The following is a 56,541-nucleotide window of genomic DNA, read 5'->3' as shown; positions in this document are numbered from 1 at the left end:
CGATGTCGCCTTCGTCCACGCCCAGGGTCTGGACGTTGGTGATCGATTCGGGTGCGGCGGCAGCGGCGTCGGCGCTGGCCTGGGCCGGCGCATCTACCGCCGAGGACTCGGCGAAGCTCATGGGGGCGGGGGGCGGTGAGGGCGGAGGGGGAGGGGGAGGGGCCATCGCGTACTCCTTGGCGGCCTCCTGTCGCCGCCGCTTCATGGTCTGCTGCAAGTTCGTCAGCGCACGCTGGAATGCGGCTTCGTCCTCGAACGATTGCAGTGTGCTCGACGGCTTGGACACCGGCGGCGTGGCGGGCTCGGCGCAGGCCGCCAGCAGCACGGCGCCCAGCGCGATGGACACGACGATCTTCCTGTTCATGCGGTTCCCCAGGGCGGAGGCGGCCGCTCCCGGCGAGCGGCCGACCAGGGTCGCCGCAGCGACCCCGAGACTTCCAACGCATGGGATCCGAAACGGGGTCGAACCCTCACTACCGGCACAGTCCTACCCCGGCCCGCGCTGCGATGATCGCCGCTAGCTCTTTCCTCTCTCTTGCGAGTCCGGCGCCATGAAGACGAATTCCAGTCCCCGACGCTGCGTGCGTACGCTGATATTGACTGGCTCGCTCCTGCTGTTCGGTGCACTGGCGAACGGTCCGGTCGCCGCCGCAGGCTACGTCGCCGGCTCGGTGCCGGCCGCCGACGGCACACGCATTCACTACGCCGACAACGGCCGGACCGGCGCGGCGCCGGCGCTGGTGTTCGTGCCTGGCTGGGGCATGGATCACACGATCTGGGACGCGCAGTTGGCGGCGTTCGGCGAGGGGCATCGGGTGGTGGCGATGGACCCGCGTTCGCAGGGGGCCTCGCAGCAAAGCGGGAGCGGCAATACGCCGGAGGTGCGCGCCAGCGATATCGAGGCCCTGCTGACGGCGCGCAAACTCGATCGGGTGGTGCTGATCGGTTGGTCGCAGGGCGTCCAGGATGTCGCCGCCTATGTGGAGCGTTACGGGACCGGGCGTATCGCCGGCTTGGTGTTGGTGGATGCGGCGGTGTCGCGCGGCGCTGGCGGGGTGGCCGCGGATCCGCAGGCGGCGCAGCGCTTCCTGCAAATGATGGCGGTCTACGCGGCGCATCCGCGCGAGTACCTGCAAGGGATGATGGGTGCGATCTTCGTCAAGCCATTGGCACCGGAGCGCTTGCGCCAGCGCGTCGAGATCGCGCTGCGCACGCCGGTGAGCACCGGCGTAGCGATGCTGGTGGCGGATATGTACGGCGTGGATCGCAGTGGCGCGCTGCAGAAGTTCGATCGGCCGACGTTGATCGTGGCGGCGGCTAGCTCGGAGGAGTTGGCGGCGCAGAAAGCCGCCGCCGCGCAGGTGCCGGGAGCGAGCCTGGAGGTTATCGCCGATGCGGGGCATGGCGTATTCGTGGATCAGCCCGAGGCGTTCAATACGGCGCTGCGGGAGTTCTTGGAGACGTTGCGGCGCTAGGGTGGGATCGCTGTTTTGAGGTGGGCGGCGTCGTGGGTGGGGTGGCGCGGTCGCGGCTTGCGCCGCTCCTACAGGTGGCGATCGGAAGCGGCGCGGGTGGGGCGAGCGAAGGTCGGGGCGCGTTGCGCTGGCGCTGTGGGAGCGGCGTCAGCCACGATTGGACTGCGGCGATGACGCGAGTTGCGCGACGAGTGCGGCGCATTCATCGCGGCTTACGCCGCTCCCACAGAAAGCAGAAAGCAGAGTCGGGATGGCCGGGTAGGAGCGGCGTAAGCCGCGACTCGGTATTCGGTGTGCGTCGTNCATCGCGGCTTACGCCGCTCCCACAGAAAGCAGAAAGCAGAGTCGGGATGGCCGGGTAGGAGCGGCGTAAGCCGCGACTCGGTATTCGGTGTGCGTCGTCAGTTTCGTTGTGGGTGCGGCTTCGCGGTCGCTGCGTGTGCCGCTCCTACAGGTGGCGGTCGGAGGCGGCGCGGGTAGGGGCGAGCGAAGTTCGGGGCGCGTTGCGCTGGCGCTGTGGGAGCGGCGTAAGCCGCGATTGGACTGCGGCGATGACGCGAGTTGCGCGACGAGTGCGGGGCCTTCATCGCGGCTTACGCCGCTCCCACAGAAAGCAGAAAGCAGAGTCGGGATGGCCGGGTAGGAGCGGCGTAAGCCGCGACTCGGTATTCGGTGTGCGTCNCATCGCGGCTTACGCCGCTCCCACAGAAAGCAGAAAGCAGAGTCGGGATGGCCGGGTAGGAGCGGCGTAAGCCGCGACTCGGTATTCGGTGTGCGTCGTTGGTTTCGTCGTGGGTGCGGCTTCGCGGTCGCGGCTTGCGCCGCTCCTACAGGGGCGGATGCGGCTGATGGCGCGCCCGTGGAGGGTGCGGAGCGGCGGGCGGCGGTGCGGCTCAGACGCCGGGGCGCTTGAGTTCGCGGTCCAGCCAGCGGTTGATCAGCGTCTTTTCGTAGCGCAGCGGGTCGCTGTTGCTCAGGGGGTTGGCGTTGCTGAGGAAGCCCATGTCGCTGAGCTTGCGCTCGCCCTCGGCGATGACTTGGCCGTCGGCGCCGATGCGGCGGAAGTTGAGGGTGATGCGCGGCGGGTAGATGTCGCGGATGAAGCGGGTGTCGTTGAAGGCGACGCCGCGCCAGGGTTCGTAGTTGCCGGCGCGGCGGATGTCGAGGATGTCGACTTCCAGGCGCTCGCCCGCGGGCAGGCGCTTCTGCGCGCGCTGGCGCAGGTGTTGGGCCAGGTCTTCGACCCAGTTGCCGCGCTTGGCTTCGCTGGAATTGCCGCTGTAGCGGATCTCGGTGAACTGGGCCGGATTTTGCCAACGCACTTCGACCGGTCCCTGTTCGGGTAGCGCGCGCGGCGCATCGGGGTCGGTGACGTTGCGGCTCTTGGCGACGGCGCCGCCGGCCAGGGTCAGGGCGAGCACGGCGGCGATCAAGGCGGGACGGAGAATCATGGGTGACTCCGTGGATAGCGCGCTGAGGCGACACCCCGATTGTCCGCCCGCGTGCTGGGCACCGCAAATGCCGGAGCCGCGGCGCTTTAGCCCGCGCTCAGCGCCGCGATCAGGGCGCGCGCGGCGGCGGACAGCTGCCGGTGCGGCGCGTAGATCAGCGAGAACGCGCGGCTGCGGCCGCGGGTGTGCGTCAACACCTCGACCAGGCGCCCGGCGCGCACGCGTTCGCCGACGATGAAGTCATAACTCTGGCAGATACCCGCGCCCTGTTCGGCCAGGGACACCATGCCCAAGGGATCGTCCGAGACCCGCAGCGCTCCGCCCGGCGTCCAGTCGCGGTCGCGCCCGTCCTCGCGCAGGATCCAAGGAAATACGCGTCCGCTGCTGGGCATCACGAACGACAGGCAACTGTGCTGGGCCAGGTCGTCGATGGTCCGCGGCAGGCCCGCGCGCCGCAGATAATCGGGCGAGGCGACCAGGCAGACCGGCGCGTCCTCGAGCTTGCGCGCGACCAGGCCGCTGTCGGGCAACTCGCCCAGCCGGATCGCCAGGTCGTAGCCTTCGGCGATCAGGTCGACATTGCGATTGGCGATGCTCAACTCGATCCGCACCTGCGGGTGCTGCTGCGCGAATGCCTGCAGCCGCGCCGGCAGTCGGTAGTGGCCGTAGGTGGTCGGCACGCTCAGGCGCACGCTGCCGGAGAGCGTGCCGCCCTGGCCCTGGAGGCTACGTTCGGCCTCGTCGATCAGGGCGAAGGCGGTGCGGGTCTGCTCGAGGTAGCTGCGCCCGGCTTCGGTCAGGCCCAGGCGCCGGGTCGTGCGCCGCAACAGTTGCACGCCCAGGCGGGTTTCCAGCCGCGCGATCGCGCGGCTGATCGCCGAGGGCGTGGTCGCCAGCGCGGTCGCGGCGGCGGTCAGCGAACCGCGCTCGACCGCGGCGGCGAAGGCCTCGACGTCGGCCAGGTGGTCGTAATGACGGCTCATTCTTGCGATCCACGCACGAGTAATTTGCCAGGAAGCCAGTTTATCGCCATAAAACGCAAGAATAGAGTGCCAGCACCCGGTCGGCTCCCGACCCTTTCCCAGGATTCCCGCCATGAGCGCTTTATTCGCCGCCGCCCTGTTCGGCCTGTCCGCCGCCGCCACCGGCGCCACCCCGCCCGCGCCCAAGCCGGTGCTGATGGTGTTGACCAGCCACGGCACCAAGGGCAGCACCGGTCAGCCCACCGGCTTCTACCTGGGCGAAGTCACCCACCCCCTGGCGGTGTTCGACGCCGCCGGCATTGCGGTCGAGTTCGCTTCGATCCAGGGCGGCGAGCCGCCGGTGGACGGCGTCGAACTGGACGACGCCACCAACGCGCGCTACTGGAACGACGCCGGCTTCCGCGCCGCGATCCGCAACACCGCGCGCCTGGATACCGTCGACAGCGGCAAGTACGCGGCGGTGTTCTACGCCGGCGGCCACGGCGCGGTCTGGGATTTTCCCGACAGCCCGGCGGTGCAGCGGGTGACGCGCGAGGTGTACGAATCCGGCAACGTGGTCGCCGCGGTCTGCCACGGCCCGGCCGCGCTGGTGAACGTGAAGCTCAGCGACGGCAGCTACCTGGTGGCCGGTAAGCGCGTCAGCGCGTTCACCGACGACGAAGAGCGCGCGGTGAAGCTGGAGAGCGTGGTGCCGTTCCTGCTCGCCAGCACGCTGAGCCAGCGCGGCGCGCAGCACCAGGCCGGGCCGAACTGGACCGCGCAGGTCAGCGTCGACGGGCGCCTGGTCACCGGCCAGAACCCGCAGTCGGCCACCGCCACCGCCGAGGCGGTGCGCGATCTGTTGCGCAAGTCGACGGCCGCCAACTAGTACTCGGCGCCGCGAAGACGATGCGGTTCGCCTTTGGCTCACCGCATCCTACGCATCGCGATGCCTGGCGGCGTCCTCTTCGGGTCATGGCGAGGACGGCCGGAGAATTTCGCGCACGATCGGGTGCGGGGCGCGCGCGGAAACTGAGGCGCCGGTCATCCGAAGGTCCCATATCCCGCGTCGCAGCAAGCCCTACACTCGCTCTCACCATATCGCTCCGGGGAGAGTCCGTATGAAGTTGCGCAACGCCGTCCTGTCCGCTGCCTTGTCCTTGGGTCTGAGTCTGGCGCTGAGCGCGCAGGCGCAGAACGGCGTACCGACGATCGCGCTCAAGGCCGCGCACCTGTTCGACGGACGCAGCGGGCAGCTGGTGTCGCCCGGCGTGGTGGTGGTGCGCGGCGATCGCATCGTCGCGGTCGGTCGCGATGCCGCTATTCCGGCCGACGCGCAAGTGATCGACCTGGGCGAGGCGACCCTGCTGCCCGGCTTCATCGACGCGCATACCCACCTGGCTTCCGATCACAGCGAGGATTGGGCCCAGGGCTTCTACGAGAACATGCTGCGCTTCCCGACCGAGCAGGCCTTCCACGCGCAGCGCAACGCGCAGTCGGCGCTGAAGGCCGGCGTGACCACCGCGCGCGAGCTGGGCGCACCGGATTTCGTCGACATCGGCCTGCGCAACGCGATCAACGCCGGCCTGGTCCAGGGCCCGCGCCTGATCGTGGCCGGCCACGCCATCGGCTCCACCGGCGGCCACTGCGACAGCGTCAACGCGCCGCCGGATCGGATCCGGCCCGCCGGTCCGCTGGAAGGGGTGTGCAACGGCGTCGAGGAATGCCGCCTGGCGGTGCGCCAGCAGATGAAGTTCGGCGCCGACGTGATCAAGATCTGCGCCTCCGGAGGCGTGCTTTCCGAGTCCGACCCCGTCGACGTGCCGCAGCTCACGCCGGCCGAGCTCGGCGCGATCATCGGCGAGGCCCACAACTGGGGCCGCAAGGTGGCCGCGCACAGCCACGGCGATGTCGCCGCGCGGCTGGCGGTGGAGGCCGGCATCGATTCGATCGAGCACGGCAGCTTCCTCACCCCGGCCACGCTGCAGCTGATGAAGAACAAGGGCGTCTACCTGGTGCCCACGCGCATGACCCAGCTGTGGGTGGATGAGAAGGCGAACACCTATCCGCCCAAGATCGGCGAGAAGGCGCGCGCCGCCGCCGCCGCGCATACCCAGATGTTCAAGCAGGCCTTGAAGATCGGCGTGCCGATCGCCTATGGCACCGACTCGGCGGTGTTCCCGCACGGCCTCAACGCACGCGAGTTCGGCGACTACGTCGACATGGGCATGAGCCCGGCGCAGGCGCTGATGACCAGCAGCCAGGGCTCGGCGAAATTGCTCGGCATCGACCAGGACACCGGCACCCTGGAAGTCGGCAAGGCCGCCGACATCGTGGCGGTGCCCGGCGACGTGATCCAGAACGTGCGCGCGACCGAGAAGCCGGTGCTGGTGATGCGCGCGGGCGTGGTGGTCAAGAGCGCACCCTGAGCGTAGGCGTTTCCGCGCTTTAGGAACATCTCAAAGAAAACCGGAGCGACGCGCGGTCCCAGTCCGCGCGCCGCTCCGGGGATCTCCCTGACGAGGAGAGCTGCAGCTTGCCTGCGGGCCGTCGCAGCAGCCGAGACTGCAGCGCAATGTCGTCTCCGCACGATGCCGGTGCGCGCGCAGCCGGCATCGCGGCTGCGCGGATACCGACGCCCCCCGCACCACCGCCGTTGTGCCGACCCCACCCTCCACCGACTCCGGGAGCAAGACCATGAGCACGATCGCCACCAAAGACGGCACCCAGATCTATTACAAGGACTGGGGCAGCGGCCCCGTCGTCGTCCTCAGCCACGGCTGGCCGCTCAACGCCGACAGCTGGGAAGCGCAGATGCTGTTTTTGGCCGACAACGGCTATCGTGTGATCGCGCACGACCGCCGCGGTCACGGCCGCTCCAGTCAGCCCTGGCAGGGCAACGACATGGACCACTACGCCGACGACCTGGCCGAGCTGCTCGAGCATCTGGACGTCAAGGACGCTTCGCTGTTCGGCTTCTCCACCGGCGGCGGCGAAGTCGCGCGTTATGTGGGCCGTCACGGCACCGCGCGCGTCGCCAGGCTCGGCCTGATCTCGGCGGTGCCGCCGCTGATGCTCAAGACCGAAGCCAACCCCGGCGGCCTGCCGGTCGAAGTCTTCGACGGCATCCGCAAGGCCTCGCTGGCCGATCGTTCGCAGCTGTATCAGGACCTCGCCAGCGGCCCGTTCTTCGGCTACAACCGGCCCGGCGCGAAGAAGTCGCAGGGCGCGATCGACGCGTTCTGGATGCAGGGCATGATGGCCGGGCACAAGAACGCCTACGACTGCATCGCCGCGTTCTCGGCCACCGACTTCACCCAGGACCTGAAGAAGTTCGACAAGCCGACCCTGATAGTGCACGGCGACGACGATCAGGTCGTGCCGGTGGACGCCGCCGCGCGCGCCTCGGCCAAGCTGATCCCGCACGCCAAGCTGGTGATCTACCCCGGCGCGCCGCACGGCATCACCGACACCCACAAGGAAAAGCTCGGCGCCGACATGTTGGCGTTCCTCAAGTCCTGATCCGCGCGCGACGCCGGCCGCGCGTCGGCGTCGCGCCATCGTCCGCAACCGCCCAGCCATCGCGAGGTGAACCATGTTCGGCATCACGCCCTTCGGCATGTTCCATACCGTCGTCAGCCTCATCGCCCTGTTCGCCGGCCTCATCGCCCTGATCCGTTACCGCGAGATCGGCTACGAGCGCGTGATCGGCAAGGTCTATGTGTGGTTCACCATCGGCAGCTGCGTGACCGGCTTCTTCATCTTCCGCCACGGTGGCTTCGGCAAGCCGCACGCGTTGGGCGTGATCACGCTGATCGTGTTGTTCTCGGCGCTGGCCGCCGACCGCAAGGCGATCTTCGGCGGGCTGTCGCGCTACGTCGCGGTGATCGGCTACACGCTGACGGTGTTCTTCCACCTGATCCCGGGCTTCACCGAAACCGCCACCCGTATCCCGGAGGGCCGGCCGTTGGTGTCGGGGCCGGACGCGCCGGAACTGCAGGCCGCGGTGGGCGCGGCCTTCCTGGTGTTCCTGGCGGTGGCGCTGCTGCAGGCCTTGCGGATCCGTCGCCAGCGCGCGCCGCTGCCGCAAGCTGCCTGATCCCGCCATACCCAGGCGCGCTCGCGGTGGAGGCCTGGGTTGTCGTTGAGCCGCTCGGCGGCGCCTGAGGCGACGCCGGCGACGTAGTCGTCGCGTCCGCGGCGGCCGCCGAGATGCGAGCTCAGGCGCCGACGTCGCGCCGCACGTCGTTGAGATCGCGCACCGGGCGCACTTCGATGCAGCCGGAATTGGCCCAGGGGAACTGCGCGGCGATGCGCAGGGCCTCGTCCATGTTCTCGGCTTCGATCAGGTTGAAGCCGCCCAGGTATTCCTTGGTCTCGGCGAAGGGGCCGTCGGTGATCGTGGCGCGGCCGTTGCGCACGCGCAGCGACTTGGCGGTGGTCGGGGCCTCGAGCTGTTGCGAGTCCAGCAGGTAACCCTGGTCGCGCAGCTCGTCGGCGTGGATCAGGCAGTCGCGCATCATGCTCTTGGCCTCGTCGGCGGGTACGCCGCCGAGCAGGCTGTCGTCGTTGTAGATCATCACCAGAAATTTCATTCGCGGTCTCGGATCGAGGGGTGGGCCCGGCAATGTGCGGCCAGCGGTCGCGGGCCGCAAGAGACCCGCCGTTCTTTCGCGCGTTCGTGCACAAGGCAGGGGCCGAAGGTCTTCACAACCAGCCGCGCACGCGGCGAAATCTCAGTGCCGGCCCGGCCGGTCGCGCAGCGGGTCGATCGCGGCAGGGCGGCTCTGGATCACCGACGGCCCGCCGGCGACGCGATCCGGGCGGTCGGGCGCAGGCGCGTACCGTCGCCATCGGCTTGCAGGTCCCAGGCGATCGGGGCCCGCGCGAGTAGGGCGCCCGCGCTTTGGATGCGTTCGACCGGGACGATGCGGCGGCCGTCGGCGTTCATGCGGGGCGGCGTCTGCGTGAGGCGGGTTTGGCGGGCTGCGGCTCGGGGTGGGCGGCGAGATGAGCGCCCAGGCGGTCGAGCTGGCGTGCGCCGGCGTCGCGGCGCTGGCCGATCCAGCGTTCGGCCGCGGCCAGGCCGTCGCGATCGAGTTCGCAGCTGCGGACCCGGCCGGTCTTGCGCGAGCGCACCAGGCCGCTGGCCTCCAGCACCTGCAGGTGCTGCACCACCGCCGCCAACGACATCGCCAAGGGCCGGGCGAGTTCGCTGACCGTGGCCGTACCGCCGTCCAGACGCTCGATCATCGAACGCCGGCTGGGGTCGGCGAGGGCGTGGAAGACGCGGTCCAGATTCGCGGGATGGTTAGGCATGCGCTTGAGTGTGGGCGGGGCCATCCCACTGTCAAGTGATCGCTTAAGTATGGGTGCGCACTGCCGGTGCCGCCGATGCCCCTGCGCGCGGCTGTGCCGATCGCGGACAGTGGCGTAGCCGGCCCGGGCGGTGTCGATTCCGCGCAGCCCCACTCGGAATCTCTACGGGGCCTCTGCTAACGTCCTTCGTTCCGAACCTGGGAGGGGATGCCCATCCGTCGTCTGCGTAGCCCTGCCCGACTTGCCCTGCTGGTACTGCTGCTGGGACTGGCCGGCGCGGTGATGGTGGGGTTGCGCCAGCAGTCCGGCAACGAGGCGCGCACCCAGCAGCTGCTGGACAGCATGGCCGCGCGCGCCACGGCCGATTTGAAGTCGCGTTTCCAGACCTACGAATACGGGCTGCGCGGGGCGCGCGGGGCGGTGCTGGGCGCCGGCGGCGCGATCAACCGCGAACGCTTCCGTCGCTACATGCAGTCGCGCGAGCTCGCGCGCGAGTTCCCCGGCGCGCACGGCTTCGGTTACATCGCGCGCGTGCCCGCCGGCCGCGAGGGCGCCTTCCTGAGCGGCCTGCGCGCGGAAGGCCTGCGCGAGGTCAAGGTCCGCCAGCTCGCCCCGCACAAGGGCGAGAAATACCTGATCAAGTACGTCGAGCCCGAGGCGCCCAATCGCGCCGCGCTGGGTCTGGACATCGCCTCCGAGCGCAAGCGCCGCGAGGCCGCGCTGGCCGCGCTAAAGAGCGGGCAGCCGACCCTGACCGGGCCGATCACCCTGGTCCAGGTCGAGGGCAAGCCCAATCGCAGCATGCTGTTCCTGCTGCCGGTGTACCCGAACGGACAGCCCTCGGACCCGGCTCAGGCCGCGGCGGCGGCGGTGGGCTGGGTGTACGCGCCGCTGGTCACCGACGACATCCTGGCCGACTTCGGACAAACCCACGCCGACTACGGCTTCATCCTGAGCGATGTCACCGACCCGGCGCACGGCGAGCGCATCTACGCCTCCGCCAGCATCGGCGAAGGCGTCGACCAGGAGCGTTCGCGCCAGCGCGTTTTCGCCCTGTACGGCCGCCAGTGGCGCATGGATATCGAGGCCCAGCCGGCCACCATCGCCGCCCTGGACCTGCCGCAGCCCTGGCGCGCGGCGGGTTCGATCGCCGCGTTGGGTTCGCTGCTGGCGGTGCTGCTGTATCTGTTCATGAGCTCCAACGAACGCAAGCAGCGTTCGATCGCGCAGAGCGCGCGCCTGGCCGCGATCGTCGAGAGTTCGCACGACGCCATCGTCGGCACCTCGTCCGACGGCCGCGTGACCGAGTGGAACCGCGCCGCCCAGCAGATGTTCGGCTATCCGCCCGAGGAGGCCATCGGCCGCTCGCTGGTCGAGTTGGTGGTGCCGTTCGAGCGCATTCGCGAGGACGGCCAGATCCTGCAGCGCGCGCTGGCCGGCGAAGAGGCGGTGGCGGTCGAGACCATCCGCCGCCATCGCAACGGCTCGCCGTTGTACGTGGAGATTTCGGCCGCGCCGATCCGCAGCGGCAGCGGGCGCGTGGTCGGCGTGGCCTCGACCCTGCGCGACATCGCCGAACGCAAGGAAGCTCAGGCCGAGATCCTGCAGCTCAACGCCACCCTGGAGCATCAGGTCGAGGAGCGCACCGCCGAACTGCAGGCGTTCTCGGCGCTGCAGCGCGCGATCCTGGCCAACGCCGGCTACGCCATCATCGCCTCCGACCCGGAAGGCAAGATCACCCTGTTCAATCCGGCCGCCGAGGCGATCCTGGGCTACTCGGCCGAGGAACTGGTCGGCCGCGAGACCCCGGCGCTGTTCCACGAGCCGATCGAGATGGCCGAGCGCGCCCATGCGCTGCAGATGGAGCTGGGCCGACGCATCGATCCTGGCTTCGAAGTGTTCGTGGCCAAGGCCCGCATCGAGCCCGATTCCAACGAGTGGACCTACATCACCAAGAGCGGCGACCGCATCCCGGTGCTGCTCAACGTCAGCGCGCTGCGCAAGAGCGACGGCGAGATCGTGGGTTACCTGGGCATCGCCGTCGACCTGCGCGAGCGCAAGCGCCGCGAGGCCGCGCTGGAGACCAACGAACGCAAGCTGCGCGGGCTGTTCGAGCTGTCGCCGTTGGGCATCGCGCTGACCGACGAGAGCGGGCGCTTCGTCGAGTTCAACGAGGAGTTCCGCGCCCTGACCGGCTACAGCGAGCAGGAACTGCGCGCGCTGGATCAGAGCAAGCTCACGCCCAAGGAGTACGAGCTGCAGGAGAAGGCGATCCAGCGCACCCTGCACAGCAGCGGCCGTTACGGCCCCTACGAGAAACAGTTCGTGCGCAAGGACGGCGCGCGCGTGCCGGTGCGCTTGAACGGCGTGGCCCTGCGCATCGACGGCAAGCTCCATACCTGGTCGATCGCCGAGGACATCACCGTCCAGCGCACCGCCGAGGCGGCGATGGTGGACGCGGTCGCAGCGGCGGAGGCGGCCAGCAAGGCCAAGAGCGATTTCCTGGCCAACATGAGCCACGAGATCCGCACGCCCATGAACGCGATCCTGGGCATGCTGCAGCTGCTGCAGAAGACCAGCCTGGACCTGCGCCAGCTCGACTACGCCAACAAGACCGAGACCGCGGCCAAGACCCTGCTGGGCATTCTCAACGACATCCTCGACTTCTCCAAGATCGAGGCCGGCCGCCAGACCCTGGAATCGCACGAGTTCGAACTCGAGCAGGTGCTGCGCGACATCTCGGTGATCCTCAGCGCCAACGTCGGCGACAAGGACATCGAGATCGTGTTCGATATCGACGAGCACGTGCCCAAGCGCGTGATCGGCGATTCCCTGCGCCTGCAGCAGGTGCTGATCAATCTGGTCGGCAACGCGATCAAGTTCACCCACTACGGCGAGGTGGTGTTGGTGGTGCGCGTCGCCAACGCCGATCAGGGCCGGGTGTCGCTGGCGTTCGACGTGCGCGACAGCGGCATCGGCATCGACGAAGACAAGTTGGTGGCGATCTTCGAGGGTTTCTCGCAGGCCGAGGCCTCGACCACCCGCCGCTTCGGCGGCACCGGCCTGGGCCTGGCGATCAGCCAGCGACTGGTGCGCCTGATGGGCGGCGAGCTGGGCGTGGAAAGCGAACGCGGCCGCGGCAGCCGCTTCTTCTTCAGCATCGGGCTGGGCGTGCCCAGCCAGCCCTCCGAGGCCCCGGCCGGTCCGCCGGAGCGCCTGCGCGAACTGCGCGCGTTGGTGGTGGACGACAACGACAGCGCGCGCAACGCGATCCTGGCGATGGTGCAGTCGATCGGCTGGAAGGCCGATGCCGCGCGCAGCGGCGAGGAAGCGTTGGAGTTCGTCGAGCGCGCCGCCGGCGAGGGCCCGCCCTACGAAGTGATCTTCCTGGACTGGCGCATGCCGGGCCTGGACGGCTGGGAGACCGGCCGGCGCATCCGCGAACTGATCGGCGGCAGCCAGGCGCCCTTGATCGTGATGGTCACCGCGCACGGCCGCGAGATGCTGGTCGAGCGGCTGGGCCGCGAACAGGCGGTGCTGGACGGTTTCCTGATGAAGCCGGTGACGGTGGCGATGCTGATCGACGCGGTCGCCGATGCGCGCTCCGGACAGGGCCTGCCGCTGCCCTTGCCCGATCCGGCGCCGCTGCAAGCCTCGCGCAATCGCCTGGCCGGAATGTCGCTGCTGGTGGTCGAGGACAATCCGACCAACCAGCAGGTGGTGACCGACCTGCTCGAAAGCGAGGGCGCGCGCGTGGCCGTGGCCGGCGGCGGCGCCAAGGCCCTGCAGATGCTGGTCGGCCAGGCCGGCCAGTACCACGTGGTGCTGATGGACATCCAGATGCCCGACATGGACGGCTACACCGCGACCCGGCGCATCCGCGGCAATCTGGGTTTGACCAGGCTGCCGATCATCGCGATGACCGCGAACGTGCTGCCTTCCGACCGCGAGGCCTGCCTGGCCGCAGGCATGAACGATCACCTCGGCAAGCCCTTCGATCTGGATACCCTGGTCGAGCGTCTGCTGCATTGGACCGCACGCGGCGCCACCACCGCGGGCGCTGCGGCGGCCGCGAACGGCGCGGGCGTAGTCGCGCCTGCGACCACGCCCGCACCCACGCCCGCACCTGCGCCACCCGTGGAACCCGCCGCCGAGCCCGCGCCGCCGCTGCCCGCGCTGGAGGCCGAAGCCGCATTGCAGGCCGAGGCGGCGCAAGCGCTGGCCGCGCGCGCCGTCGCCACCCAGGCCGCTACGGCGCAGGCGGTGACGACCCAGGCCGCCGCCGCCCAGATCGCCACCACCCTGCCGGCCGCGGCGCACACCGCGGTCGCGCCGGCCGAAGCCGCGCCGGCCGCGAACGGCGAGCCGGCCTTGCTGGATTGGGAGGCCGCGCTGGCCCGTTTCGGCGGCAAACGGCGCGTCTACAGCGACGTGCTGCGCGGCTTCCCCGACGGCGGCACCCAGATCATGGGCGAGCTTGCGACCGCCTTGCGCTCCAAACAGCGCGAAGGCGCGGCGCGTCAGTTGCACACGCTCAAAGGCGTCGCCGCCACGGTCGGCGCGATGCGCCTGGCGCAGTTGGCCGAGCTGCAGGAGAAGGCGATCGCCGCGGCCGGCGAGGACTGGTTGCGCGCGCTGCAGTTGGGTGCGTTGCGCAACGGTCTGGGCGAAGCGGCGGCCGCCACGCGCGAGCGCCTGCAGATATTGAGCGCCGACGAACCGCCGCCGCCGGGCGACGACGCGCCGGTGCCGCAGCGCTCGCTGCAGCGCCTGCGCGAACTGTTGAGCGCCTCCAACCTGGGCGCGCTGGACGTATTCCACTCGCTGGAGGCGGGCCTGGCCCGCCACCACCCGGGCGAGCATCGGCAGCTGGCCGATGCGCTGACCCGGTTCGACTTCGCCGCGGCGGCCGATGTGTGCGGCCGTCTGCTGGCCCGATCGGAATGACAAGGAGATGAACGTGATCTTGTTCGACGTGGAGGCGTTGCCCGGGACGGCGGCCGCTTCGCGACGCGCGCGCTTGCTGGTCGTGGACGATCAGCCGATCAACATACGCGCACTGCACGAAGTGTTTTCCGCCGATCACGACGTGTTCATGGCCACCAACGGCGCGCAGGCGCTGGCGTTCTGCCGCCAGACCCCGCCCGACCTGGTGCTGCTGGACGTGGTCATGCCGGACCTGAGTGGGCTGGAGGTGTGCCGCGCGCTCAAGGCCGATCCGGAAACCCAGAGCATCCCGGTGATCTTCGTCACCAGCCTGGACGATCCGGCCGAGGAGGCCGCGTGCTGGGACGCCGGCGGCGTCGACTTCATCACCAAGCCGATCAACGCCTTGACCGTGCGCAACCGCGTGCGCGCGCACCTGACCTTGAAGCAGCAATCGGATCTGCTGCGGCGCATGGCCTGGGTCGACGGCCTGACCGGCGTGGCCAACCGGCGCCAGTTCGACGAGCGTCTGGCGCGCGAGTGGCAGCGCTGCCGCCGCGGCGGCCAGCCGCTGTCGGCGGGCATCATCGATATCGACCACTTCAAGGCCTACAACGACACTTACGGCCACCTCGCCGGCGACGACTGCCTGCGCCAGGTCGCGGCCGCGATCGAAAGCAGCCTGGCGCGCCCGGGCGACCTGGTCGCGCGCACCGGCGGCGAGGAGTTCACCTGCCTGCTGCCCGAAATCGATCTGGCCGGCGCGCGCGTGGTGGTGGAGAACGTGGAGCGCGCGGTGCGCGCGCTGGGCATTTCGCATGCGGCCAGCGAGCACGGAACCGTTACCGTCAGCATCGGTATCGCGACCGCGCAACCGGCAGAGGAAGAGAACGCCGAGAGCTTGCTCAATCGCGCCGACAGCGGCCTGTATCGGGCCAAGCGCGGCGGGCGCGCGCGCGTGCGCAGCGACGAGGACACGCCCACGGCGGGCGCATGAGCGCCGCGTACGACGATGGCGCCCGCGCGCCATGACGAAACCCGCATGAGCGCCGCCGAACGCATCCCGGAACGTTTGAGCTGGATGTCGGGCCTGCTGGATCCGCGCCCGAGCGATGCGGTGTTGGAACTGGGCTGCGGCAACGGCGTGCTGGCCGCGCTGCTGCTGCCGCGGCTGACGCGCGGCCACTACCTGGGGTTGGATCGCTCCACCGCGGCGGTCGCCGCGGCGGTGTGGCGCAATTCCGATGCCGTCGCCTCGGGCGCGGCGAGTTTCCGCGTGGTCGAGGTCGCCAAGGCCGAGCCCGAGCGGCGCTACGAGCGCATCGTCGCGGTCAATCTCAATGGGTTCTGGACCGGCGCCGCGCCGGAACTGGCGCGCGTGCGCGACTGGCTGGCGCCGCGCGGTCGTCTGTATCTGGCCTATCAGCCGCCGAACGCGGCCGCGCTGGCGCGGATCGAAGCCGGTTTACGCGAAAACCTGCAGCGCCACGGCTACACGGTCGCCGCCGTGGAGGTCGCGCCGCTACGCCCGGTGCCTGGGCTGTGCGCGATCGCCGGGGCCGACTGAAGCGCCTTCAGGCCTTGGCCGACAACCAGCGCTGGATCAGCGAGGCCAATGTCGCCGCCGCGGTCGCCTCGTCGATGCGGCCGCGCTGCCATTGCTGGGCGATCGCGTCGCCGGCGCCGATGATGCCGACGCAGCGCAGCTGCAGTTCCGACGCGGGCAGCGAGGAGTAGGGCGCCAGCGCGTCGCGATAGCGGGCGACGTAATCGTCGATCAGGCGCTGCTGCTCGCGTTCCATGGATTCGTCGCCCTTGAGCGCCGCGACGATCGCCGGGTACTCGGGGCCGGCGGTGGTGTAGCAGCGCAGATACGCCTCGGCCAGCACGCGCGCGGCGTCGCCGAGGCGGCGCGGCAGGCGCTCGAAGCTGCGCTCCAAGGCGGCGGCCTGGCGCTGGTCCAGGTGCCGGTACATCGCGATCAGCAGACCGGCGCGGGTCTGGAAGTGCTCGTAGGCGATCGGCTTGCTCACCCCCGCGCGTTCGGCCAGGTAGCCCAGGGTGAGGGCGTCGCTGCCTTGTTCGCGCACGATCGCGAAGGCGGTCTCGAGCAGCTGCTCGCGCCGTTCGGGTTTGCGCAGTCGTCGGGCTGCCGTCTCGCTCATGGAACGCTGTACCGCCGGGTTTCGTGGTGTCGCCGCCTCGTGCGCAGCGTACATTACCATTCGTAACTTACCAATCGTAGCTTGTCGCCCAGGGCGACGGCACCCGAACCCAGGAGCAAGCCCATGACCTCACACACCCTCGCCCCCGTCCTCATCGTCGGCGGTTCCGGCGTCGTCGGCGCCCAGGCCGCGCACGCGCTGCGCCGGCTGCATCCGCGGCTGCCGATCGCGATCGGCGGCCGCGACCTGGTCAAGGCCGAAACCGTGGCCGCCGCGGTCGGCGGCGCCAGCGCGGTGCGCGTCGATCTGCAGCGCGGCGATCTCGGCCTGGACGCGGACGCGCGTTACAGCGCGGTGATCGTGTTCGTGAAGGACGCGGGCTTGAACACCTTGAAGTACGCGCAGGCGCATGGCCTGCCGTACCTGAGCACCTCCAGCGGCTCGTTCGAGATCGCGCCCGAGGTCGCGCTGCACCTGCGCAAGCCGGGCGCTGCGCCGATCCTGCTCGCCAGCCATTGGCTGGCCGGCGCCGCGACCCTGCCGGCGCTGCACTACGCACGCGAGTTCGCGCAGATCGAGCGCATCGATCTGTCGGCGCTGCTCGACGAGGAGGACATGGGCGGCCCCGCCGCCGCCGCCGACTACGAGCGCCTGATCGGCGCCGCCGGCGCGCAGGTGCTGGAAGACGGGCAATGGCGTTGGCTGCGTGGCGACGAGGCCGGGCGCAGCATTCGCAGCGTGGACGGCGTGGAAGTGGCGGCCGCGGCTTATTCGCCGCTGGACGTGGTCACTCTGGCGGCCGCGACCGACGCGCGTTGGATCCGGCTCGACATGGCCCTGGGCGTGAGCGCCAGCCGCCGTCGCGGCGAGGCCTATTCGACCGAGATCGCGATCGAGATCGAAGGCCAGGGCCACGACGGCCAGCCGCTGCGCGTGCGCCACGAACTGGTGCATCCGGCCGGGCAGGCACCGCTGACCGCACTGTGCATCGCCCTGGGCGTCGAGCGCCTGCTCGGCCTGGCCGGCGGGTCGGCGGTGGCGCCCGGCCTGTACTTCCCGGACGGCCTGATCGATCCGGCCTACCTGCTGCTGCGCCTGCAGGAAGCCGGCGTGCGCCAGCGCCGGATCTGAGCCGGTAGGGAGCGCTCCGCGGCCGGCGGTAGGACGCGCGGGTATCGGTGACAGCCACCACGCGATAAGTGGATACTCCGTCACGCTCGGGTCGCGGGGAAGGCGGCCCGATTCCGCGCCAGACCGCCCGGACCCGCAGGCCCGGGCGCACTCCTATCTGACTCCAAGGAAAGGTCGTCATGAGCAAGATCGCGATACCCGATCTGGTCGAAAAGCTGGCCGGCACCGCCGCCAAACCGCTCAAGGATTCCTCGCTCAAGACCGAGCTGCTGAGCTACGAGAAGGGTGCGGAAACCAGCGCCCAGAGCGGCAGCATCAAGGCCGTGTTCGGCGCCACCGCGGCAGCCGCGATCCATCTGTACAACAGCGCCGACGATGTCGACGAAGACGGCGTGATCGGCAGCCGCGCCGAGGCCGTCGATCCGGCCAAGGCCAGCACCGACTGGCGACCGCAGCTTGCGTTCGCACCCGGCAACGCCTGGCTCAAGTACTCGCTGAGCGCAGCGGCTACCGCCAAGGCCACCGCCAAGATCGGCACCGCCGGCGGCAGCATCAGTGGCGATCGCTCGCTGCGCCTGCTTTGCTACAAACGCCACGACGCCGCGACGCGGATCGGCGAGGCGGTGCTGGCCGATGTCGACGAAATCGCCAGCGTGCTGTCGGCGTCCGACATCGCCGGGCTCGGCGTCGGCGAGGCGGTCGCGCTGAAGTCGCGCGGCAAGCTCACCGCCAGCCTCAGCGTCAGTTGGTCGGACATCTTCTCCAGTTCCCTACACGGCCTGACCGAGGTGCTCGGCGCCGAACGCGCCGGCGCGTTCCTGATCAACATCGGCGCCAGCGCCAGTGCCAGCTTCACCGCCACCGTCGACGACGATTTCAGCCTCAGCTTCGTGCGCGAGCGCGCCTCCGGCGATCGCGCGATCCGCGTCGCCCTGCGCAAGAGCACGGTCCACGACGCCCGCTTCGATGCCAAGGCCGGCGTGCAGATCAAATTCGCCGATCCGGCCGCGGTGGAGAAGGTGCTGGGCGGGGTCGTGGCTGGCGTGCTCGACGCGCCCACCGCCGCGCTGAAAGCGATCGAAGAGGCGACCTCGTTGGATCGGGTGCCGGAGCGCTATCGGCCGATCGCCGAAGCCCTGGCCGAGCGCTTCGGCCTGGACGAGGTCAACCCGCTGCCCAAGCTGAAGAAGAAGCTGCAGGAGCTCACCGAGCTGCTGAACGAGCACGTGACCCAGATCGCCGAAACCAAGGTCACCCTGGGCTTCAGCTACGAGTACATGCGCCTGGCCAGCGAAGCCTCGCTGCTCGAGGCCACGCTGTCGGAAGACGCCCTGTCGCGCCTGCACGGCGCCCTGCTGAGCTTCGACTTCCAGCGCGTGCTGGCCTACACCGGTTCGGGCTATGCGCTGGAGTTCTTCCTCCATCAGAAGACCGTGGAGCGCGTGCGCGCCTGGGGCTTCACCTTGGGCGTCGGCACCTGGTTCAACCTCAAGAGCAAGCAGGAGCGCAAGGACCGTTTCGTCAGCCGCCGCTACGTCTCGCCGGCCGGCGAAGCGCTGACCCGCGCCTATCTGGGCAGCACCCAGTACACCGCCAACGCCAACACCTGGACCACCGAGTACGGTGCCCTGCTCAAGGCCGATCTGGAAGAAGCGCGCGCGCCGCAGCAGACCGCCGCGCGCGATTTCAAGTGCGGCCTGCAACTGTGGTGGGAGGAAAGCCGGATCAAGACCGCGAGCGAACTGTCGCGCGTGGTCGACGATGCGGTGCTGTGGGGCGTGATCGACGCCGATGCGGCGCCGGCATTGCAGGCGCAGCTGCAGGGCGCGCTGGGCTCGGCGAGCGAGTGCAAGCCTCGCCTGAGCGTGATGCTCAGCGACCACGGCCTGCGCCAGGCCATGCGCGCCTACGCGGGCGCCGACGATGCGACCTGGGCCCGGCATGCGGCGCGCGCCTTGCCCTGGTACGCCAAGCATTCCGCGCGCGCGAGCTGCGCCAGCCGCGAGGCGGTCTACGCGCCGCTGTTCGAGGCCTATCGGCGTCGTCCCGACGCCAGCGGCAGCGCGCTCAAGCAACTGATCGCCAAGAGCCTGCGCGACTACGGCGGCGGTCTGGCCGGACAGGAGTCGATAGGCGAGACGCCGTGGACCGTCTATCAGGTGCTGCTGCGTTCGGATATCGACCAGCGGCGTTTCTGGAACCGCTGGGAACGCCTGCGCAGCGGCGCGGCGCGCATGATCGATCTGCTGGAGGTGCGCGGCGACTGGAACGACTTCGACGATAACTTCGCGATGCTGCGCGGCGTGTTCGAGCAGACCTTCCTGATCCGCGCGGCTGCCAGCCTGCTCGCCGAAGCCCTGCCGGCCTCGCTGCGCGACGGCAAGGCCTATGCGACCACGCTGACCATCGCCTATCGCGACGGCAATCAGGACAAGAGCCTGATCGTGGGAGGCAAGGGCTAAGCTCAGACCGCGGCGATTCCTTAGGGAGGAGGAAACGAGCATGAACCTGTTGTTCGAGATCGGCGGCGACCTGCTGGGGTGGGTCGCTTCGGGCGCGGCCTTGCTGCTGTCGTGGTGGCTCTTGCGCGCGCTGATGCGCTGGCTGGTACGTCCACGGGACACGCGCCTGAGCCTGGAGCCGGCGCCCTCGGGACAGGCCCGCACCCTGGTGGTGCTGGTCCATGGCATGCCGGGCCTGCGCCGCTTCCGCGGCGCCTTGGACCTGGTCGCGCGCGCGTTGCCGGACGCCGACCGCCTGATCGTCGATTACCAAGGCGGTTGGATGCGCGGCTACACCAGCAACGCCAACGCCCTGGAGATCGCCGACGCGATCGAGCGGGGCATCCACAGCGAGTTCAAGCGCGGGCAGTACGATCGGGTGATTCTGCTGGGCTATAGCGCCGGCGCGGCGCTGCTGCGCAAGGCCCTGGTTTGGGCCTACGGCCAGGAAGAGGACCGCGCCGCGTTCGGACGCCGTGGCAAGCGCGCCTGGGTCGATCGCACCGAGCGCCTGGTGCTGTTGGCCGGCATGAACCGCGGTTGGACCGTAAGCCCCAAGCCCAGCGCGATGGGGTGGCCGACCTGCGTATTCATCCGCGCCTGCCAGGTGCTGGCGCGCGTGCTCGGTATCGGCCGCCTGATCCTGGCCATGCACAGCGGCTCGCCCTTCGTCGCCGATACCCGCGTGCAATGGATCCGCATCGCGCGTTCGGACGCGGTGGTGCAGGGCCGGCAACCGTTTCCGCAGGTGATCCAGTTGATCGGCAATCGCGACGACCTGGTCACCAAGGAGGACGGCCAGGACCTGGATACCGCCGCCGGCACGGTGTTCCGCACCATCGCCCAGACCGGACACAAGGAGATCGGCAGCGCCCTGGACGATGCCAGCACGGCGGCGGCCTTGGAGCGCCGGCGCCTGATCGAGCTGGCCGTGCTGGGGCGCATCGACGAACTCGAGCCGGACGTGGTCGAGCTCAAAGAGGATCGCGAGGTCACGCGCCTGGTCTACGTGATGCATGGCATCCGCGACCACGGCGATTGGACCGACAAGATCCGCGGCGAGATCGAGCATCGTTGCGACGCGGGCGGCGAGAAGGTCGCGGTGTTCAACGCCAAGTACGGCTATTTCCCGATGGCGCGCTTCCTGCTGTACGCCGATCGCCAACGCAATGTGCGCGACTTCATGGATCGCTACACCGAGCACCTGGCCCACTATCCCAACGTGCGCGCGGTGGATTTCGTCGGCCATAGCAACGGCACCTACATTCTGGCCAGCGCGCTGCAGCGCTATTCGACCATGCGCGTGCGCCGGGTTTTCTTCGCCGGCAGCGTGGTGCGCAGCGACTACCCGTGGGCGCAGCTGGTCGAAGACGGCCGCGTCGAACGGGTGATCAACGTGGTCGCCACGGCCGACTGGGTGGTGGCCTACTTTCCCAAGCTGTTCGAGCAGATCGCCGGCCTGTTCCGGGTCGGCACGCGCGGCGGCTGGCTGGATCTGGGCGGCGCGGGCTTCAATGGCTTCCGCGATTCCGGCGTCGCCGCGGCGGTGGACGACCTGAAGTTCGCGGTCGGCGCGCACGGCACCGGCGTGGCGGTCGCGGAACCGGCCAAGTTGAACGCGATCGCGGCCTATGTCGTCGCCGACGACGACAGCGGCTTGCGGGCCTTCGAGGGCGCGCAGACGCAGAACGCACGGATCGGATTCTCGTCGAATCTCAGCATTCTGGTCTGGCTGGCCCTGATCACCCTGCTGTTTCAGATCGGCCTGTTGCTGTACATGGGTTTCGTCTTGATGGGCTGGTTCGGCGCCGCCGACGCCGTCAAGCTGGTGTATCCGGCCTTGGTCTTGTTGCTGCTGTACTTCGTCTGATCCCGGCGGCGGGGTCAGACGATCAAGCCCGCCATCGCGCGCACCGCGCGGCTGTCCGGAAACACCTGATCCTCCAGCGCGCTTTCCGGCAGCCGCAGGTGCTCGACCAGCAGGCCCTTGAACAGGCCGCGCAGGTCGCTGGTCGCGCGCAGGTCGCGGCCCTCGTTGAGCGCGGCCGGCGCCAGGCCGGGCCAATCGCCGGCGATGCGGCCGCCGCGCACCGCGCCGCCGGCCAGCAGGGCCAGGCCGCCGGTGCCGTGGTCGGTGCCGGCGGTGCCGTTGACCGCGGCGGTGCGGCCGAACTCGCTGACGATCGCGATCGCGGTGCGCTCCCAGATCGGAGCCGCCCCGTCCTGGAACGCGCGCAGGCCCGCATCCAGTTCGCCCAGCTTGCGCGCGAGCACCGCGGCCTGATTGCTGTGGGTGTCCCAGCCGGAGTCTTCGACGAAGCCCAGGCGCGGGCCATCGGCGGCGGCCATGAAGCGCGCGGCCGCGCTCATCGCCTGCGGCAGGCGTGCGCCGCGCGCCGTGCCGACCTGCATGCCGGCGCCCTGGCTGTCGAGCGCGCGCGCGAACGCGCCCGACAGCTGCGGATCGGCGGCGTACAAGGACTGCAGGCGCTGCAGCAGGATCGGATCGACGTCCTCGGGCAGCGGCGGCGACCAGGTGGTGGCCGCGCCGGGGCCGCGCATGATCAGCGGCATCACCGCGCTCACCGCCAGCGCTTCGCCGCCGCGCATCGCGGCGACGCAGCGGTTGAGCCAGCCGCTGGCGGCGCCGTTGGCGCTGGCGGTGCCGTTCTCCAGGCAGTCCTGCGCCTCGAAGTGCGAGCGCTGGCGATACGGCGGCGCGATCGCGAGCACCGGCAGCAACTGCCCGCGCGCGTACAGCGAGTGGGCGAACTCCAACGCGGGATGCAGGCCGAAGTCGGCGTTCAAGGCGCGCGCGTTCTGCGGCGCCAGCGCGCCGCGCAGGCGCGCGTAGGCGGCATCGTCGCGTGGCGGCAGCAGGTGCAGGCCATCGACGCCGCCGCGCAGCAGCACCACCAGTAGACGCCGGTCGTTGGTCGATGCCAGCGCGCTCAGGTTCGGCCATAGGGTCAAAGTGGCGGCGGCGCCCGCCGCCGCGATGAAATGTCGTCGGCTCAGTCGCATCTCAGCTTCTCCATTGAAAGGCCGGGCTGGCGAACAACAGGGCCAGGCCGCCGCGCGGGGATTCGGCGCGGCGCAAGGCGCCGAGGGTGTCGGCGTCCAGGCGATCGGCGAACACCGCCCGCGCGATCGCCAGCGGGTCCACGCGCGCGTCGGGCGCCGACTCCGACAGGCTTTGCGCGGCCTGCACGCGTTTCCACAAGGCATCCGGCCCGCTCCATTCGGCGGCCTCGTCGGCGTAACCCGCGGGCGAGCGCGGCGTGAACGGCGGTTGGCCCATGCGCGCGAGCAGGGCGATCAGGCCGCGCGGCTGTTCGCCCGGCGTCGCGCCGCTGGCGCGCAGCGCCGAGATCACGAAGTCGTCCGGGGTCTTGAACTTGCGCGCGTCCTCGCCCCAGGCTTCGGGCGCATCGATCAGGGCCGCGTAGACCGTGGGCAGGTCGCCGCCGCTGCGCAGCCAGGCCGCGCTCAGGCGCGCGACCAGGGCCGGCGGCGGCGTATCGCCGACGAAATGGCGCGCGAGCTTGTACGAGAGGTGGCGCGCGGTGGACGGATGCACGGCCAGGTCGGTCAGGATCGCGCGTCCCTGTTCGAGGCCGCCGTCGGCATAGCGGCGTCCGGCCACGTTGCGCGCGCCGGCTTCGTGCGCGGCGGCGCGGAACACGAAGGCCGAGGATGCGTCGCCAGCCGCGAGCTCGCGCGGCAGCGGCGCGCCCCAGCCGGTGATCGCGCGCGCCAGCTCGGTCACGTCGGTCTGCGTGTAACCGCCGTCGACGCCGAGGGTGTGCAGCTCCAGGATCTCGCGGGCGAGATTCTCGTTCAGGCCGACCTCGCGCTTGGGCGCTTGCGCGTTCGCGCGCGCCATGCGCCGGCGCGCGCGCTGGGCGAGCATGGAGTCGGCGCCGACCGAGCGCACGTTGTCCAGGTAGCGCAGCATGCCCGGATGCGATTCCACCGCGATCAGCAGGTCGGCGTAGCGCGACAGCAGGTGCGGGCGGATCGCTTCGCGTTCCATCGGCGCGGCGTACAGCGCGGCGGCGCGTTTGTCGATCGAGATCGCGAAGTGGTTGGACCAGAACCGTACCAGACGCTCGACGAAGCCCTGCTCGCTGGCCACCGCGACCCGGTAGCGCCGCCCGAACTCGCGTAACTGATCCGCGCGGAAACGCTGGCCGAAGTTGGCGACTTGCTCGGACTGCTCGCCTTGCCGGCGCGCGGCCGCGCGTTCGCGGTAGTAGTCGGCCTCGCGGCGCAGGTAGTCCAGGCTGGCGGGCAGATCGGCGAAGCGCGCCTGGGCGCCGTCGCCGCGCAGCTGCGCGTGCAGCCAGCCGCGCGGATCGTCGATGCGGGTCAACTGGCCGGGCGCCGCGCCCAGGCCGAAACGATTGACCGCGCTCACGCTTTCGCCTGTCGTCATGCCCGCTCTCCATCGTCTACCGGTCTGGCAACGGCTGCGCGTGGCGGCGGTTGACAGGCGCCGCGCGCAGGCCGCCACCGGAGCCCCTACACGCGCGGGCCCGCATGGCGTAGGGTTGCGGGCAATCGGCGCGCCGCGCCGCGCAACCGCAGGCCCGCGCCCGACGCGTGGCCAGGAGACCGTGGCAATGCAGAGCGAACCGCAAGAGCTCCATCGTGGCCTGGGCGAACGCCATATCCGCCTGATGGCACTGGGCGCCGCGATCGGCGTCGGTCTGTTTCTGGGTTCGGCCAACGCGATCAAGCTGGCCGGCCCCGGCATCCTGCTGGCCTACCTGCTCGGTGGCGCGGCGATCTTCATCATCATGCGCGCGCTGGGCGAGATGGCTGTGCACAACCCGGTCGCGGGTTCGTTCAGCCGCTACGCGCAGGACTATCTGGGCCCGCTGTCGGGTTACCTGACCGGCTGGAACTACTGGTTCCTGTGGCTGGTGACCTGCGTGGCCGAGATCACCGCGGTCGGCATCTACATGCAGGTCTGGTTTCCGGGCACGCCGCAATGGGCCTGGGCGCTGGCCGCGCTGGCGGCGATGGGGTCGGTCAACCTGATCGCGGTGCGCGCCTACGGCGAGTTCGAGTTCTGGTTCGCGATGATCAAGGTCGTGACCATCGTGCTGATGATCGTCGGCGGCCTGGGCATGATCGTGTTCGGCTTCGGCAACAACGGCGTGGCCACCGGCATCTCGCACCTGTGGTCGCACGGCGGCTTCTTCCCCAACGGCGCCAAGGGCGTGCTGATGTCGCTGCAGATGGTGATGTTCGCCTATCTGGGCGTGGAGATGATCGGCCTGACCGCCGGCGAGGCCGCGAATCCGAAGAAGTCGATTCCCGACGCGATCAACTCGGTGTTCTGGCGCATCCTGATCTTCTACGTCGGCGCGCTGTTCGTGATTCTGTCGATCTATCCCTGGAACGAGCTGGGCACCACCGGCAGCCCGTTCGTGATGACCTTCGAGCGCCTTGGTATCCGCGAGGCCGCCGGCATCATCAACTTCGTGGTCCTGACCGCCGCGCTGTCCTCGTGCAACAGCGGCATCTTCAGCACCGCGCGCATGCTCTACAACCTGGGCCAGCAGGGCCAGGCGCCGCGCACCTTCGCGATCACCTCCGCCAGCGGCGTGCCGCGCAAGGCGGTGCTGGTGTCGGTGGTGGTGCTGCTGTTCGGCGTGCTGCTGAACTACCTGGTGCCGGAGAAGGTGTTCATCTGGGTGACCTCGATCTCGACCTTCGGCGCGATCTGGACCTGGGCGGTGATCCTGCTGTCGCACCGCAAGTTCCGCGCCGGGCTGAGCGCGGAGCAGCGCGCGGGCCTGGAGTTCAAGATGCCGCTGTATCCGATCGGTTCGTGGATCGCGCTGGCGTTCCTGGTGCTGGTGGTCGGCCTGATGGCCTACTTCCCCGACACCCGCATCGCGCTGTTCGTCGGCCCGGCCTTCCTGATCCTGCTGGTGGTGCTGTACTACGCGCTGGGGCTGGGCAAGCGCGCGCCCGCGAACGGATAAGGCCAGACGTCCGAGGCGGCGCGCGGACATTCCGCGCCGCCTCGGCAAGATGCCGGCGGCGGCTTCGCCCGGGTCGCGGAAGAGGTCCGGGGCTTGCGCCCGCGCGCCGCGCCGGCGGCGCTTATTCCTTGGCCGGGGTCAGGAAGTAAGCCTCGACTTCGCCCTTGACCTTGACCGTCATCGGATTGCCGCGGCGGTCCAGGGCCTTGCCCACCGGCACCCGCACCCAGCCTTCGCTGATGCAGTATTCCTCGACGTTGTGGCGCTCCTGGCCGTTGAAGCGGATGCCGATGCCGCGTTCGAGCAGGGCGTCGTCGTGGAAGGGGCTGCGCGGGTCGTTGGACAGGCGGTCGGGCGGGGTATCGGTCATCGTCGGTATCGCTGTGGCTGGTGGCGCCCAGGGTGGGCGCGGGCTACGGTCGCGGCGCGCGCGGGGCGGCGCCGGTTGCACAGGATACGCGTCGCGCCGGCCGCGGTCGCCTCAGTGGGGCCGGTGCAGCTCGAACGCGGTCAGCGGCCGGATCGCGTCGATCTGGTCCAGCCACAGGTTGTGCACGCGGCTGCCGCCGCCGTCGAGCGGTTCTTCCAGCCGCAGCATGCCGTTCAGCCCTTCCACGTCGCCGGGCCCGTAGAAGGTCTGCAGGCCGGGCAGGGCGGCGACCACGCCGCGCAGCACGCGGCCGTCGTGCATGCTCAGCTGCACGCGCGCGTCGTCGCGCAGATGGGCGATATGCGACTCCAGGCGGGCGATGTCGGCGGGCGCGGAATAGACATGGTCGGCGTTGCGTGACATGGCGGCGGCCTCGATCGGGGTGGTCCGACTCTAGCCCCGCGCCGCGCAAGCGCGGGTGAAGCCGCGTTCAGTGGGCGCGCGGCTGCAGGCGCAGCTGCGCGGCGGCGAGGCGGAAGGGGTCGATGCCGACTTCGTAGTAGCGATGCCCGCGCAGGCTCGCCGACTGCGCGGCCTGCGGATCCGACCAATCGGCGAAATCGCGCAGGGCGTCGGCATGGCCGCGGTCGGCCTGCAGCAGGGCCTTGCGCACGTTGTCGTCGACCAGCAGTACGTCGCGGTCGCGCGGCGCGTGCGCGATCAGCTTGGCAGCGCGGTTCACGCAGGGCCCCATCACCGTCGGCACCTGGAACTGGCGCGGGCCGATGTTGGTCGAGATCAGCGGGCCCAGGGTGATCGAGACGCGCAGGCGCACCGCGTCGGCGGCTTCGGCGGCCAGGCTTTTCCAGTGCAGGCGCTTGAAGTCGCGGAAGTCGGCCAGCAGTTCGGCGGCCGCGCAGACCGCGCGCAGTGCCGGGCTGGCCACGGCCGAGTCGTGATTGCCGCCGTAGTGGAAGCGCGCCAGGGTGCCGTCGCCGCTGAAGCGTTCGATCACCGCCGAGTACGGTCCGATGCGCTGGTAGACGTGCTCGGTGAAGCGCCCGATCAGGCGGGTGGCGTCGACCAGCGGCAGCTCGTCGAACAGCGACGAGGAACGGGTGAGGTCGACGTACAGCACCGCCGCGTTCTCCAGGTCGATCTCGCCCTGCAGGCCCAACGCCCGCGCGCAGTCGCGATGGGAGAGGAAAGCATCGGCCTTGGCGGCCAGGCCGCCGTCGCCGTCTTCCAGCAGTTCGCTCAGGCGCCGTCGGTCCTCGGCGTCGAAGCCCTCGGGGTCGATCACGTCCTGGCTGCCGGCGACGGTCTTGTTGAACAGTTGGATGACGCCGACTTGGCGGTGGCGCGCATGCAGCGGCGCGACCAGGGTGTGCACCGGGGTGAAGCCGGATTGCTGATCGTAGGAGGCGACATGGCGGGCGTTGGCTTGCAGGCGGTTGTCGCCGATCGCCACGCCCTTGCTCCAGCATTCGCCGACGATGGTCCAGGCCTCGACCAGCTTCATGCGCAGGATCGCGGCGGCCGCCGCGGCGTCGGCGTTGTACACCGCGACGAAGGCGAAGCCGCGCGGAAACTCGCCTTCGTCCTCGCGCGCCGGGTAGATCGGCACGTACAGCGACGCGGCCTGCGCGTCCATCGCGCGCGCCACGCGTTCGACCCGTTCGGTGAGCTGCTCGCGCAGGCGCGCGAGGTCGCGCGCTTCCGGCGACGCGTCCTGGTCGGCGTGGCGCAGGCGTTGCTCGCTCTTGGCCAGATCGGCGCGCACGCGCGCGAGCTCGGCCTCCTTGATGCGCAGCTCGGTGTCCTTTCCGGCCAGGATGCGCTGGTGATAAAGCTTGGCCAGGGTGGCCACGAAACCGGCGCCGAGCACCCCCGCGCCGAGCTTGGCCCATTCGATCCACTCGCTCATGTCCGCTCCTGGACGCGCGCCGGGCCGCCCGCCGGGCCCCATCAGCTGTGACGCGAAAGCCGCGCAAAAGCGGCCCCGGCGCGCGCGCCGGCTTTCCATCGCCGCGCCCAGGCGGCATCCTGCCCGCCTCCCCCGCGGCGAAACCGCCATGCACGCACCCGACGACGACTACGAAAGCGACGATTACGACGGCTACGACGGCGACCTCGACGAGGCTACGCCCGAGGCCCTGGTCTGGCAGTTGCTGCTGATGATCAACCCCGGCGACGAGGAATCGGCGCTGCAGCAGTTCGCCGACTACCGCGAGGCGCTGGCCGAGGCCGGCGGGGAGACCGACGAGCCGGTCTGGCTGATCAAGGACGCGATCGACTGGAAGGCCGGCTACTACGTCGACTGGAAGGACAGCGAGTCCTTCATCGACAGCATCAACGAGCTGGCCGCGCGCTGGAACCTGCGCATCGACTGGGGCACCGACGACACCGCCGACCCGGATTTCCTCGACGGTACCGACGTGCCCGCGCTGATGGCGACCGCGCACGACCGCCTGCGCGAGCACGGCTACACCCTGTGGACCTGGAACACCGGCAGCGACAGCCACGCCGGCTGGATCGCCCTGCGTCGCGACGACGAGGCCATGCAGGTGCTCTCGACCGCGCTCGGGATCGAGTCGCGGCCGGGCAGCGACGCGTTCTGAGGGCGGGCCGGGCCGGCCTAGCCGGCTGGTTCGGCTTCGGCGCCGCCGCGCCCCAGCGGGTCGGGCAGGGCCTCGCCCTGCCGGCTGAAGGCCAGCGAGACCGAATTCAGGCAATGGCGCTCGCCGGTCGGCGGCGGGCCGTCCGGGAACACGTGGCCGAGGTGGCTGCCGCAGCGCGCGCACACGATTTCGTCGCGAATCATGCCGTAGCTGGTGTCGCGCACGACGCGCACGTGGGCCGGGTCGTAGGGCGCGAAGAAGCTGGGCCAGCCGGTGCCGGAGTCGAACTTGGTGCTGGAACGGAACAGCGGCAGGCCGCAGTAGCGGCAGGTGTAGACCCCGTCCTGCTTGTTGTCCAGGAACACCCCGCAGAACGGCGCCTCGGTGCCGTGCTGGAGCAGCACCTTGGCCTCCTCGGGGCTCAGGCCCGCGCTGAGTTCGCGCCGTTGGGCGTCGCTGGGCGGGCTGAGATCGAAGGCGGTCATGGCGGGCTCCGGGTATCGGCGGGGTGCCCCAGATGGTACGCAAGCCCGTCCCCACTGGCGCGCAGGGCCGGAGAACGGTGCTTCCCAGCCCTGTTCAGCTGAACGGGGAGGCCGGGCCCCGCACATAGTGTTTGCATTTCTCGCAGAAGCGGACTAGCGTATCGAGTGCTGTGTTCGTCAAGGGTCACCATGAACCGTGGCCCGATGCCGTAGATCCCAGATCCGCCCATCGTTGCACCAGGCTTCCTCCTTGCAACCAGCATCAAGGCCGCGTAGGCGGCATTCCCATTACGTTTCAAGGAGCAAGCAAAATGTCGAACCGTGAATTCGGTACGGTCAAGTGGTTCAACGACGCCAAGGGCTTCGGCTTCATCAGCCGTGAGAATGGCGAAGACGTGTTCGTGCACTTCCGCGCGATCGAGTCGCAGGGCTTCAAGAGCCTGCAGGAAGGCCAGAAGGTCTCCTTCACCGTCACCCAGGGCCAGAAGGGCCTGCAGGCTGAATCGGTGCAGGCGGTCTGAACCGCTTAAGGACCGCGCCCTCGGGCGCGATCCGACACGAAAAGCCCGGCTTCGGCCGGGCTTTTTGTTTGTGCGCGATCCGCTACGCCGCGGCCGACCTGCGCGCTCAAGCCGGGGCGGCGGCCATGCGGGTGTCGGCCTGGCGCAGCGCACGCAACAGCAGCACCACGCTCAGGATCGCCTGCAGGGTCACCGAGGCCACCGACAGCAGCCACAGCTGACGCAGTTCGAAGTCCGGCCGGGTCGACAGCCATACCGCTGGCAGGGCGAATGTCAGCATGCGGCTGGCGCTGCTGGCGAACGCGGGCAGGGTGTTGCCCAGGGCCTGGAACATGCCGGAACAGGTGAAGATCAGCCCCGAGGCGACGAAGTTCAGCGAGATGATGCTCAGGAACTGCGCCGCCACCGCGATCACCGCGGTCTCCTGGGTGAACACGCCGACCAGCCAATCCGGCCGCCATTGGCATAGCGCGGTCAACGCCAGCATCAGCACCACCCCGATCGCGACCGCGGCATGGAAGGTCGCGCGCACCCGGTCCGGCCGGCCCGCGCCGACGTTCTGCCCGGCCACCGGCGCGGTCGCGAAGGCCACCGCCATCGCCGGCAGGAAGATCGCCTGCATCACTCGCTGGCCGATGCCGAAACCGGCCTGGGCCTCGGCGCCGAAGCCGCGGATCACCCAATAGATCACCGCCATGTAGACGAACATCAGCGCGAACTCGCCGCCCGGCGGCAGGCCGATGCGCAGGATCCGCTTCCACACCGCAAGCCGGGCGTGGAACTGGCTGGGATCGAAACCCACGTACTTTTCCAGGCGCGCGAAGTACAGCGCCATCATCACCACGCCCGCGGCCACCGAGATCGAGGTGGCCAGGCCGGCGCCGGCCACGCCCATCGGTTTGCCGGTCAGCCAGCCGGCGATCAGCACCGGCGCCAGGATCGCGTTGAGGATCACCGTCAGCATCTGCACCACCATGGTCGGCTTGGCGATGCCGGTGCCGCGCAGGGCCGAGCCCATCGCGATCTGGGCGAACTGCAGCGCCAGCCCGGGCAGGAACCAGTACAGATAGTCGATGCCGTGCTGGGTGGTGGCGGCGTCGGCGCCCAGCGTGCGCATGTAGGCGCCGCCCAGGGCGTAGCCGAGCACCAGGGTGATCGCCGCGCAGGTCAGGGCCAGCAGCAGGCTCTGGTTGAACACCAGGTTGGCGTCGTCGCGGTCCTTGCGTCCGACCGCGTGCGAGATCAGCGCCATCGTGCCCACGCCCAGGATCTGGGTCAGGGCCATCACGATGAACTGCACGTTGCCGGCCGCGCCGACGCCGGCGATCGCGGCATCGCCCAGACGCGCGACGAAGTACAGATCGATCAGGAAGTACAGGGTCTGGAACAGCATGCCGATCATGATCGGCGCGGCCATCCGCAGCACGTGTTTGGGAATCGAGCCCTGGGTCAGGTCCTGCATGGCGGTGCCGACGTCTGCGATGCGCGGACGTTAGCGCGCGTTCGGCGCGCGCGCCATGGCCGTAAGCCACGGTTCGGCGCAGGCGGCTCCTAGGCGGCGGCGCCCGGGCGTCGGAACACGATCAGCTTGCCGGTGAAGGCCTGCACCACCTCGCCGCGCTGGTTGCGCGTCTCGTTGCGGACCACGACCAGGCCGCGGTCCGGACGCGAGCGCGAGGGCGAAATCTCGACGATCTCGCCGTGCACCCGCAGGGTGTCGCCCGGCCGGGTCGGGCGCGGCCAGGCGATCTCGGCGCCGGCGCCGATCAGGCCGCCGGCCGGAATGCCACGTTCGACCAGCAGGCGCATGGTGATCGCCGCGGTATGCCAGCCGCTCGCGGCCAGGCCCTCGAACAGGCTGGCGCGCGCGGCCTCCTCGTCCAGATGGAAGGGCTGCGGATCGAACTCGCGCGCGTAGGCTTTGATCTGCTCGGCGCTGACGGTGTAGGTCGCGGTCTCGAAGCGCTGGCCGACCGCCAGATCGTCGAGGTAGAGGCCATCTTCGGAATGTTCGGTGCGCATGCGCTGTCCTCCTCTACTGCTTGCGTTCGAACACCAGCAGGGTCGAGGTGGCAGAGGCGTACAAACGGCCCTGGGCGTCGGTGAGCCGACCCTCGGCGAAGGCCACGCGCTTGCCGATCGACAGCAGCTTGGCCTCGGCGCGCACCGGCCCGGTGTCGGAGCTCATCGCGCGGTGATAGGCGACCTTGAGCTCCAGCGTGGTGTAGGCCTGCTCGGCGCTGAGCGCGCTATGCGCGGCGCAGCCGCAGGCCGAGTCCAGCAGGGTCGCGGCATAGCCGCCGTGGATCACGCCCAAGGGGTTGTAGGCGTGCGGGCCGGGCGTGCCGGCGAATACCGCGCGGCCTTCGTCGACCTCGGTCAGGATGAAGCCCAGGGTCTCGCCGATCGGCGGCGGGCGGCCCGCGGCGAGCAGGGCGCGCAGGGTTTCCAGGCCGTTGAGGCCGCGCAGGGATTCGAGCTCGAACACATTCACGGTCATCGCGGGGGCTCCGAGGGCAGGTCGGCGAGAGGGGTCAGCGAGATAAAACGGCGGCGGCGACCGCGTGCAGCACTTCGTCCGACAAGGCCGGATCGTCGACGGCGCGCGCCAGCACCAGCGCGCCGACCATGCTGGACAGCGTCGCCAGCGCGCGCGCGCGACGCGCGGCGCGGCTGCGGCCGGGCAGCAGCGGGGTCAGCAGTTCGATATAGGAACGCAGCGCCTGGCCGAGGCTGCGCCGCACCGGCGGATCCAGGCGCGCGGCGTCGGCGCCGAGCGCGGCGAAGGTGCAGCCGCGGCCGGGCTGGTCGCGGTGCGCGCTCGACAGATAGGCCGCGGCGATGTGCTGCAGCGCGTGTTCGGGATCGCGTTCGATCAGCCGCGACCAATAGGCCAGCGAGCCGGCGACCGCGTGTTCGCAGGCCTCCGCCATCAGGTCCTGCTTGGATGCGAAGTGGCCGTAGAAGCCGCCGTGGGTAAGGCCGGCGTCGCGCATCAGGTCGGCGATGCCGACGCCGTCGTAGCCGCGTTCGCGGAACAGGCGCGCGGCTGCGCCGACGATGCGTTCGCGGTTCTCGGCGGTCTGTTCGCGGCTGACTTTCATGCATGCGCTCCCCGGGACCCCGGTTCGGCCCGGTCCGGCGATCCTAGCAGTATTGATGACGATCATCATTTATACGCGGACGTCGATCCGACCGGCGGTCGCGCCGGCCCGGCGCGGCCGCCTGAAAGCCGGGCAACGCGTGGTCAGGCGCGCTGGCGCCGGTCGCCGGACTTCGCGTCTAATCCGAGGGCCGGCGAAGCGCGCCGGCGTCCCGCACGGAACCGCGATGCGCCTGTACGCCGCTGTAGTCCTCACCGCTGTCTGCGCCATGGCCTCGGCCGCCGAGCCCGCGCGCGGTCCCGCGCCCAAGCCCAACTGCCTGGACGCGCGCAGCATGAGCGAGGCGCGTCAGGCGTCGGATCGCAGCCTGGCGGTGATGCAGGCCGACGGCCGCCGCTTCCGTCTCGACCTGGGCGAGGATTGTCCGGCCGCCGTCGCCGACGAGCAGGCCAGCGTGCTCGCGCGCGAGGGCTGGGTCTGCGGCGCGGGCAACGAATACCTGCGCAGCGGGCAGCGTCTGTGCGCGGTGTCGGCGGTGACCGAGATCGACGCCAAGGCCTATGCCGAACTCGCGCTGGCCAGCCATCGCCGCCACGGCGAGGTCGCCACTCTGGACGCGGTCGAGGTGCGCGCCGAGAAGCGCCGCGGCTTCGGCGGCTCGGTGCAGTACTGCCTCAACCCGCGCTACATGCGCGGCTGGAACGAGGACGGCAAGGGCCTGGTGGTGGAAGTGTCGCCGCAACGCTCCGGCGGCAATCGCTACTACCGCGTCGAACTGGCGCACAGCTGTCCGGAGCTGTTCGACGCCACCACCATCGAGCTGCGTTCGGGCCTGGGCATCAGCGCGGTCTGCGGCAATCCCGGCGACGTGGTGGTGGCGGTGCCGGAGATGCGCGCGGGCGAGGGCATCGCGCGCAGCGGCGGCGCGCTGTCGCGGATCCAGTGTCCCATCGCGACCGTGTATCCGATCGACAAGTAAGCACTGACGCCACGCGCGCAACGCATTCGTTAGCGTCGCGTGCAAGGCGCATGAACGCGCGCGGATGAATGCGCGATGTTCACCGAAGGTTGCCGCATGCGTGGCGAGACTCGACGCACCTTCCCCCAAGGAGGCTGCCATGAGCCGCACCGTCGTACTCCGCAGTACCGTGCTCGCGATCGCGCTGGCCGTATCGGGCACCGCGCTGGCCGAGCAGGCCTTGACCGAGGCCAAGGTCCGCGCCCAGCTCACCGAGCAGGGCTATACCCACATCAACGACATCAAGTTCCGCGATGGCGTCTGGAAAGCCGACGCGCGCAGCGCCGAAGGCAATCGCGTCGACGTGCGCCTGGATCCCAAGACCGGCCGCGTCTATCCGGACGAACAAGTGGCCAACCTCAGCGAAGCCGACGTGCGCGCGCGCCTGGCGGTGGCCGGATACACCAACGTGCACGACGTCGATTACGAGGACGGCATCTGGAACGCCGAGGCCGACGATCCGGCCGGCCGCGATGTCGAGCTCAAGATCGATCCCAGGAACGGGCGCGTGATCGGCGCCGACAAGGACTGAGCGATCGCCTCGTCGCGGATCGCGTCGCTCACGCGGCGCGATCCGCGCGGGTCTTACCAGGTGTCTTCCAGCATGCGCGGCCGGCAGGCCAGATAGCCGCTTATCGTCAGCACCACCAGGCATAGGCTGAGAAAGCCGAACGGCAGCACCCAGCCGTGGGTGGTTTCGTGCAGCCAGCCGAACAGCAGCGGACCGACGCAGCTGATGGTGTAGCCCACGCCCTGCATGAAGCCCGACAGCGAGGCCGAACCGGCTTGCGTGCGCGTGCGCAGATTGATCAGGGTCAGCGACAGCGGGAAGGTGCTCGGGCCCAGGCCCAGCAGCGCCACCCACAGCAGGGTCGCCGACATCGGCGCCCACAGCAGCCCGGCGAAACCGCACAGGTACATCACCACGCAGGCCAGCACCACCGGAAACGGGTTGGCGATACGCACCGCGAGCGCGGGCAGGGCCAGCGCCGCGACCAGGCCCAGGGTCGAGAACAGCGCGACCATGCTGCCGCCCAAGGCCGCACTGCCGCCGGCTTCGACCAGCAGTTTGGGCAGCCAGGTGAACATGGAATAGGTGATCAGCGAGGTCATGCCGAACATCAGCGCCATGCCCCAGGCCACCGACGAACGCCAGACTTTGCCGCGCGGCGCGGGCGCGACCAGTTCGGGCGCCTCGTCCGCGGGCGTGACCGCGTCATCGTGCGCGGCGGCCAGCGCGCGCGCCTGCGCGGAACGGCCGTAGCGCTCCATCCACAGCGCCGCGATCCACGGCAGCGCCGCGGCCACCGCCACCAGCGACCACGAGCCCAGCGACACGCGCCAGCCCGCGGCTTGGGCCAGCGGCACCGCGGCCAGGGCCGGCAGGATCGTGCCCAACTGCAGCACGGTGATGTAGAGCGAACTCACCGCGCCGACGCGATCGGCGAAGTAGCGCTTCACCAGCGGCGGCAGCACCACGTTGCCGATGCCCATGCCCGACAAGGCCACCACGGAGGCCACCAGCAACTGCCAGGTGTCGCCGGCGAAGGAGCGCGCGAGCAGACCCAGCGCGGCCAGCACCATCGCCGTCAGCGCCGCGCGTTCCAGACCGAGGCGGTGCGCGATCGCCGGCGTGAGCACGCCGAACGCCGCGAACGCCGCGGTCGGCACCATGCCGAACACGCCGGTCATGGTGGGGCCGAAACCGAATTCGCTGCCCAGGCTGTCGAGCAGCGGCGTCAGCGAGGTCACCGCGGTGCGCAGGGTGAACGCCGACAGCACGATACCGGCCAGGACCAGGGCGCGGCCCTGCCACAGCGAACGCGGGCGCAGCGTCGGCGCGGCGGACGCGCTCATCGCGCGCACCGGGTCGCGGGGGAGGGAAAACTGCGACGGAAAGCGGGACTCATTGCGGTGCTGCCATGGGGGGATGCGCGGGCCGGCAGCGGTGGCTGCCACGGGCTGCGGCGAGCGTGGTGGCTCGCGTGGCGGTCGGCGGGCGCGTCGGGTGGGGGAAGGTCAGTGCGGGGTCGCGGTGGCGACCGCATCGCCGGAGGCGACAGTGTGCCGCACAAGATGAATGCGCGGCAGGCCCGTCAGGGCAACGCACAGTTCCAGCCCCAATGTGCCGAAAGAGCAGATTCCGCAAACTCCGCGCCTCCGCCCCTGACTTCCGCCGCTGGACCGGCCGATCCGCGCTCCACTAGTATCGGCCGCACTTTGGCCTAAGGCGTTGCGCCCATGAAATTGCTGGTTGCGTCCCTGCTGTCCCTGTCGGTGTCCGCGGCCCTGGCGGCCGAAGCCCCGAAGTTCGATCCCAAGCGCCTGTCCGACGAGGTCAAGACGCTGTCCTCGGACGAGTTCGAAGGTCGCGGCCCGGCTACCGCCGGCGAGACCAAGACCATCGACTACGTGGTCGCGCAGATGAAGGCCGCGGGCTTGCAGCCCGGCGGCGATCTCAAGGACGGCCAACGCGCCTGGACCCAGGCGGTGCCGCTCAAGCGCGCGCAGATCGAAGGCACGCCGACCCTGTCGGTGGCGGTGGACGGCAAGTCGCAGGCGCTGAGCCAGGGCAACGAGATCGCCGTGCGCGCCGCGCTCGACGGTTCCACCGCGGTCAAGATCGCGAACGCGCCGCTGGTGTTCGCCGGTTACGGCGTGAAGGCGCCGGAACGCAACTGGGACGACTTCAAGGGCGTCGACCTCAAGGGCAAGATCGCGGTCGTGCTGATCAACGACCCCGACTTCGAGAGCGGCCAGGGCGACTTTGGCGGCAAGGCCATGACCTACTACGGCCGCTGGACCTACAAGTACGAAGAAGCCGCGCGCCAGGGCGCGCTCGGCCTGTTGATCGTGCACGAGACCGATCCGGCGTCCTACGGTTGGGCCACGGTCAAGAACTCCAACACCAACACCATGTTCGACGTGGTGCGCGACCGTCCGGGCGCGACCCATCCGAGCATGGAAGGCTGGATCCAGCGCGATTTCGCGGTCGATCTGTTCAAGCGCGCCGGCCTGGATTTCGAAGCGCTCAAGCGCCAGGCGCAGACGCGCGACTTCAAGCCGGTCGAACTCAAGGGCGCGACCCTGTCGGCCAACTACCAGGTCAAGAGCGAAGTCATCACCTCGCAGAACATCGTCGGCCGCGTCGACGGCGCCCAGCGCCCCGACGAGACCGTGATCTACAGCGCGCACTGGGATCACCTCGGCGTGGGCGCGCCCGACGCCAAGGGCGACAAGATCTATAACGGCGCGGTCGACAACGCCACCGGCACCGCCGCCCTGATCGAAATGGGCCGCGCCTTCGCCCACGGTCCCAAGCCGCAGCGTTCGGTGGTGTTCCTGGCGGTAACCGCCGAGGAAAAGGGCCTGCTGGGTTCGGAGTACTACTCGTCCAAGCCGCTGTACCCGCTGGCCAAGACGGTGGCGGTGATCAACACCGACGCGCTGGATCCGACCGGCCCCTCGCGCGACTTCACCACCTCCGGCAGCGCCAAGCAGGAACTGCTGGACGAGCTGATCGACCTGGCCAAGGGCTGGAACCTCAGCTACGTCACCGATCCCAAGCCCGAGGCCGGCCACTTCTTCCGTTCCGATCACTTCCCGTTCGCCAAGCGCGGCGTGCCGGCGATCTCGTTCGGTTCCGGCGACGACAAGGTCGAGGGCGGCCGCGCCGCCGGCGAAGCCGCGCAGCAGGCCTACACCGCCGATCGCTATCACCAGCCGGCCGATCAGTGGGAAGCCAGCTGGAGCTTCACCGGCATGGCGCGCGACCTGGAGCTGCTGTACACCCTGGGCAACGGCCTGGCCAACTCCAAGCGCTGGCCGAACTGGAGCCAGGACTCGGAGTTCCGCGCCGCCCGCGACGCCACTTCGGCGCAGCGCAAGTAAACCTCACGCGCCGCCCGCTCCGTCGATGGAGCGGGCGCTGCCGCGTATCCGATCGTACGCATGAGCCATAACCTCCGACTCCGACCCTGCGTCGCCGGCGACGAAGCCGCGCTGGCCCTGGTGGGCCAAAGCAGTTTTCTGGAAACCTTCGCCGGCATCCTCGGCGGCGGCGACATCGTCCAGCATTGCCAACGCGCGCATGCCGCGTCGGCCTATCGCGCCTGGCTGGAGGATCCGGCCTGCGCGTTGTGGCTGGCCGAGGTCGCGCCCGGCGACGCGCCCGTAGGTTACGCGGTGGTCGCGCCGGCGCAACTGCCGCTGGACGATCCGGACGCGCGCGATCTCGAACTCAAGCGCCTCTATCTGCTCAGCCGTTTCCACGGCGGCGGCTGGGGCAAGCGCCTGCTCGAGGCCGCGGTGGCGCATGCGCGCGCGGCCGGCGCGCCGCGCCTGCTGCTGGGCGTGTACGCCGGCAACGCCGCCGCGATCGGCTTCTACGAACGTTGCGGCTTTCGCGCCCTGCGCATGCGCCGCTTCAACGTGGGTGGCCGCGACTACGACGACTGCATAATGGGCCTGGCGCTGGACTGAAGCGCGCCAAGCTTGGAACGCTACGACCCATCCATGCACGCCTGACGCGGTTGAAGCGGCGGGCGCGACGCCGCATCTTGTAGCGATCGGGCCGCTACGGCCGCATACGCACGGTGTCGCCATGTCCAAGCCGCTCAAGATCGATTTCGTCTCCGACGTGTCCTGCCCCTGGTGCGCGGTCGGCTTGAAGTCGCTGGAACAGGCGATCGCGCGGGTCGGCGACGAGGTCGCGGTGGAACTGCACTTCCAGCCCTTCGAGCTCAATCCGCAGATGGGGCCGCAGGGCCAGGACATCGACGAGCATCTGTACGAGAAGTACGGCTCCACCCCGGCCCAGCTCGCCCAGAACCGCGAAGCGCTGCGCCAGCGCGGCGCCGCGCTGGGCTTCGAGTTCAACCTGCGCAACCGCATCTACAACACCTTCGACGCCCACCGCCTGCTGCATTGGGCGGCGCTGGAAGGCGGCGAGCACGAGCGCGCGCTCAAGCACGCCCTGTTGCGCGCCTATTTCACCGAAGGCTGCGACGTGTCCGCGCACGAGGTCCTGGCCGAGGTCGCGGCCTCGGTCGGGCTGGACGCGACGCGTGCGCGCGAGATCCTGGCCTCGCAGGAATACGCCGAGGACGTGCGCGCGCAGGAGCGCCACTACCAGAGCCAGGGCATCAGCGCGGTGCCCTCGGTGATCATCAACGACCGCCATCTGATCCAGGGCGGTCAGCCGGTGGAGCTGTTCGAAAGCGCGCTGCGCCAGATCGCGGGCCTGGAGCCGTTGACGGCGCCTTGATCGCGCTGGCGCGCCGCCGCCGGCGTTGCCAATCTCAGCGGCCCAGGATCTGCAGGATCTCCAAGGCCATGCGCCGCCGGCTGCCCGACAGCCGACGAAAATGCGCCAGTGCCTCGCTCTCGTGTTCGTCGCGCGCGTAATCGTCGACCAGCACGGCCGGCGCCAGGTCGACGCCCTCGCAACGGCTGGGCCCGCGTCCGGTCGCCAGCCATTCGAAGCTCAGCCCGGTCTCCTGCGCGATCTGGATCAGGTGCTCGACGCTGGGCGTGGTCCCGGCCGGATGCTCCCACTGGGTGACCGCGCTGCGCTTGACGCCGATGCGGCGCGCCAGCTCGGCCTGGGACAAGGTGGTCAAGGCCCTGGCCTTGCGGATTCTCAACGACAAGCCACTCACGCAGTGCTCCTAGTGTCGACGTCCTGGTCGCGCATTCCGGTCCTTGGCCCGCCGCGGCTTACCGGCAAGGGATTCTTGCCGCATGTTGTGCGGTATCGCTTTCCTTGCGGCGGGTAGGCCATCACGGCTTACGGCTACAGCAAACGGCTAGTGCGGCTGTCCGAGGACAGCCGGTGCGCGCACTTTTCAGGCGGGGCGCGGATATGCGAAACAGGTCACGCGCCGCGGCCCTGGGTCCGCGGCGTTGCCGTCGATGCCGCCGCCACGGCGTCGGGTACAGGGGGCGGTCCGGATCCATCCTCGCCGTGCGCGCCGCGCCGGCCCAGCACGGAGCTTCGGGATGTTCAGGATCTGCCTGTTCGGTTCGCTGTCGATCGCCAGCGAAGGCGCGCCGTCGGAGGCCGTCGCCATCGCCGGCCGCTGCGCCAGCCTGCTGGCTTATCTCGCGCTGGGGCGCGGCCGCTATTTCAGCCGCTCCGAGCTGCTGGCCAGCCTGTGGCCCGAACGCTCGTCCTCGTCCACCGCCGGCTCGTTCAACACCGCCCTGTGGCGGCTGCGCAGATTGGTCGAACAGCCGCCGCTCAAACACGGCGACCTGATCGTCTGCGACCGTCGCGGCGCGATCGGCCTGAACGGGCCGGCCGCGGTCTGGCTGGACGTGGACGAGTTCGAACGCCTGGTCACACCAGGGCTGAGCCACGCGCCCGAACGCCTCAGCGACGCCGACATCGAGGGGCTGCAGCGCGGCGTGGCGATGTACACCTCCGACATCCTGCTCGACGTCACCGACGACTGGGCCCTGCGCGAACGCGAGAAGCACCGCCGCAGCTATCTCAATGCGCTCGGTCGGCTGGTCCAGCTGGCCACGATCCGGCGCGACTACGCCGAAGGCATCCGTCATGCCCAGGCCATCCTGGACAGCGACGCGCTGCGCGAGGACGTGCACCGCGATCTGATGCAGCTGTTCGTGCTCAGCGGTCAGCGCGCGCAGGCGCTTCGCCAGTTCGAGCATTGCCGCGAACTGCTGCGGCGCGAGCTGGCGATCCAGCCGATGCGCGAGACCATGACGCTGTACCAGAGCATCGCCCAGAGCGCGATCGGCAACGAGCCGGCCGCCGCGCCGTGGACGGCGCCGAACGTGAGCGCGTATGCGGTGCCGTTGCCGACCCAGCCGGTGTATCCGAGCATGACGGCCGACGAGGGCATGCGCGCCTACGGGCTGATCGATGCGGCGCGCCGGCATCTGGCGACCGCGGATTCGCAACTGCAGTTGAGTCTGCAGTTCTTGGAGCGCTGAAAGCGGGCGTGGTGCGTTGCAAGGCCTGCGCCCACCCAGGTCATCGCCTGTCCCGATCGCGGCTCGCGCCGCTCCCACAGAAAGCAGCGCAGGGGAATCGGAGGCGACGAGGCCGCGGCCCGCGCCCACCTTGCCCTGTGGGAGCGGCGTGAGCCGCGATCGCCTGCCCGCGCTCCTGCCCATCCAGTACGAGCCCTCATCGCGCCGACCCGGCGCCTGCCTCGTCCTGCGCGGCTCTCAGCCGCATCACCGCGACATCACACGCCTGCATGAAGGCGTGATCCACCGGTGATCCGCCCGTGATGCGGCGGTGACGGCACCGGCGCAGCCTCGGCCACTAGCGCTGGCATAGGGGCTCGTCGCAATGGCACTGCTCGAAGACCGTACCGCCGTCTTCATCGTTCGCGTCTGGTGCGAGCGCGGCGATGCTGAGGCCGCCGTCGCCGAATGGCGCGGTTCGGTCGAGCACGTCCAATCCGGCCAGCGCGCGTTCTTCCGCCACCTCGAATCGGTGGTCGAGTTCATGAAGCCGCACCTGGAAGGCATCGGCATCGATGCTCAGCAGCGCTTCTGGGAACGCATTTCCTCGGTCATCAACGACGTCGGCGGCACGCCGATCGAACTGGCGCTGGATGCCCGCGCGCCGGCGATCGACGCGCGCGCCGATGCGGCTTCTTCCATCACTGCAAGCAAGCGCCGATAGGAGTCAGTCATGGCACTCATCCGAGCCAACCGCGAATCGATCGACGATCGCTTCAGCGTGCTGGGATTCACGGTCCGCAGCGAAAGCCCGCTGTTCGAGATCGGCCTGGCCACCGACCCGGAGCTGCTCAAGGCCGAAAACCGCGCGCGGCGCACGGCCAGCAACTTCTATTCCAGCCGCGTGCTGGGCAGCGGCGCGCGCCGCGGCGACGCGGTCTACCTGGTGCCGCCCAGCGTGGTCGCGCGCTTCGTCGGCCAGCCGCGGCTGTACTTCGGCCTGGCCACCTACAACGAAGGCGACCGCAGCCGTCCGGTGTCGGTGAAGATCCCCGATGCCGGCAACATGTACGTCAATCTCAGCGGCCTCACCGAACGCGGCCTGCGCCGCACGGCGCGCCTGGACACGGTGTCCGGCTACGGTGGCGCGGCCAACGGCGGCCTGGCCTGGGGCGGCGACGCGCTCGACAGCGGCGCCGCGCGCGCGAACGGCAACGGCAACGGCCGCGGCAACGGCGCGGCCGCCGTGCCGGCCGCACCGGCGCCTTACAGCGACGGTTACTCCGACGATCTGTGGCAACAGGGCGCGAGCGCGCCGCCCGCGCCGGCCAGCAACGGCCACGACAGCGCCGCGCCGGTCGCCGCCGCGCCTGCGCCGGCCGCCACGCCGGCACCCGTCGCCGACGCGGCGCCCGCGACCGCGCAGTCCTACGGCCGCTACCAGCAGCGTTACGACGCGCCCGCGCCGCGCACCCCGGCGCCGAACTCGCGCTCGTTGCTGGTCTCGTCCTATTACCGGCCGAGCAACTGGTTCGACGCCCTGACCACCCAGATCGGCTTCTTCGTGAGCAGCGCGATCTGGTTCCTGGGCGTGACCGACACCACCGTGCCGCCGCATTCGGCGATCTGCCAGGTGCGCCGGCCCGACGGCAGCGAGGAAGGCGCCCTGCACGGCAGCGCGTTCTTCATCGGCCCCTGCCTGTTGCTGACCGCGGCCCACGTGGTCGACGGCCAGAGCGAACTGATCATCGTGCCCGGCAAGAACGGCGCCGGCGTGAGCGGCGCCACCGAGCCCTTCGGCCGCTTCCACGTGACCGCGGCCGATTGCCGCAAGCACCCGTCCTACAGCGCCGGCAACAGCGATTTCGACATGGCGGTGATCCGGGTGCCGGCCGCCAACGCGGTGCCGACCGACCGCACCTTCGACCTGGTCGAAGAGCTGACCCAGTCGCGTCCCGAGGGCGTGGTGGTGTGCGGCTACTCCGCGCGTTGGTACGCCAACGACGCGATCGAGCAGTGGGTCAACGACAACATCGATCCCAACAAGCAGCACATGCACGGCGGCTACATCCGCAGCCTGCCCAGCGAGGAAACCTTCGACTACGACCTGCAGACCCTGGGCGGCGCGAGCGGCTCGCCGGTGTACTGGATCGAGGGCGGCAGCTTCCCGCGCGCGCACATGGTCGGCGTGCACGTGGCCGCGCATTCGGCCACCACCAATCTGGGTTGCCGGATCACCGCGGCCAAGCGCCAGTGGATCGCCCAGGAGGCCGCGGGCTTCGGCATTGCGTTCTCGCTCGCCCAGCGCGCCGCGCCGCGGGCGCAGGCCTTGGGCGGCGGCAAGGTCTATGCGCGCGCGCAGGAGATCATCACCCCGTTCTACGACCCCGCCGATCCCGCCACCGCGCTGAGCTGCCAGGCCGACGCCTTCAGCCTGGCGCGCGAGGAATGGTTCGCGGGCGTGCCCAACACCTCGCTGTATCCGCATTCGGCGATCTGCCAACTGCTGATGACCGCGCCGGACGGCTCCGGCTACCAGGGCACCGGCTTCTACATCGGCCGCAACCGCATCCTGACCTGCGCGCACAACCTGCACGGCATGAGCAGCGTGCAGATCATTCCCGGCCGCAACGGCGCCGGCGGCCGCCCCTACGGGCAATGCACGGTGCAGTCCTCTTCCTGGCGGGTCGCGCCGCGCTACAGCGGCGACGGCGACTGGAACAACGACCTGGCGGTGATCGACAACGTGCCGATCGCGGCCCCGAACGGGCAGTACTTCGAGTTCCTGCAGGCCACGCCTTCCGACCGCCTGCCGGTCGTGGTCTGCGGCTACTCGGCCGCCTCGCGCGCGGTGCCGGAGCTGGACGCGATCATCGACGGCGACAAGCAACACCTGCACGGCGGTTACGTGCGCGAGCAGCCCAATCCCGAAACCCTCGACTATCCGATCCTGTCGCTGATGGGCGCCAGCGGTTCGCCGGTCTACACCCTGGCCGACCGCGGCGGGCTCAAGGCCCTGATCTGCGCGGTCCACGTCAGCGGCGAGCCGGCCGCGCAGGGCCTCAACCGCGGCTGCTTCATCACCCCCAGCAAGATCGACTGGATCGAGGGCCGCGCCACGACGTTCGCGCTGGGCATGCCGGCCAGTCCGCGTGCGAACGGCCGCACGAACACACGCGCCTTCGCGCTCGAGGACGAAGAACAGGACAACAAGGGCATCTCCGAGGCGATCCCCGACGAGACCGTCGCGGCCGAACAGTCGTATCGGCACGCGCGCGCGTTCGACGCGCCCACCGCCGAGTACCCGGGCGCCAGCCGCTTCGCGCCAGCCTACTCGGGCAACTACCGCGCCATGCGCACCCAGCGCACGGTCGACCGCATCGTGATCCACATCACCGACGGCGGCTCGCGCATCACCGGCACCATCGGCTGGTTCCAGAATCCGGACCAGCGCAACTCGCGCAACGAGCACATCACCGTCAGCGCCCACTACGTGATCGGCCGCGACGGCGAGGTCGTGCAGATGGTGCGCAACAACGACGTGGCCTGGCATGCCAGCAGCGCCAACACCCACGGCATCGGCATCGAGCACGTCGCCAACAAGCGCGGCCTGGACCCGACCGAGGAGCAATACCAGGCTTCGGCGGCGCTGGTCGCCTGGCTGTGCGCGCAGTACAACCTGCCGATCGACCGCGAACACATCGTCGGTCACCAGGAAGCCTCACCGCGCGACAACCACGACTGCCCGAGCCGGCTGTGGAACTGGGATCACTACATGGACTGCGTGCGCGCCGCGGCCGCACCGGCCACCGCGCCGGCGACTTCGCAGGGCCTGCGCGGACGCGGGCGTGCGAACGCGCTGGCGCTGCCCGGGCGGCCCTACGCGACCGCGCAGGAAATCATCACGCCGTTCTACGACCCCTCCAACCCGATGAGCGCGCTGACCTGCCAGGACGACGCCTTCAGCCTGGCGCGCGAGGAATGGTTCGTCGGCGTCGAGGACACCCGCGCGTTTCCGCATTCGGCGATCTGCCAGTTGCTGATGACCGACAGCGCCGGCAACGGCTGGGGCGGCACCGGCTTCTACATCGGGCCCAACCGCATCCTGACCTGCGCCCACAATCTGCATAACAAGGTCAACGTGACCGTGGTGCCGGGCCAGAACGGCGCCGGCGTCAAGCCGTTCGGCCAGTGCACGCTGCCCAGCTCGTCGTGGCGGATCGCGCCGCGCTACAGCGGCAGCGGCAATTGGGAGAACGACCTGGCGGTGATCGACAACGTGCCGATCGCGGCGCCGAACGGGCAGTACTTCGAGTTCCTCAACGCCACCCCGTCCGACCGCCTGCCGATCGTGGTCTGCGGCTACTCCGGCGCCTCCGACGCGGTGCCCGAACTCACCGCCGCGATCGACGGCGACAAGCAACACCTGCACGGCGGCTACGCGGCCTCGCAGAGCAACGGCGAGGTCATCGAGTACCCGATCCTGACCCTGCACGGCGCCAGCGGTTCGCCGGTCTATCACCTCGACCGCAGCAGCGGCCAGCTCAAGGCCCAGGTCTGCGCGGTCCACGTGACCGGCCAGCCGGCCGCGCAGGGCCTCAACCGCGGCTGCTTCATCACCCCGACCAAGATCGACTGGATCGAAGGCCGCGCGACCACGTTCGCGCTGGGCGCGGGACGCCCGGTGCGCGCGCTGTCCGAAAGCGGCAGCGACTATCCGGTGACGCTGGTGCCGCAGCCGAACAAGGACGCCTGTTGGGCCGCGTCGATGGCGATGCTGCTGTCGTGGCGGCACAACCAGTCCTACTCGCCCGAGACCCTGGCCAACCAGGTCGGCGGTTCCCTGGCCAGCTCCTACGGCTGGGACCTGCTCAACGCCGTGCGCGACCGCTACGGCTTCAGCGTGATTCCGCAGCCGTCCAACACCAGCCTGTATCACACGCCCACCCAGTGGGCGCAGTGGCTGCGCGAGCGCGGCGCCTTGTGGGTGGTGATCGTCGGCGCGCCGCACGCGGTGGTGATCGCCGGCATCAAGGGCAACCTGGAGGATCCGGCCTCGGTGCAGGTCAAGGTGCTCAATCCCTGGGACACCCGCGTCGCTTTCGATTCCGATGCCGTCGATTTCCATCCGGCCAACCACGGCTACGAAGACTGGCTGCCGTTCGCCGACTTCGCCGCCGACTTCGGCAACATGGCCGAGCCCGATTACGGCAACTGGCGGGTGCTGTATCTGCCGCCGGAAGCGCCGCGTCCCAGCGCGCAATCGCTGGGCAGCGGCGGCGGCCTGCGCCTCGCGCGTCCGCCGTCCGCGGTGCGCGCCTTCGACGTCGGCAGCGACGCCAGCGTCTCGGGCGAAACCCGCGAACCGATCGAACCCAGCCGCGTCGCCGGCACGCGCATGAGTGTGCTGCGCGGCAGCGCCGGCGCCAGCCGCTGGGCCCTGGACCAGCTCGAGGGCCTGAAGTCGCCCGCGGTGCTGTCGCCCACCGTGAGTTCGGCCGCCGCCGCCGACGTGCGCATCGAGCTGGGCGAATGGCCGGCCATCGAAGGCCAGTCCTCGCCCTTGCCGATCACGGTCGATTTCCGTGCCTCGCAGGGTTCGGTGGGCGAGGTGCGCGTGATCGCGGGCCTGCCGGCCAACCTGGCCTACGGCGTGGAGGCGAGCGCGCGCATCGAGGACGCTCCCGATGTCGGCGGCGTCGCGGCCTTGAAGTTGAGCATCGACTACCGGTTCAGCGGACTCGCACAGGGCAGTCCGGCGGCGCGCATCGAACTGCGCCTGCTCGGCGACGGCCGCTACGAGCGCGAGAACCGTTGGGTGACGACGGCCTGAGGATCGCATCGTGTCCGAGCACAACGGCACCCGCGGCAGGATCTTCCCCCCGAGGAACGGGGCGCCCGCGCCCGCGCGCGGGCTTGCCAACGCGCCCGCTGCCGACGCGCCTGCCACGGGCGCTCCGGCGCCGGCGCCGGCAACCGCGCCCAAGCCGCAGGCCACCGAGACTATCGCCCGCCGCGCCGGTGCGATGGTCAACGAGATCGACTTCCCCGGTTTCGTCGCCCAACTCGTGCACGGCACCTTCGACGCCATCGTCGACGCCTCGATCCGGCAGATGGAGAGCTACTCCGGCCTGGTCGCGGCGGTCGCCAAGACCCTGGACCAGTTCACCGAAGAGAACGTCAGCCCCAACCAGGCGCGCGACTGGCTGGCCACCCGCTACCCCGGCGAAGTGCAGCTGCTGCTACCCGACGGCGGCGAGCGCACCGAGGCCCAGCTGGTGCCGCGCGCCGAAGGCCTGATGCCGGCGTGGCTGGGCGAGTACGGCATCGACGGCGAGGAGTTGAGCACCGAGGTACTGGAACAACGCGTGCTGCCGCAGGTCCGGCTCAAGGTCGGCGGCGAACGCCAGCAACTGCTCGCGACCATGGTCATGCTGGGCATGAACCGGGTGGTGGTACGCGACGGCAGCATCACCAGCAAGGTGATGTTCCGCGCCGCCGCCCAGGACGCGGCCAAGGTCGGTTACGCGGTCGGCGCCGATCCGCAGTCGGTCAACAACTGGGGCGAGCGCGGCGCGCTCAGCTACAGCGGCCAGAGCTCGACCATGGTGTCGACGGTCGCGGTCAACGCCCAGAACGAGTCCAACGTCCGCGCCGACCTGTTCGGCGAGGTCAAGCTCAACTTCGTCAGCGAGACCCTGCCGCTGGAGCGATTGGCCGATGCGGCCAAGATCGCCTTGGTGCAGCGCCACTCGCCGGCGATGCGCGCGGCCGCGCCCGCCGCCGCGGCGCCCGCCGTCGCCGCGCCCGCGCCGACGCAGGAAGGAGGCGCGTGATGTTGCGCGAACTCTCGCAGCTGCTGGACGAACTGCATGACGGCCTGATCGCTACCGAGGCGCGTGGCTTGCCGGCGCAGGTGCAACTGGCGAACGTCGAGATGACGCTGCCGCTGGAACTGCGCCCGATCCTGCGCGACGGCGGCTGCGTGCTGCTGGCCGACCTGCCGCGCAGCCGCGAGGTCAATACCTGGAACGCGATGCCTTCGCGTCTGACCGTCAGCTGGAGCTGCGGCGGGGGCGAGCCATGAGCGCGCAGATGCCGGCCCTGTTGCGCGACAGCGGCGTGCCCTTCGACCTGTTCATCCAGGCCCTGACCGAGCAGTTGGACAAGGCCCAGGCGGCGATGGCGATCAAGGCCCGGGTCGGCAAGCTGCCGCTGACCTTCGCGGTCAAGGAAGTGTCGATGGACCTGCGCGCGTTCGTGCAGATGATCGACGACGACGTCTATCTGCGCCCGGCCGGCCCCGGCGAGTCCGAGGCCAGCACGATCAAACTGGCGCTGACCACGATCACCAAGCCGATGATCGAGGAGAACGCGGTCGACTTCAAAGCCGAGGATCCGAAGTTCAATCTGCGCGAGGCGCTGGGCGATTCGATCAGCGAAGACGACCAGCGCCGGCTCGAGCGCATCGGCGTGCGCACCATCACCCAGCTCAACGAACTCAAGCAAAGCGCCGGCACCGACGTGATCGCGCGCCTGTCGCGGATGCCGGTGAACCGCTTGCAGCAGGCCTTGATGAATGCGGCCGCGCCGCGCGTGACCCGGGTCGAGCGCGGCGACGAGCGCGATGCGCGCGCCTCCCAGCGCGTGCACGTGAGCGCGCCGGCCCTGCGCGCCGGGCGCCTGCCGCTGGTGCGCGCCGCCGGCGAAGCGGTGCCGGTGATCGAAAGCGAAGAGGGCCGGCTGGTGCTGGCGCCGTTGGCCAGCCAGCTGGGCTGCGACGCCGAGCTGGATTTCGGCGGCGGCGAAGTCGCGCACGTGCGCCTCAGCGAGGGCCATCTCGGCCGCTGGAGCGACGACGCGCACGGAGGCCGGCCATGAACGTCGCCGTCGCCGCGCCGCGCGTGCCCGGTCGCCTGCTGGTCACCCTGCGCCTGGGCGAAGTACCCGAGCACCTGCCCGGCTTGCGCGCCTGTACTCAGTACGGCACGCCGATCGCCGAACACATCGACGGCGGCGTGATCGATCGCCTGTTGCGCCATCACGCCGGCGCGTTCCGGGCCGCGCGCCTGCACAGCGCGCGCACCCCGCGCAGCGCGCGTGCGGTGACCGGCGCGCGCCGCTTCGACGATGTCGAGCAGCTCAGCGGCGTGGCCCGCGTGCTGCGCATCGAACTGCGCGATCCCAGCGGCGCCTACAAGCTGCTGCAGGCGCTGGCGGAACTGCCGATGGTCGAGCGCGTGGGCGCCGATCACTTGTGCAGCGCGCCGTTCGCGACGCCGGCGTCCGGCGGTGCGCACGAGAGCCAGCGCGCCTGGGCGCGCGAACTGATCCGCCTGCCGCAGGCGCTGGCCTACGAGCCCGGCGATCCGGCCACCGTGATCGGCCTGGCCGACACCGGCGTCGCGGTTGAGCACGAAGAGCTGTCGACGCGGCTGCGCGCCGGCTTTGACAGCGTCGACCTGGACCCGGCCACGGTCGGCGGCCTGACCCTGGTGGGGGACTACCGCCATCGCGGCGAGCGTCCGCAGGACGAAGTCGGCCATGGCACCGGCTGCGCCGGAATCCTGGTCGCGCGCGGCCGCGACATTCCGCCCGGTGGCGCCGGCGCCTGCGGCTTGACCCCGGTGCGGGTGCTGGGCGCGGCGGTGGGCGCGGACGATCGCCGTTTCGGCGTCGGCGCGCTGGACAACATCGACGCCGGCATGAAGCGGCTGATCGATCTGGGCGTGAAGGTGATCAACATGAGCTTCGGCACCCCCGAATCGGCGCTGGGCGCGGATGCGCCCAAGCCGCACGAGGAGATCGTGCGTTACGCCCTCGCGCGTGGCGTGATCCTGGTCGCGGCCAGCGGCAATTCCGGACTCACCGAGAAGTATTACCCGGCCGCGCACGAGGGCGTGATCGCGGTCGGCGCGATCGACAGCCAGCGCCGCCCGGCCAGCTTCAGCACGCGCGGCGAGCACGTGGCGATCTGCGCGCCCGGCCGCGACATCCTCACCTGCGGCCTGGCGGGATACCAGACCGCCAGCGGCACCAGCTTCGCCTCGCCCTTCGTGGCCGCCATCTGCGGCTTGCTGGCCTCGCGTTCGCAGCGCCGCGCCTGGCCGCTGGACAGCGTCGAGGCGCGCGAAGTCCTGATCGAGAGCGCGCGCCCGTTCGCCAGCGCCGGCGTCGAAGGCTGCGGCCACGGCGTGGTCGATGCGATGGCCGCGCTGCAGGCGCTGGACGCGCGCATCGACCGCGCGATCCGCGACGAAGGCGACGAACCGGTCGACATACCACCCGCGCTGGCCGCGGCTTGAACCCTTTACCCCGCAACACCACGCACCGTCACGACCCGCACCACGCAACGCTGCCGAGGAGAGCCCCATGGCGAGCAAACGACACAACAGCAAGTCCCGCAAGCACGCGGGCGCCGCGGCAGACCAGCGTAACGCCGTGCGCTCCACCCAATCGTGCTCCACCCAATCCGTTACCAACGCGAGAGAACCGTCATGAAACGTATCCTGCTGGTTGACCTGGGCGAGCGCGAGCTGAAGAAGCGCCAGGAGCTGCGTGCCCGCCAGCAAGTTCTGGAGACCATCCAGAAAACCGCCGACACCAGCGGCGGATTGAGCAGCCGCCAGCTCGACGAGCTGATGCGGATCAAGAAGCAGCTGGGCAGCGACGTGGTCATCGACCCGTTCTACCGCCTGGTCGCCGCGACTCACCAGCAGGAAGCCTGGGAGGAGCTGGAGCGCAAGAAGCAGTTCGTGCACAAGTACGGCCTGCTCGGCTCGCAGCGCATGACCGGCAGCCTGATCGAGCCCTTGGACAAGTACGAGCGCGAGATCGCCTCGATCTGCGGCCTGCTCCAGGTCGACGGCTATACCGATGCCGGGCGCCCGGACTTCGTGCAGCGCATCAGCACCGCGCAGGGCGAGTACCGCAAGAACCGCGAGCTGTTCGACGCGGCCTACGCTCAGCTCGGTCAGCGCTATTCGGTGGCGCTGAAATCGCAGATCGATTCGGGTCTGATCGATCCGTCCATCGTCGGTTGCATCGATCCCAACGAGGATCCGCGCACCCGCTACGACGCCCTCGACGGCTCCGCCGCCAAGCGCAACGCGGTCGCCGCGGCCCAGGCCGCGCTGGCGCGCTCGCGCGAGGCCGACCAGGCCGCCGCGAGCGCGCGCGAGAGCGCGCGTGCCGCCGCCAAGACCGCCAAGGACAAGCAGGCCGAACTCGAGGCCCTGGCCGACGAGAAGCCGAGCAAGGCCGAACTGGCTGCCGCGCGCCGCGCCGTCGCCAGCGCCAACAAGGCCGCCGAAGCCGCGACCGCGCAAGCGCGCCGCGCCGCCGACGCCGCGACCGCCGCGCGCGCCGCCGCCGAGGAGGCGCAGGAGGAGGCCAGCGATGCCGCGGTCGCCGAGGACATGCGCGACACCGGCGACGCCTTCGTGCCCGCCGCCAGCGACACCGTCTGCGCGCTCAGCGGCCGCAACGTCGCCGCGGTCGTGCGCCGCCTGGCCACCGACGGCGTCAGCGCCAACGATGCCTGGCTCGCCAGCCGCATCCAGAACGTCTACGACATGCAGACCGGCGTGGTCTCCGGCGCGCCTCCGTCGGCGATGGAAATCATGCTGCCGGACCTGGAAGCGGCCACCGACGTCGAGATCATCCGCGAGAACCTGCATGCGGTGCAGGCGATCTACTTCGCTTACATGCTGGAAGAAATGCGCCTGCCGCAGGTGGTCGAACGCATCGTCGAGCTGTTCCGCGCCGGGCTGCTGCCGTTGGGCCGCGGCAAGGCCGGCGACTATCTGTTCAACTACTACAAGAAATCCGGCGAGCGCATCACCGAAGGCGAACGCCGCGACCTGTACATGCGCGTGTTCGGCGCCCCGGGCGGCGATCCCAACGCCAACCAGCCCAATCGCGATTTCAACGAGCTGTGGCTGCGCTTCGTCTCGGCGGTGTCCTCGTTCGGCCGCCAGGTCAGCGTCGACCGGCTCCTGCGCAGCAACATCCCGGTGGCGGTCTCGCAGGAACAGGTGCGCAAGGCCGGCTACGACCTGGGCGCCAATCTGTCGCTCAACGGCTACGGCATCGCCTACTTCGCCGCGACCGAGCTGCAGCAGATGATCCTGGAGTTCCGCGATCAGCTCAGCGATCCGGAGATCCGCGGCGCATTCGGCGCGCGCGACATGTGGCAGGTGATCGACCAGGTCAACGCCAACTATCTGGGCGGCACCCGCAACACCCATCGCTATCGCACCCAGGCCCGCGCCGGCGCGGTGATCATCCGCTGGATCGCCAACAACCACCAGCGTCTGAGCGGCCGTTACGGCGAGGTGATCTCGCTGGCCGCGCTGACCAATCCGCAACTGCGCGGCAGCGACCAGCCGACCGTGGATCCGAACGACTGGGATCTGCTGCAGGCCTGCGAGCAATGGCTGGCCGTCGGCGGCGTGCAGGACGACAGCGTCGAGCACTACTCGCAGTCGACCGAATCGCCGGTCATCACCAGTAAACCGATCGAGATGCCCGCGTTCGCGCGCGAGACGATCGAATCGCTGACCGGCGGCCTCAACGGCTCGATGCCGTTGATGTGATCGCGACCCCAGCCGCCTGAAGTCCCAACCGGAGTACCGCAATGAACCAGCCCTCTGGCAACCACGGCAAGCAACCCATGGCGACGCACGTCAAGCGCTCGCTCGCCACCGCCGCGCGCGCCCTGGGCACGCGCGATCCGCTGCCTTATCTGGATTCGCTGATCGACCGCACGTTCCGTCTGCCCGACGACGACGTCTCCTACGCCCGCAACGCGCTCACGCCCGGCGCGGTGCCGTACGAGCCGTCGTTCTCGGAGACCGAGCCGGACATCCTGCGTTTCACCATCGAACCGCTGGGCCCCGGCGCCGCGCCGATGGCCCGGCGCGACGAGGCCACGCGCGAAATGCGCCGGCTGGTGCAGCCGGTGTTCGGGCGCGACGCGCTGCGTTGGTTCGACTCGCGCAGCGAGGAATGGCGCGGCTTCGGCGGCCTGGGCTGGATGAACTACGGGGCCTGGTTCGGCAGCGCCTTCGACGAGGACGGCCTGTACGCGGCCAAGATCTACTACGAGCTGCTGCCGACCCAGATCGAAGCGCTGTCGCCGGGCCTGGCGATGCTGACCCGGCAGGCGATGGCGGAGATGCCCAGTCTGATGCCGATCTTCACCTCCATCGGCTGCAAGCGCGAAGCCGGCAGCCAACGCGTGACCTTCCTGCATCGCGGTCGCCTGCAGGTGTCGGCGCTGGGTCCGATGATGAATCGGCTCGGCATCGGCCATCAGTTGCCCAGTCTGATGCGCATCGTCGGCGTGGCCCTGGGCGGGCGTTTCGAGCTGCCCGACGGCGGCGTGCTGGTGGGTGTGCGCGAAACCCCGGATGGCGCTGAGCTCAAGCTCGAGATCCTGCTCGCGGCGATCCCCGATCTGCCCGCGCGCTTCCTGGATCTGCTCAAACTCGGCCTGGCCGAACGCCCGCGCCAACTCGCGGCGCTGTCGCGCTGGCTGGAGGCGTTCGGCATGGAGGAAGCGCGCGAGCAAGGCCACTTCTCGGTGCTCAGCATTCGCGTCAATCCGAATTCGCCGGCGCGCATCAGCCTGTATGTGCGGCCGATCGAGTTCGAGATGCGCGACAGCATCGCGGATGCGCGCGCCCTGCAGTAGCGCCGATCGGCGCGGCGACGAGGGCGCGCCGCCAGGCGGACGCGCCCTCGGTGTAGTTCGGCGTACCGGACCGACTTCGGTGCCGGACTTTGCAAAGACGTATTGAGACGGAGCCATAGCCATGTCAGCCGCGAGCGTCAGATCCGCGATCTTTCCGCCCAGCGCGCGCCCCGCCGGCTCGGCGAGCGCGCCGGTGGCCAGCCGCGAAACCCACGAATCCGCGCGCCTGGCCGTGCGCGAGCTGCTGCAGAGCAGTCAGGCCTTCCACGAACTGGCCCCCGACAAGCGCGAGGCGCTGGCCCAGGGCCTGGTGCGGATCGGCAGCTATCTGGCCGAACCCGGAATCAAGCTCAAGCCCGGCGAGCAAAGCCCGCAGGTGCGCGCATTGGCCAACGAGGGCCTGTCGCGGGTCAGCCAGCGCGGCAGCAACACCGACCAGGACGGCAAGTTCACCGCGCAGAGCGCGCGCGAGGGCGCGGCGGTGGCCGGCGCGCTGTTGCGCGAGGTCAACTTTCCGGAGTTCTGCGCCGGCCTCATCAACGGCGTGTTTCACTCGATCGTGCAAAGCTCGATCGAGCAGATGGAGGCCTACGCCAAACTGGTCGCCGACGTTTCCAAAAGCCTCAATCAGTTCCGCGACGACAACACCACCCAGAACCAGGGTCGCGATCATCTGGTCGAGCAGTTTCCGGACATGTTCCAGCTGAGCATGGACACCGGCAGTTTCGGCGACATGGGCGGTTTCGGCGACGAGAGCGCGGCGCCGCCCGGGCCGCGCGTGACCCTGCGCGAGGGCGTCGACGAGCGCGCCGCGGTCGCGCGGCTCAACAGCTCGCTGCCGCTGGACAAGCCGATCGAACGCCTCGATGACGAACTGATCGAGGCGGTGCTGGTGCCGGCCGCGCGCACCCAGGTCGCGACGGGCCGGCAGCAGCTGCTGGCGACGATGGTGATGCTGGGCATCAATCGGATCGTGGTCACCGACGGCAAGATTTCGGCCAAAGTCATGTACGACTTCCAGGCCCGCGACAACATGTCGTTCCGCAAGAGCGCGCAACAGTTCGACTACGGCGACCAGTACGCCACCACGTCCAGCGGCGACTACGAGGGCAGTTCCGAGGGCGGCGAGCGCAGCAGTTCCTACAGCAAGGACGCCGGCTACCAAAGCAGCAACCGCGACGCCAGCTATTACTCCAAGGGTACCTACAAGACCACCGCGCAGCCGGTGCTGAAGATGGCGTCCGCCTCGCAGACCACGATCGACGCCAGCCTGCAGACCAAGGCCAGCCTGGCCGGCACGATGGAGGTCAACTTCAAGAGCGACTACCTGCCGCTGGAGAAGCTGGCCAATCCCGAATCGATCGCGGCGATCCAGATGAATGCCCAGCCGGGCATGGTCAAGACCTTGGCCGGGCGTCCGCCGGCACAGGGCGGTCAGGCCGCGACGCCGGCGACCACACCGCCGGCAACGCGTTGAGGCGGCGACCTACGGAGCGATGGCCATGAGCGACTCAGTGCGCAGCGCAGCCGCCCCGCCGTCGTGGCTGGATGACGACACCTTGTCGGCGGTGCGGCCGCAGGTGCGGCGCCTGCTCGAATCCTCGCCCGGCTTCCGCGAACTGCCGGTGGCCGAACAGCAGGAGCTGGCCCGCAACATGGTGCGCGTGGCCTCGTACATGACCAATCCCGATGGCCTGGCCAAGCAGGAACTCACGCCAGGGCAGGGCATATTGGCCAAGAGCCAGGGCAGCGAGGACGGCCTGACGCGCGCGCTCGCCGGCGAAGTCGATCAGGCCAAGGGCAAGGCCTCCGACAAGATCGGCACCTTCGCCGGCAGCGACTTCAAGGCCGGCTCGGTGGAGCAGGGCGCGGACAACTTCAAGAAGTACATCGGCTCGGTGGATTTTCCGGCCTTCGTCGGCGGCCTGATCCAGAATGTGTTCCAGGCCATCGTCAACGCCTCGATCCAGCAGATGAACGCCTATGGCGAGCTGTTGAAGTCGGTCGCGCAGACGGTGGACCAGTTCGCCGCCGACAACATCAGCCTCAACAATGCGCGCGACTGGCTGGTCGACCGCTTCCCCGGCGATCTGGGCATCGACGCCAGCGACAGCGAGGGCGGCGGTCCGCGGCTGACCAACATCAATCAGGAAGACGACCAGGCCGCGCTCGCCCGGATCAACGCCGAGCTGCAGATCGCGCAGCCGATCACCGACATATCCGACGCCGATCAGGAAGCGCGTCTGACCCAGGCCGCGCGTCTGCAGATGGCGCGCAGCCGCCAGCAGTTGCTGTCGTCGATGGTGATCCTGGGCATCAACCGCATCGTGGTCACCGACGGCGCGATCAACGCCAAGGTAGTGTTCGACTTCCGCGCCAGCGACGAAGCCTCGCGCTCGGCCGGCGCCTCGCTGTACGACAGCCAGTCCAGCATGAACCGCAACCGCAGCGCGGCCGGCGTGCATTTCGGCTGGGGCGCAGCGGGCTCGGTCAACGAGAACGTGCAGCGCCACATGACCACGGTCTCGTCCTCGGTCAGCGAGGACTCCGAATCCAAGCAGGACATGAAAGCCAAGCTCACCGGCGAGGTGCGGGTGAACTTCAAGTCGGACTACTTCCCAATGGAGAAGCTGGCCTCGCCGGCGATGATCGCCGCGATCCAGGGCAACTCGACCCCGGTGGATCCGAACTACGTGCCCGGTGCGCGCGGCGCGGGCGGCGGCGCCGCCGGCGGCGCGCAGGGCAGCGGCAATCGCTGAGGGCCCGCGCATGCGCCTGGCCCCGCCGCCGCCGGACATCGTGATCGCGCCGCGCCACGAGCACGAACCGCTGCTGCGTGCGTTGGCGCTGTCGCTGTCCG

General features: G+C 69.9%; 50 protein-coding genes (2 of these 50 cut by a window edge). 31 read left to right on the top strand and 19 right to left on the bottom strand.

Features of this window, described 5'->3' with window-relative positions; genetic code table 11:
• Positions 1–364, bottom strand: the 5' end (the start) of a protein-coding gene (locus ASD69_RS16670; RefSeq protein ID WP_056180836.1) for a beta-propeller domain-containing protein. It extends 1,571 nt beyond the left edge of the window; 364 of the gene's 1,935 nt are visible here — the first part of the coding sequence; the start codon lies at positions 362–364; its stop codon lies off the left edge, out of view.
• A gap of 187 nt (positions 365–551) precedes the next feature.
• Between ASD69_RS16670 and ASD69_RS16665 the strand changes: the two genes are divergently transcribed.
• Positions 552–1,475: an alpha/beta hydrolase gene (locus ASD69_RS16665; protein WP_082576567.1), complete on the top strand. Its 924-nt coding sequence runs from the start codon at positions 552–554 to the stop codon at positions 1,473–1,475.
• Positions 1,476–2,368: 893 nt separating this feature from the next.
• Here the strand turns inward: ASD69_RS16665 and ASD69_RS16660 are convergent.
• A complete protein-coding gene (locus tag ASD69_RS16660) occupies positions 2,369–2,926 on the bottom strand; it encodes a DUF3016 domain-containing protein (RefSeq protein WP_056180828.1) in 558 nt (185 codons plus the stop codon).
• A gap of 86 nt (positions 2,927–3,012) precedes the next feature.
• Entirely contained in the window at positions 3,013–3,909 is an 897-nt protein-coding gene (locus tag ASD69_RS16655) for a LysR family transcriptional regulator (RefSeq protein WP_056180821.1), read from the bottom strand.
• A gap of 112 nt (positions 3,910–4,021) precedes the next feature.
• Here ASD69_RS16655 and ASD69_RS16650 point away from each other — a divergent pair, with 112 nt between their 5' ends.
• The 4 genes from ASD69_RS16650 (at position 4,022) to ASD69_RS16635 (ending at position 7,987) form a co-directional block, all read left to right on the top strand.
• Positions 4,022–4,777 (top strand): type 1 glutamine amidotransferase domain-containing protein, encoded by a 756-nt coding sequence (locus tag ASD69_RS16650; protein ID WP_082576566.1) that lies wholly within the window; start codon positions 4,022–4,024, stop codon positions 4,775–4,777.
• 232 nt (positions 4,778–5,009) lie between these two features.
• Entirely contained in the window at positions 5,010–6,317 is a 1,308-nt protein-coding gene (locus ASD69_RS16645) for an amidohydrolase family protein (protein ID WP_056180818.1), read from the top strand.
• A gap of 268 nt (positions 6,318–6,585) precedes the next feature.
• Positions 6,586–7,410 carry an alpha/beta hydrolase gene (locus ASD69_RS16640; RefSeq protein WP_056180815.1) on the top strand — a complete coding sequence of 275 codons (825 nt, stop codon included), beginning with the start codon at positions 6,586–6,588 and terminating at the stop codon, positions 7,408–7,410.
• Between the two features lie 73 nt (positions 7,411–7,483).
• A complete protein-coding gene (locus ASD69_RS16635; protein ID WP_056180812.1) occupies positions 7,484–7,987 on the top strand; it encodes a hypothetical protein in 504 nt (167 codons plus the stop codon).
• Positions 7,988–8,108: 121 nt separating this feature from the next.
• Here ASD69_RS16635 and ASD69_RS16630 read toward each other — a convergent pair whose 3' ends face one another.
• The 3 genes from ASD69_RS16630 to ASD69_RS16625 form a co-directional block, all read right to left on the bottom strand.
• Positions 8,109–8,483, bottom strand: coding sequence for a YciI family protein (locus ASD69_RS16630; RefSeq protein ID WP_056180808.1), 375 nt, complete (start codon positions 8,481–8,483; stop codon positions 8,109–8,111).
• Positions 8,484–8,680: 197 nt separating this feature from the next.
• The gene (locus ASD69_RS22020; protein WP_157499243.1) at positions 8,681–8,839 is read right to left on the bottom strand and encodes a hypothetical protein; all 159 of its coding nucleotides are present in this window, start codon (positions 8,837–8,839) and stop codon (positions 8,681–8,683) included.
• Positions 8,836–9,207: a metalloregulator ArsR/SmtB family transcription factor gene (locus ASD69_RS16625; RefSeq protein ID WP_056181287.1), complete on the bottom strand. Its 372-nt coding sequence runs from the start codon at positions 9,205–9,207 to the stop codon at positions 8,836–8,838. The genes ASD69_RS22020 and ASD69_RS16625 overlap by 4 nt, the downstream gene beginning before the upstream one ends.
• 207 nt (positions 9,208–9,414) lie before the next feature.
• Between ASD69_RS16625 and ASD69_RS16620 the strand changes: the two genes are divergently transcribed.
• Genes ASD69_RS16620 through ASD69_RS16610 form a run of 3 tightly spaced genes read left to right on the top strand, consistent with a single transcriptional unit; the run spans position 9,415 to position 15,700 of the window.
• The gene (locus ASD69_RS16620) at positions 9,415–14,154 is read left to right on the top strand and encodes a PAS domain S-box protein (RefSeq protein WP_056180804.1); all 4,740 of its coding nucleotides are present in this window, start codon (positions 9,415–9,417) and stop codon (positions 14,152–14,154) included.
• 7 nt (positions 14,155–14,161) lie between these two features.
• Positions 14,162–15,130: a diguanylate cyclase gene (locus ASD69_RS16615; protein WP_056180801.1), complete on the top strand. Its 969-nt coding sequence runs from the start codon at positions 14,162–14,164 to the stop codon at positions 15,128–15,130.
• Positions 15,131–15,175: 45 nt separating this feature from the next.
• Positions 15,176–15,700, top strand: coding sequence for a class I SAM-dependent methyltransferase (locus tag ASD69_RS16610; protein WP_162250667.1), 525 nt, complete (start codon positions 15,176–15,178; stop codon positions 15,698–15,700).
• Positions 15,701–15,707: 7 nt separating this feature from the next.
• Here ASD69_RS16610 and ASD69_RS16605 read toward each other — a convergent pair whose 3' ends face one another.
• Positions 15,708–16,298, bottom strand: a complete 591-nt coding sequence (locus tag ASD69_RS16605) for a TetR/AcrR family transcriptional regulator (protein WP_056180794.1) — start codon at positions 16,296–16,298, stop codon at positions 15,708–15,710.
• A 123-nt stretch (positions 16,299–16,421) separates the two neighbouring features.
• On the opposite strand from ASD69_RS16605, the gene ASD69_RS16600 reads away from it, so the two are divergent.
• From ASD69_RS16600 to ASD69_RS16590, 3 genes are all read left to right on the top strand, one after another.
• Entirely contained in the window at positions 16,422–17,429 is a 1,008-nt protein-coding gene (locus tag ASD69_RS16600; protein WP_056180791.1) for a hypothetical protein, read from the top strand.
• 179 nt (positions 17,430–17,608) lie between these two features.
• Positions 17,609–19,891 (top strand): hypothetical protein, encoded by a 2,283-nt coding sequence (locus tag ASD69_RS16595; RefSeq protein WP_056180787.1) that lies wholly within the window; start codon positions 17,609–17,611, stop codon positions 19,889–19,891.
• Between the two features lie 40 nt (positions 19,892–19,931).
• The gene (locus ASD69_RS16590) at positions 19,932–21,800 is read left to right on the top strand and encodes a hypothetical protein (RefSeq protein WP_056180784.1); all 1,869 of its coding nucleotides are present in this window, start codon (positions 19,932–19,934) and stop codon (positions 21,798–21,800) included.
• Between the two features lie 14 nt (positions 21,801–21,814).
• Here ASD69_RS16590 and ASD69_RS16585 read toward each other — a convergent pair whose 3' ends face one another.
• The gene (locus tag ASD69_RS16585) at positions 21,815–22,954 is read right to left on the bottom strand and encodes a DUF1501 domain-containing protein (protein WP_056180781.1); all 1,140 of its coding nucleotides are present in this window, start codon (positions 22,952–22,954) and stop codon (positions 21,815–21,817) included.
• A 1-nt stretch (position 22,955) separates the two neighbouring features.
• Positions 22,956–24,368 carry a DUF1800 domain-containing protein gene (locus tag ASD69_RS16580; protein ID WP_056180780.1) on the bottom strand — a complete coding sequence of 471 codons (1,413 nt, stop codon included), beginning with the start codon at positions 24,366–24,368 and terminating at the stop codon, positions 22,956–22,958.
• Between the two features lie 187 nt (positions 24,369–24,555).
• Here ASD69_RS16580 and ASD69_RS16575 point away from each other — a divergent pair, with 187 nt between their 5' ends.
• Complete coding sequence (locus tag ASD69_RS16575; RefSeq protein ID WP_056180777.1) at positions 24,556–25,929, top strand: amino acid permease; 1,374 nt, start codon at positions 24,556–24,558, stop codon at positions 25,927–25,929.
• A 121-nt stretch (positions 25,930–26,050) separates the two neighbouring features.
• Here ASD69_RS16575 and ASD69_RS16570 read toward each other — a convergent pair whose 3' ends face one another.
• The 3 genes from ASD69_RS16570 to ASD69_RS16560 form a co-directional block, all read right to left on the bottom strand.
• On the bottom strand, positions 26,051–26,299 hold the full coding sequence (locus ASD69_RS16570) for a DUF3297 family protein (protein WP_056180774.1): 249 nt from the start codon (positions 26,297–26,299) through the stop codon (positions 26,051–26,053).
• Between the two features lie 111 nt (positions 26,300–26,410).
• Positions 26,411–26,722 (bottom strand): DUF3247 family protein, encoded by a 312-nt coding sequence (locus ASD69_RS16565; RefSeq protein ID WP_056180772.1) that lies wholly within the window; start codon positions 26,720–26,722, stop codon positions 26,411–26,413.
• 67 nt (positions 26,723–26,789) lie between these two features.
• A complete protein-coding gene (locus ASD69_RS16560) occupies positions 26,790–28,226 on the bottom strand; it encodes an adenylate/guanylate cyclase domain-containing protein (RefSeq protein ID WP_056180769.1) in 1,437 nt (478 codons plus the stop codon).
• Between the two features lie 148 nt (positions 28,227–28,374).
• Between ASD69_RS16560 and ASD69_RS16555 the strand changes: the two genes are divergently transcribed.
• The gene (locus ASD69_RS16555) at positions 28,375–28,920 is read left to right on the top strand and encodes a hypothetical protein (protein ID WP_056180766.1); all 546 of its coding nucleotides are present in this window, start codon (positions 28,375–28,377) and stop codon (positions 28,918–28,920) included.
• Positions 28,921–28,937: 17 nt separating this feature from the next.
• Here the strand turns inward: ASD69_RS16555 and msrB are convergent, their stop codons facing one another.
• The gene (gene msrB, locus ASD69_RS16550) at positions 28,938–29,405 is read right to left on the bottom strand and encodes a peptide-methionine (R)-S-oxide reductase MsrB (RefSeq protein ID WP_056180764.1); all 468 of its coding nucleotides are present in this window, start codon (positions 29,403–29,405) and stop codon (positions 28,938–28,940) included.
• Positions 29,406–29,716: 311 nt separating this feature from the next.
• On the opposite strand from msrB, the gene ASD69_RS16545 reads away from it, so the two are divergent.
• Positions 29,717–29,926: a cold-shock protein gene (locus ASD69_RS16545; protein WP_055904688.1), complete on the top strand. Its 210-nt coding sequence runs from the start codon at positions 29,717–29,719 to the stop codon at positions 29,924–29,926.
• A gap of 106 nt (positions 29,927–30,032) precedes the next feature.
• On the opposite strand, the gene ASD69_RS16540 is transcribed toward ASD69_RS16545, so the two are convergent.
• The 4 genes from ASD69_RS16540 to ASD69_RS16525 form a co-directional block, all read right to left on the bottom strand.
• Positions 30,033–31,388 carry an MATE family efflux transporter gene (locus ASD69_RS16540; protein WP_056180760.1) on the bottom strand — a complete coding sequence of 452 codons (1,356 nt, stop codon included), beginning with the start codon at positions 31,386–31,388 and terminating at the stop codon, positions 30,033–30,035.
• Positions 31,389–31,477: 89 nt separating this feature from the next.
• Positions 31,478–31,948, bottom strand: coding sequence for a MaoC family dehydratase (locus ASD69_RS16535; RefSeq protein WP_056180758.1), 471 nt, complete (start codon positions 31,946–31,948; stop codon positions 31,478–31,480).
• A gap of 13 nt (positions 31,949–31,961) precedes the next feature.
• Entirely contained in the window at positions 31,962–32,426 is a 465-nt protein-coding gene (locus ASD69_RS16530) for a PaaI family thioesterase (protein WP_056180755.1), read from the bottom strand.
• A gap of 34 nt (positions 32,427–32,460) precedes the next feature.
• Positions 32,461–33,030, bottom strand: a complete 570-nt coding sequence (locus ASD69_RS16525) for a TetR/AcrR family transcriptional regulator (RefSeq protein WP_056180752.1) — start codon at positions 33,028–33,030, stop codon at positions 32,461–32,463.
• A 226-nt stretch (positions 33,031–33,256) separates the two neighbouring features.
• Here ASD69_RS16525 and ASD69_RS16520 point away from each other — a divergent pair, with 226 nt between their 5' ends.
• Together ASD69_RS16520 and ASD69_RS16515 are read left to right on the top strand one after the other, a co-directional pair.
• A complete protein-coding gene (locus ASD69_RS16520) occupies positions 33,257–34,009 on the top strand; it encodes a hypothetical protein (protein ID WP_157499239.1) in 753 nt (250 codons plus the stop codon).
• A 139-nt stretch (positions 34,010–34,148) separates the two neighbouring features.
• A complete protein-coding gene (locus ASD69_RS16515) occupies positions 34,149–34,580 on the top strand; it encodes a PepSY domain-containing protein (RefSeq protein ID WP_056180746.1) in 432 nt (143 codons plus the stop codon).
• A gap of 53 nt (positions 34,581–34,633) precedes the next feature.
• Here ASD69_RS16515 and ASD69_RS16510 read toward each other — a convergent pair whose 3' ends face one another.
• Positions 34,634–35,905 carry an MFS transporter gene (locus ASD69_RS16510; protein WP_056180743.1) on the bottom strand — a complete coding sequence of 424 codons (1,272 nt, stop codon included), beginning with the start codon at positions 35,903–35,905 and terminating at the stop codon, positions 34,634–34,636.
• A gap of 384 nt (positions 35,906–36,289) precedes the next feature.
• On the opposite strand from ASD69_RS16510, the gene ASD69_RS16505 reads away from it, so the two are divergent.
• The 3 genes from ASD69_RS16505 to ASD69_RS16495 all read left to right on the top strand — a co-directional run bounded on the left by ASD69_RS16505 (position 36,290) and on the right by ASD69_RS16495 (position 39,314).
• Positions 36,290–37,939 (top strand): M28 family metallopeptidase, encoded by a 1,650-nt coding sequence (locus ASD69_RS16505; RefSeq protein ID WP_056180738.1) that lies wholly within the window; start codon positions 36,290–36,292, stop codon positions 37,937–37,939.
• 60 nt (positions 37,940–37,999) lie between these two features.
• Entirely contained in the window at positions 38,000–38,530 is a 531-nt protein-coding gene (locus tag ASD69_RS16500) for a GNAT family N-acetyltransferase (RefSeq protein WP_056180735.1), read from the top strand.
• A gap of 121 nt (positions 38,531–38,651) precedes the next feature.
• Positions 38,652–39,314, top strand: coding sequence for a DsbA family oxidoreductase (locus ASD69_RS16495; RefSeq protein WP_056180731.1), 663 nt, complete (start codon positions 38,652–38,654; stop codon positions 39,312–39,314).
• A 34-nt stretch (positions 39,315–39,348) separates the two neighbouring features.
• Here the strand turns inward: ASD69_RS16495 and ASD69_RS16490 are convergent, their stop codons facing one another.
• Positions 39,349–39,708 carry a helix-turn-helix transcriptional regulator gene (locus ASD69_RS16490; protein ID WP_056180726.1) on the bottom strand — a complete coding sequence of 120 codons (360 nt, stop codon included), beginning with the start codon at positions 39,706–39,708 and terminating at the stop codon, positions 39,349–39,351.
• A 340-nt stretch (positions 39,709–40,048) separates the two neighbouring features.
• Here ASD69_RS16490 and ASD69_RS16485 point away from each other — a divergent pair, with 340 nt between their 5' ends.
• The 12 genes from ASD69_RS16485 to ASD69_RS16430 form a co-directional block, all read left to right on the top strand.
• Complete coding sequence (locus ASD69_RS16485) at positions 40,049–41,005, top strand: BTAD domain-containing putative transcriptional regulator (protein WP_056180723.1); 957 nt, start codon at positions 40,049–40,051, stop codon at positions 41,003–41,005.
• A 364-nt stretch (positions 41,006–41,369) separates the two neighbouring features.
• A complete protein-coding gene (locus ASD69_RS16480) occupies positions 41,370–41,708 on the top strand; it encodes a hypothetical protein (RefSeq protein ID WP_056180720.1) in 339 nt (112 codons plus the stop codon).
• 9 nt (positions 41,709–41,717) lie between these two features.
• The gene (locus ASD69_RS16475; protein WP_056180717.1) at positions 41,718–46,817 is read left to right on the top strand and encodes an N-acetylmuramoyl-L-alanine amidase; all 5,100 of its coding nucleotides are present in this window, start codon (positions 41,718–41,720) and stop codon (positions 46,815–46,817) included.
• A gap of 10 nt (positions 46,818–46,827) precedes the next feature.
• Complete coding sequence (locus ASD69_RS16470) at positions 46,828–47,820, top strand: hypothetical protein (protein WP_200944020.1); 993 nt, start codon at positions 46,828–46,830, stop codon at positions 47,818–47,820.
• Positions 47,820–48,071 carry a hypothetical protein gene (locus ASD69_RS16465; RefSeq protein ID WP_056180714.1) on the top strand — a complete coding sequence of 84 codons (252 nt, stop codon included), beginning with the start codon at positions 47,820–47,822 and terminating at the stop codon, positions 48,069–48,071. The genes ASD69_RS16470 and ASD69_RS16465 overlap by 1 nt, the downstream gene beginning before the upstream one ends.
• Positions 48,068–48,865: a hypothetical protein gene (locus ASD69_RS16460; protein ID WP_056180711.1), complete on the top strand. Its 798-nt coding sequence runs from the start codon at positions 48,068–48,070 to the stop codon at positions 48,863–48,865. The genes ASD69_RS16465 and ASD69_RS16460 overlap by 4 nt, the downstream gene beginning before the upstream one ends.
• Positions 48,862–50,289, top strand: coding sequence for a S8 family serine peptidase (locus tag ASD69_RS16455; RefSeq protein ID WP_056180709.1), 1,428 nt, complete (start codon positions 48,862–48,864; stop codon positions 50,287–50,289). Before ASD69_RS16460 ends, ASD69_RS16455 begins: the two co-directional genes overlap by 4 nt.
• 192 nt (positions 50,290–50,481) lie before the next feature.
• Positions 50,482–52,581, top strand: a complete 2,100-nt coding sequence (locus ASD69_RS16450) for a hypothetical protein (protein ID WP_056180706.1) — start codon at positions 50,482–50,484, stop codon at positions 52,579–52,581.
• A 41-nt stretch (positions 52,582–52,622) separates the two neighbouring features.
• Positions 52,623–53,681, top strand: coding sequence for a hypothetical protein (locus ASD69_RS16445; RefSeq protein WP_056180703.1), 1,059 nt, complete (start codon positions 52,623–52,625; stop codon positions 53,679–53,681).
• A gap of 121 nt (positions 53,682–53,802) precedes the next feature.
• A complete protein-coding gene (locus ASD69_RS16440; RefSeq protein WP_200944019.1) occupies positions 53,803–55,158 on the top strand; it encodes a hypothetical protein in 1,356 nt (451 codons plus the stop codon).
• Between the two features lie 25 nt (positions 55,159–55,183).
• A complete protein-coding gene (locus tag ASD69_RS16435) occupies positions 55,184–56,440 on the top strand; it encodes a hypothetical protein (RefSeq protein WP_056181276.1) in 1,257 nt (418 codons plus the stop codon).
• Between the two features lie 10 nt (positions 56,441–56,450).
• Positions 56,451–56,541, top strand: the 5' end (the start) of a protein-coding gene (locus ASD69_RS16430; RefSeq protein WP_056180700.1) for a hypothetical protein. 800 nt of this gene lie beyond the right edge of the window; 91 of the gene's 891 nt are visible here — the first part of the coding sequence; the start codon lies at positions 56,451–56,453; its stop codon lies beyond the right edge, outside the window.

The organism is Lysobacter sp. Root604, assembly GCF_001427505.1.
GTDB lineage: Bacteria > Pseudomonadota > Gammaproteobacteria > Xanthomonadales > Xanthomonadaceae > Lysobacter.
Note: the sequence above shows the minus strand (reverse complement) of the source record. Positions and strands in the feature narration are given on the sequence as shown.

Coding starts and splice junctions, on each gene's coding strand:
- ASD69_RS16515 (WP_056180746.1), top strand. CDS start 34,149: ATGAGCCGCACCGTCGTACTCCGCAGTACCGTGCTCGCGATCGCGCTG.
- ASD69_RS16645 (WP_056180818.1), top strand. CDS start 5,010: ATGAAGTTGCGCAACGCCGTCCTGTCCGCTGCCTTGTCCTTGGGTCTG.
- ASD69_RS16495 (WP_056180731.1), top strand. CDS start 38,652: ATGTCCAAGCCGCTCAAGATCGATTTCGTCTCCGACGTGTCCTGCCCC.
- ASD69_RS16605 (WP_056180794.1), bottom strand. CDS start 16,298: ATGAGCGAGACGGCAGCCCGACGACTGCGCAAACCCGAACGGCGCGAG.
- ASD69_RS16480 (WP_056180720.1), top strand. CDS start 41,370: ATGGCACTGCTCGAAGACCGTACCGCCGTCTTCATCGTTCGCGTCTGG.
- msrB (WP_056180764.1), bottom strand. CDS start 29,405: ATGACCGCCTTCGATCTCAGCCCGCCCAGCGACGCCCAACGGCGCGAA.
- ASD69_RS16625 (WP_056181287.1), bottom strand. CDS start 9,207: ATGCCTAACCATCCCGCGAATCTGGACCGCGTCTTCCACGCCCTCGCC.
- ASD69_RS16475 (WP_056180717.1), top strand. CDS start 41,718: ATGGCACTCATCCGAGCCAACCGCGAATCGATCGACGATCGCTTCAGC.
- ASD69_RS16600 (WP_056180791.1), top strand. CDS start 16,422: ATGACCTCACACACCCTCGCCCCCGTCCTCATCGTCGGCGGTTCCGGC.
- ASD69_RS16575 (WP_056180777.1), top strand. CDS start 24,556: ATGCAGAGCGAACCGCAAGAGCTCCATCGTGGCCTGGGCGAACGCCAT.
- ASD69_RS16520 (WP_157499239.1), top strand. CDS start 33,257: ATGCGCCTGTACGCCGCTGTAGTCCTCACCGCTGTCTGCGCCATGGCC.
- ASD69_RS16545 (WP_055904688.1), top strand. CDS start 29,717: ATGTCGAACCGTGAATTCGGTACGGTCAAGTGGTTCAACGACGCCAAG.
- ASD69_RS16445 (WP_056180703.1), top strand. CDS start 52,623: ATGAACCAGCCCTCTGGCAACCACGGCAAGCAACCCATGGCGACGCAC.
- ASD69_RS16500 (WP_056180735.1), top strand. CDS start 38,000: ATGAGCCATAACCTCCGACTCCGACCCTGCGTCGCCGGCGACGAAGCC.
- ASD69_RS16455 (WP_056180709.1), top strand. CDS start 48,862: ATGAACGTCGCCGTCGCCGCGCCGCGCGTGCCCGGTCGCCTGCTGGTC.
- ASD69_RS16435 (WP_056181276.1), top strand. CDS start 55,184: ATGAGCGACTCAGTGCGCAGCGCAGCCGCCCCGCCGTCGTGGCTGGAT.
- ASD69_RS16590 (WP_056180784.1), top strand. CDS start 19,932: ATGAACCTGTTGTTCGAGATCGGCGGCGACCTGCTGGGGTGGGTCGCT.
- ASD69_RS16460 (WP_056180711.1), top strand. CDS start 48,068: ATGAGCGCGCAGATGCCGGCCCTGTTGCGCGACAGCGGCGTGCCCTTC.
- ASD69_RS16570 (WP_056180774.1), bottom strand. CDS start 26,299: ATGACCGATACCCCGCCCGACCGCCTGTCCAACGACCCGCGCAGCCCC.
- ASD69_RS16555 (WP_056180766.1), top strand. CDS start 28,375: ATGCACGCACCCGACGACGACTACGAAAGCGACGATTACGACGGCTAC.
- ASD69_RS22020 (WP_157499243.1), bottom strand. CDS start 8,839: ATGAACGCCGACGGCCGCCGCATCGTCCCGGTCGAACGCATCCAAAGC.
- ASD69_RS16485 (WP_056180723.1), top strand. CDS start 40,049: ATGTTCAGGATCTGCCTGTTCGGTTCGCTGTCGATCGCCAGCGAAGGC.
- ASD69_RS16450 (WP_056180706.1), top strand. CDS start 50,482: ATGAAACGTATCCTGCTGGTTGACCTGGGCGAGCGCGAGCTGAAGAAG.
- ASD69_RS16635 (WP_056180812.1), top strand. CDS start 7,484: ATGTTCGGCATCACGCCCTTCGGCATGTTCCATACCGTCGTCAGCCTC.
- ASD69_RS16440 (WP_200944019.1), top strand. CDS start 53,803: ATGTCAGCCGCGAGCGTCAGATCCGCGATCTTTCCGCCCAGCGCGCGC.
- ASD69_RS16560 (WP_056180769.1), bottom strand. CDS start 28,226: ATGAGCGAGTGGATCGAATGGGCCAAGCTCGGCGCGGGGGTGCTCGGC.
- ASD69_RS16595 (WP_056180787.1), top strand. CDS start 17,609: ATGAGCAAGATCGCGATACCCGATCTGGTCGAAAAGCTGGCCGGCACC.
- ASD69_RS16610 (WP_162250667.1), top strand. CDS start 15,176: ATGAGCGCCGCCGAACGCATCCCGGAACGTTTGAGCTGGATGTCGGGC.
- ASD69_RS16510 (WP_056180743.1), bottom strand. CDS start 35,905: ATGAGCGCGTCCGCCGCGCCGACGCTGCGCCCGCGTTCGCTGTGGCAG.
- ASD69_RS16655 (WP_056180821.1), bottom strand. CDS start 3,909: ATGAGCCGTCATTACGACCACCTGGCCGACGTCGAGGCCTTCGCCGCC.
- ASD69_RS16580 (WP_056180780.1), bottom strand. CDS start 24,368: ATGACGACAGGCGAAAGCGTGAGCGCGGTCAATCGTTTCGGCCTGGGC.
- ASD69_RS16540 (WP_056180760.1), bottom strand. CDS start 31,388: ATGCAGGACCTGACCCAGGGCTCGATTCCCAAACACGTGCTGCGGATG.
- ASD69_RS16525 (WP_056180752.1), bottom strand. CDS start 33,030: ATGAAAGTCAGCCGCGAACAGACCGCCGAGAACCGCGAACGCATCGTC.
- ASD69_RS16640 (WP_056180815.1), top strand. CDS start 6,586: ATGAGCACGATCGCCACCAAAGACGGCACCCAGATCTATTACAAGGAC.
- ASD69_RS16615 (WP_056180801.1), top strand. CDS start 14,162: ATGAACGTGATCTTGTTCGACGTGGAGGCGTTGCCCGGGACGGCGGCC.
- ASD69_RS16565 (WP_056180772.1), bottom strand. CDS start 26,722: ATGTCACGCAACGCCGACCATGTCTATTCCGCGCCCGCCGACATCGCC.
- ASD69_RS16620 (WP_056180804.1), top strand. CDS start 9,415: ATGCCCATCCGTCGTCTGCGTAGCCCTGCCCGACTTGCCCTGCTGGTA.
- ASD69_RS16630 (WP_056180808.1), bottom strand. CDS start 8,483: ATGAAATTTCTGGTGATGATCTACAACGACGACAGCCTGCTCGGCGGC.
- ASD69_RS16650 (WP_082576566.1), top strand. CDS start 4,022: ATGAGCGCTTTATTCGCCGCCGCCCTGTTCGGCCTGTCCGCCGCCGCC.
- ASD69_RS16585 (WP_056180781.1), bottom strand. CDS start 22,954: ATGCGACTGAGCCGACGACATTTCATCGCGGCGGCGGGCGCCGCCGCC.
- ASD69_RS16505 (WP_056180738.1), top strand. CDS start 36,290: ATGAAATTGCTGGTTGCGTCCCTGCTGTCCCTGTCGGTGTCCGCGGCC.
- ASD69_RS16465 (WP_056180714.1), top strand. CDS start 47,820: ATGTTGCGCGAACTCTCGCAGCTGCTGGACGAACTGCATGACGGCCTG.
- ASD69_RS16660 (WP_056180828.1), bottom strand. CDS start 2,926: ATGATTCTCCGTCCCGCCTTGATCGCCGCCGTGCTCGCCCTGACCCTG.
- ASD69_RS16530 (WP_056180755.1), bottom strand. CDS start 32,426: ATGACCGTGAATGTGTTCGAGCTCGAATCCCTGCGCGGCCTCAACGGC.
- ASD69_RS16665 (WP_082576567.1), top strand. CDS start 552: ATGAAGACGAATTCCAGTCCCCGACGCTGCGTGCGTACGCTGATATTG.
- ASD69_RS16535 (WP_056180758.1), bottom strand. CDS start 31,948: ATGCGCACCGAACATTCCGAAGATGGCCTCTACCTCGACGATCTGGCG.